The sequence below is a fragment of the Haematobacter genomosp. 1 genome (assembly GCF_002196855.1).
Taxonomy (GTDB): Bacteria; Pseudomonadota; Alphaproteobacteria; order Rhodobacterales; family Rhodobacteraceae; genus Haematobacter.
Window position 1 is genome coordinate 1 of the sequence record NZ_NIPW01000033.1, and the last position, 40,949, is coordinate 40,949.

The 40,949-nt window shown below is 65.4% G+C and carries 43 protein-coding genes; 20 read left to right on the plus strand and 23 right to left on the minus strand.

The features are described from left to right. Positions 1-388: 388 nt before the first annotated feature. Positions 389-577: a hypothetical protein gene (locus tag CDV49_RS15925; protein ID WP_088216401.1), complete on the minus strand. Its 189-nt coding sequence runs from the start codon at positions 575-577 to the stop codon at positions 389-391. Positions 578-921: 344 nt separating this feature from the next. Between CDV49_RS15925 and CDV49_RS15930 the strand changes: the two genes are divergently transcribed. The 5 genes from CDV49_RS15930 (at position 922) to CDV49_RS15950 (ending at position 9,266) form a co-directional block, all read left to right on the plus strand. Further along, positions 922-1,515 carry an ImuA family protein gene (locus CDV49_RS15930; protein WP_088216436.1) on the plus strand — a complete coding sequence of 198 codons (594 nt, stop codon included), beginning with the start codon at positions 922-924 and terminating at the stop codon, positions 1,513-1,515. Then, positions 1,457-2,938: a Y-family DNA polymerase gene (locus CDV49_RS15935; protein ID WP_088216402.1), complete on the plus strand. Its 1,482-nt coding sequence runs from the start codon at positions 1,457-1,459 to the stop codon at positions 2,936-2,938. Before CDV49_RS15930 ends, CDV49_RS15935 begins: the two co-directional genes overlap by 59 nt. A 477-nt stretch (positions 2,939-3,415) precedes the next feature. Then, positions 3,416-6,700 (plus strand): error-prone DNA polymerase, encoded by a 3,285-nt coding sequence (locus CDV49_RS15940; RefSeq protein WP_373447808.1) that lies wholly within the window; start codon positions 3,416-3,418, stop codon positions 6,698-6,700. A 335-nt stretch (positions 6,701-7,035) separates the two neighbouring features. Next, positions 7,036-7,935, plus strand: coding sequence for a serine hydrolase domain-containing protein (locus CDV49_RS15945; RefSeq protein ID WP_088216404.1), 900 nt, complete (start codon positions 7,036-7,038; stop codon positions 7,933-7,935). Between the two features lie 116 nt (positions 7,936-8,051). Further along, positions 8,052-9,266, plus strand: a complete 1,215-nt coding sequence (locus tag CDV49_RS15950; RefSeq protein WP_088216405.1) for an FAD-dependent oxidoreductase — start codon at positions 8,052-8,054, stop codon at positions 9,264-9,266. 32 nt (positions 9,267-9,298) lie between these two features. Here the strand turns inward: CDV49_RS15950 and CDV49_RS15955 are convergent, their stop codons facing one another. From CDV49_RS15955 to alr, 4 genes are all read right to left on the minus strand, one after another. Further along, positions 9,299-10,414: a sensor histidine kinase gene (locus CDV49_RS15955; protein ID WP_088216406.1), complete on the minus strand. Its 1,116-nt coding sequence runs from the start codon at positions 10,412-10,414 to the stop codon at positions 9,299-9,301. Between the two features lie 169 nt (positions 10,415-10,583). Continuing rightward, the gene (locus CDV49_RS15960) at positions 10,584-11,339 is read right to left on the minus strand and encodes an ABC transporter ATP-binding protein (protein WP_373447809.1); all 756 of its coding nucleotides are present in this window, start codon (positions 11,337-11,339) and stop codon (positions 10,584-10,586) included. Further along, complete coding sequence (locus CDV49_RS15965) at positions 11,336-12,118, minus strand: MlaE family ABC transporter permease (RefSeq protein ID WP_088216407.1); 783 nt, start codon at positions 12,116-12,118, stop codon at positions 11,336-11,338. Before CDV49_RS15965 ends, CDV49_RS15960 begins: the two co-directional genes overlap by 4 nt. Then, positions 12,118-13,164, minus strand: coding sequence for an alanine racemase (alr, locus tag CDV49_RS15970; RefSeq protein WP_088216408.1), 1,047 nt, complete (start codon positions 13,162-13,164; stop codon positions 12,118-12,120). Before alr ends, CDV49_RS15965 begins: the two co-directional genes overlap by 1 nt. Before the next feature lie 118 nt (positions 13,165-13,282). Here alr and CDV49_RS15975 point away from each other — a divergent pair, with 118 nt between their 5' ends. Next, positions 13,283-13,699 carry a GFA family protein gene (locus CDV49_RS15975; protein WP_088216409.1) on the plus strand — a complete coding sequence of 139 codons (417 nt, stop codon included), beginning with the start codon at positions 13,283-13,285 and terminating at the stop codon, positions 13,697-13,699. Between the two features lie 427 nt (positions 13,700-14,126). On the opposite strand, the gene CDV49_RS15980 is transcribed toward CDV49_RS15975, so the two are convergent. The 3 genes from CDV49_RS15980 to pyrC all read right to left on the minus strand — a co-directional run bounded on the left by CDV49_RS15980 (position 14,127) and on the right by pyrC (position 17,681). After that, positions 14,127-15,614, minus strand: a complete 1,488-nt coding sequence (locus tag CDV49_RS15980; RefSeq protein ID WP_088216410.1) for a replicative DNA helicase — start codon at positions 15,612-15,614, stop codon at positions 14,127-14,129. A gap of 287 nt (positions 15,615-15,901) precedes the next feature. Beyond that, complete coding sequence (locus CDV49_RS15985; RefSeq protein WP_088216411.1) at positions 15,902-16,576, minus strand: orotate phosphoribosyltransferase; 675 nt, start codon at positions 16,574-16,576, stop codon at positions 15,902-15,904. 70 nt (positions 16,577-16,646) lie between these two features. Continuing rightward, the gene (gene pyrC, locus CDV49_RS15990; RefSeq protein ID WP_088216438.1) at positions 16,647-17,681 is read right to left on the minus strand and encodes a dihydroorotase; all 1,035 of its coding nucleotides are present in this window, start codon (positions 17,679-17,681) and stop codon (positions 16,647-16,649) included. Between the two features lie 115 nt (positions 17,682-17,796). Between pyrC and CDV49_RS15995 the strand changes: the two genes are divergently transcribed. The 10 genes from CDV49_RS15995 (at position 17,797) to ureG (ending at position 24,070) form a co-directional block, all read left to right on the plus strand. Continuing rightward, positions 17,797-18,612, plus strand: coding sequence for an urease accessory protein UreD (locus CDV49_RS15995; RefSeq protein ID WP_088216412.1), 816 nt, complete (start codon positions 17,797-17,799; stop codon positions 18,610-18,612). Positions 18,613-18,624: 12 nt separating this feature from the next. Further along, positions 18,625-18,927 (plus strand): urease subunit gamma, encoded by a 303-nt coding sequence (locus CDV49_RS16000; RefSeq protein WP_088216413.1) that lies wholly within the window; start codon positions 18,625-18,627, stop codon positions 18,925-18,927. A 10-nt stretch (positions 18,928-18,937) separates the two neighbouring features. Continuing rightward, positions 18,938-19,243 (plus strand): urease subunit beta, encoded by a 306-nt coding sequence (locus tag CDV49_RS16005; protein WP_088216414.1) that lies wholly within the window; start codon positions 18,938-18,940, stop codon positions 19,241-19,243. A 119-nt stretch (positions 19,244-19,362) separates the two neighbouring features. Further along, positions 19,363-19,713, plus strand: coding sequence for an antifreeze protein (locus tag CDV49_RS16010; protein ID WP_088216415.1), 351 nt, complete (start codon positions 19,363-19,365; stop codon positions 19,711-19,713). Positions 19,714-19,826: 113 nt separating this feature from the next. Further along, a complete protein-coding gene (ureC, locus tag CDV49_RS16015) occupies positions 19,827-21,536 on the plus strand; it encodes an urease subunit alpha (RefSeq protein ID WP_088216416.1) in 1,710 nt (569 codons plus the stop codon). A 9-nt stretch (positions 21,537-21,545) separates the two neighbouring features. Further along, positions 21,546-21,842: a hypothetical protein gene (locus CDV49_RS16020; protein WP_088216417.1), complete on the plus strand. Its 297-nt coding sequence runs from the start codon at positions 21,546-21,548 to the stop codon at positions 21,840-21,842. Between the two features lie 103 nt (positions 21,843-21,945). Further along, positions 21,946-22,179, plus strand: a complete 234-nt coding sequence (locus CDV49_RS16025) for a hypothetical protein (RefSeq protein WP_088216418.1) — start codon at positions 21,946-21,948, stop codon at positions 22,177-22,179. A 60-nt stretch (positions 22,180-22,239) separates the two neighbouring features. Next, positions 22,240-22,803, plus strand: a complete 564-nt coding sequence (gene ureE, locus CDV49_RS16030) for an urease accessory protein UreE (protein ID WP_088216419.1) — start codon at positions 22,240-22,242, stop codon at positions 22,801-22,803. 23 nt (positions 22,804-22,826) lie between these two features. Continuing rightward, positions 22,827-23,462: an urease accessory protein UreF gene (locus tag CDV49_RS16035; protein WP_088216420.1), complete on the plus strand. Its 636-nt coding sequence runs from the start codon at positions 22,827-22,829 to the stop codon at positions 23,460-23,462. Continuing rightward, complete coding sequence (ureG, locus tag CDV49_RS16040; RefSeq protein ID WP_088216421.1) at positions 23,459-24,070, plus strand: urease accessory protein UreG; 612 nt, start codon at positions 23,459-23,461, stop codon at positions 24,068-24,070. Before CDV49_RS16035 ends, ureG begins: the two co-directional genes overlap by 4 nt. A gap of 216 nt (positions 24,071-24,286) precedes the next feature. On the opposite strand, the gene infC is transcribed toward ureG, so the two are convergent. Then, on the minus strand, positions 24,287-24,889 hold the full coding sequence (gene infC, locus CDV49_RS16045; protein WP_256947376.1) for a translation initiation factor IF-3: 603 nt from the start codon (positions 24,887-24,889) through the stop codon (positions 24,287-24,289). Between the two features lie 68 nt (positions 24,890-24,957). Between infC and CDV49_RS16050 the strand changes: the two genes are divergently transcribed. Beyond that, on the plus strand, positions 24,958-25,578 hold the full coding sequence (locus CDV49_RS16050) for a hypothetical protein (protein ID WP_088216422.1): 621 nt from the start codon (positions 24,958-24,960) through the stop codon (positions 25,576-25,578). 3 nt (positions 25,579-25,581) lie between these two features. Here CDV49_RS16050 and CDV49_RS16055 read toward each other — a convergent pair whose 3' ends face one another. From CDV49_RS16055 to cysG, 6 genes are read right to left on the minus strand one after another with little or no spacing between them, the layout of a single operon-like run. After that, complete coding sequence (locus tag CDV49_RS16055) at positions 25,582-26,397, minus strand: ferredoxin--NADP reductase (RefSeq protein WP_088216440.1); 816 nt, start codon at positions 26,395-26,397, stop codon at positions 25,582-25,584. A gap of 49 nt (positions 26,398-26,446) precedes the next feature. Next, a complete protein-coding gene (locus tag CDV49_RS16060; protein WP_088216423.1) occupies positions 26,447-26,851 on the minus strand; it encodes a DUF934 domain-containing protein in 405 nt (134 codons plus the stop codon). Then, positions 26,848-27,594 (minus strand): phosphoadenylyl-sulfate reductase, encoded by a 747-nt coding sequence (locus tag CDV49_RS16065; protein WP_088216424.1) that lies wholly within the window; start codon positions 27,592-27,594, stop codon positions 26,848-26,850. The genes CDV49_RS16060 and CDV49_RS16065 overlap by 4 nt, the downstream gene beginning before the upstream one ends. Then, positions 27,584-29,251 (minus strand): nitrite/sulfite reductase, encoded by a 1,668-nt coding sequence (locus CDV49_RS16070; RefSeq protein WP_088216425.1) that lies wholly within the window; start codon positions 29,249-29,251, stop codon positions 27,584-27,586. Before CDV49_RS16070 ends, CDV49_RS16065 begins: the two co-directional genes overlap by 11 nt. A gap of 19 nt (positions 29,252-29,270) precedes the next feature. Continuing rightward, complete coding sequence (locus CDV49_RS16075) at positions 29,271-29,588, minus strand: DUF2849 domain-containing protein (protein ID WP_088216426.1); 318 nt, start codon at positions 29,586-29,588, stop codon at positions 29,271-29,273. Next, positions 29,585-30,973, minus strand: a complete 1,389-nt coding sequence (cysG, locus tag CDV49_RS16080; RefSeq protein WP_088216441.1) for a siroheme synthase CysG — start codon at positions 30,971-30,973, stop codon at positions 29,585-29,587. The genes CDV49_RS16075 and cysG overlap by 4 nt, the downstream gene beginning before the upstream one ends. A gap of 140 nt (positions 30,974-31,113) precedes the next feature. On the opposite strand from cysG, the gene CDV49_RS16085 reads away from it, so the two are divergent. Further along, positions 31,114-31,596 (plus strand): Lrp/AsnC family transcriptional regulator, encoded by a 483-nt coding sequence (locus tag CDV49_RS16085; protein WP_088216427.1) that lies wholly within the window; start codon positions 31,114-31,116, stop codon positions 31,594-31,596. A 27-nt stretch (positions 31,597-31,623) separates the two neighbouring features. Here CDV49_RS16085 and CDV49_RS16090 read toward each other — a convergent pair whose 3' ends face one another. From CDV49_RS16090 to CDV49_RS16105, 4 genes are all read right to left on the minus strand, one after another. Then, a complete protein-coding gene (locus CDV49_RS16090) occupies positions 31,624-33,012 on the minus strand; it encodes a glutamine synthetase family protein (RefSeq protein ID WP_088216428.1) in 1,389 nt (462 codons plus the stop codon). Continuing rightward, positions 33,009-34,382 (minus strand): aspartate aminotransferase family protein, encoded by a 1,374-nt coding sequence (locus CDV49_RS16095; RefSeq protein ID WP_088216429.1) that lies wholly within the window; start codon positions 34,380-34,382, stop codon positions 33,009-33,011. Before CDV49_RS16095 ends, CDV49_RS16090 begins: the two co-directional genes overlap by 4 nt. Positions 34,383-34,446: 64 nt before the next feature. After that, on the minus strand, positions 34,447-34,911 hold the full coding sequence (locus tag CDV49_RS16100) for a hypothetical protein (protein ID WP_088216430.1): 465 nt from the start codon (positions 34,909-34,911) through the stop codon (positions 34,447-34,449). Between the two features lie 60 nt (positions 34,912-34,971). After that, a complete protein-coding gene (locus tag CDV49_RS16105) occupies positions 34,972-35,625 on the minus strand; it encodes a ribonuclease T2 family protein (protein ID WP_088216431.1) in 654 nt (217 codons plus the stop codon). A 121-nt stretch (positions 35,626-35,746) separates the two neighbouring features. Here CDV49_RS16105 and CDV49_RS16110 point away from each other — a divergent pair, with 121 nt between their 5' ends. Together CDV49_RS16110 and CDV49_RS16115 are read left to right on the plus strand one after the other, a co-directional pair. Further along, a complete protein-coding gene (locus tag CDV49_RS16110; protein ID WP_088216432.1) occupies positions 35,747-36,502 on the plus strand; it encodes a DUF1013 domain-containing protein in 756 nt (251 codons plus the stop codon). Positions 36,503-36,575: 73 nt separating this feature from the next. Next, a complete protein-coding gene (locus CDV49_RS16115; RefSeq protein ID WP_088216442.1) occupies positions 36,576-37,508 on the plus strand; it encodes a cation diffusion facilitator family transporter in 933 nt (310 codons plus the stop codon). 3 nt (positions 37,509-37,511) lie between these two features. Here the strand turns inward: CDV49_RS16115 and recR are convergent, their stop codons facing one another. The 4 genes from recR to CDV49_RS16135 form a co-directional block, all read right to left on the minus strand. Beyond that, positions 37,512-38,108: a recombination mediator RecR gene (gene recR, locus CDV49_RS16120; protein ID WP_179209240.1), complete on the minus strand. Its 597-nt coding sequence runs from the start codon at positions 38,106-38,108 to the stop codon at positions 37,512-37,514. A gap of 7 nt (positions 38,109-38,115) precedes the next feature. Beyond that, complete coding sequence (locus CDV49_RS16125; RefSeq protein WP_088216433.1) at positions 38,116-38,460, minus strand: YbaB/EbfC family nucleoid-associated protein; 345 nt, start codon at positions 38,458-38,460, stop codon at positions 38,116-38,118. 11 nt (positions 38,461-38,471) lie between these two features. Next, positions 38,472-40,247 carry a DNA polymerase III subunit gamma/tau gene (locus CDV49_RS16130; RefSeq protein ID WP_088216434.1) on the minus strand — a complete coding sequence of 592 codons (1,776 nt, stop codon included), beginning with the start codon at positions 40,245-40,247 and terminating at the stop codon, positions 38,472-38,474. Positions 40,248-40,360: 113 nt separating this feature from the next. Further along, positions 40,361-40,582 (minus strand): hypothetical protein, encoded by a 222-nt coding sequence (locus tag CDV49_RS16135; protein WP_088216435.1) that lies wholly within the window; start codon positions 40,580-40,582, stop codon positions 40,361-40,363. Positions 40,583-40,949 lie beyond the last annotated feature (367 nt).

Genomic DNA, 40,949 nt, shown 5'->3' on the forward strand with positions numbered 1-40,949 from the left:
AATCCTGTCCCCGCAACCAAATCCATAAAGTCAACAATACATGCAGCCCCGCCACCAGCGGGGCCTTCCGCATTCGCAGAAACCATAAGAAATACAAAGAGAGCGTAAGCGCTGCATAATCACGCCCCGCGTCTCGCGAGGCTCTTTGCGCTTGGCTGCCGCTCCGCCCATCTCATGCACCGGTCGCCCGCAGGCCACTGAAAGGGAATCGCGTCTGCTCTGCCCCCCGATGGTTCTTCCATCTGATGCTAGAGTCCGGGGCACCGCGTCGCGCGAGAGTTGACGGCGCTCATCGAGCGGTGGGGGCGCCCGATAAGTCCGTCCATTCCCTCCCGGAAATCGATCGGGCGCGTCCAGACGTAGATCTTCACGTTGCTGATGTTGCCGATCATCGGCAGCCCCACAGTGCCTCCTTCGCCTCGCCCATGCGCTCCGCCTCTGACAGGCCCGCGATCAGCTGGCCGATCCGGGTGCGATAGGTCTTGGCAATGCCGGGATGGATGCGGATCGGATCCGGGGCAGGGGAGGTCGATAGCTGGCGCTCCAGATCCTTCCGCCGGCCGTCCAGTTCGATCATCCGCTCCTTGACCTGCTCCGCCGGAACGCCCGCAATAATGGCGTCGACCAGCTTCTTGTGGTCGGTCGTAAGCCAAGTGCTGAATTTGTGCCCTCTCGGTCTCGGCTCTTGAAACGCCCGCAAGATTGCGTCGCGGGGTTGTCATTCATCTCGACTGTGTCTCAATCCCAACGCGCTGAAAGGTCATGGGCCTGACTGACGTGGCCACTACATTTGCCTGATCCCGCCTCCTATGGGTGAGTTATTCCGTGATCGCTACGCTGAAGCAGTGGGGGGACACGGAAGGATATGAGCCTGACATTCCGACCATGTGCCTTTCGGGCGCAGGCGTTATAGGTGGGAAGATGTCATCACCTCTTCCCATACCCCTGCGCAGTGGTCGCGTGCATGAAGCCTTCGGGCCGCTTTCGGCGGCTTTTGGCGCTGTTCTGGGCGCTCTGGGGAAGCGGCCGGTCCTTTGGGCGCGGGAGGCATGGACCCCCGCCCAGGTGACGCCTGAAGGTTTGCGGACGCTTATTGATCCGCGGCGCCTTCTGCTGGCCCGTGGTGACGATCAGGTGGAAACCCTGGCCATCGCAGAGGAGGCGTTGAAGGATGGGGTCATACCCATGGTGGTGGTTGAGATCACGCGGCCGCTCAACCTGCGTGAGGGGCGGCGGTTGCAACTCGCGGCGCAGGCGGGGGAAGCAACGGGTCTGTGTCTGATCCCGGAAGGTATGGGCAGCAATGCGGCGGAGACGCGCTGGCATTGCGGCCCGGTATTCGATCCCGCTCCTTCTGGACCAATGTTGAGGATGTCCGCCTCTGGCACTCCTGTGGACTCGACTCTCATGAGGTGGGAGCTTATTAAGAACAAAAAGGGAACAACTGGGGCGTGGCATGTTCGATGGGATGCAAAGGCGCATCGTCTCGATATGGTTTCCCCGGCTGGCGACTGACCGGGCGCTCCGCTATTGCCCGGTGGAGGGGCCGTTCGTCGTTTCCCAGCGGCTCAACAACACCGATTTCATTCAGTGCCTCAATCCCGCGGCAGAGCGCGCGGGGCTATCGCGCGGCATGACATTGGCGGATGCGAGAGCCTTTTGTCCTCCACTGGTGAGCACGCGTGCTGACCGGGCGGGTGAGCGCCGTTTGCTCCGTGCCCTTCTTCGCTGGGCGCTGCGTTATTGCCCTTGGGTTGGCTTGGAAGAACCAGACGGCCTGGTGCTCGACATCACCGGTTCCGCGCATCTTGCCGGGGGGGAGGGCCGGTTGTTGTCCGATATGCGGGAGCGGTTGTGCGGGACTGGGTTCGACCTGCGGATGGGGCTGGCAGATACGCGCGGGGCGGCCTGGGCGCTGGCGCATTATGGTGAAGGGCTTGCGGCTCCCGGCAATACCCTTGCGGCTTTGGCGGATCTGCCGGTTGCGGCGCTGCGGATCAGTGAGGAGCATTCCGTGTCGCTTCAGCGGCTGGGGCTGGGGCGGATCGGCGCACTGGCCGGGGCGCCCCGTGCGCCACTGGCCCGGCGTTTCGGTCCGGAACTCCTGGATCTGCTGGACCGCGCACTCGGGCAACAGCCGGAAGCGGTCAACCCCTTGGCCGAGCCTCCCCATTTCGGTGTGCGCCTGACCCTGCCGGAGCCGATCGGCAGGACTGAGGACGTGATGGCGGGGCTTTGCCGCCTGCTGGACCGGTTGTGCGACAAGCTGCGCGGGCAGGAAGCCGGTGCGCGGGAGCTGCGGCTGACACTCCGGCGAGTGGATGGAAACGCGGCGCATGTGGATCTCCGGCTTGCCGCTGCCATGCGGGATGCAGAGCGCATTCAGCCCCTGTTCACCCGGGGGGTGGAGGGCGTGGATGCCGGGTTCGGTATCGATCAGCTACGGCTGGAGGCGACGCTGGTCGAGCCGCTGCCCCTGCAGCAAATGGGAGAGAGAACGGCGGCGACGGACCGGCTGAACGCGCTGGTGACCCGCATCGGCGCGCGGATCGGCCTGGAGAACATCCTGTGCTTCCGTCCGGTTGACAGCCATATCCCGGAGCGGAGTTTTTCGCTCGTACCCTTTACCGAGGCGCCGCCGATGCAGGAGCCATGGCCGGAGCCGCCCCGCCCCCGTCCGCTGATCCTGTTCCCGCCGGAGCCGATCCTTGCGAGCGGCTCCACGCCACCGGAAACCTTTCGCTGGCGCGGCCTCCGCCTGACGACGGGGCGGGCCACCGGGCCGGAACGGATTGCGCCGGAATGGTGGGTGGAAGATGAGAACTGGCGCTCAGGCGTCCGGGACTACTGGCGGGTGGAAACCCGTGAGGGCCGTCGCCTGTGGTTGTTCCATACCCCACAGGCACCCGGATGGTTCGTTCAGGGGATTTTTCCATGACGCCGCGCGGGACGATCTTTCCCCACCGGATACCCGGCCTTCCGGTACATTGCGGGGGGCCATCCCCTGTCGCAGGCGGTCCCGTGGCGGATGACAGCGAAGGCAGCTATCTGGCGGTGACCTCCCCCCGGGGATGTGCTGCCAGATCCCGTGCCTGCAGGATGCCTGCGATCAGGGAGACCGGCCCTGAACGACGTCCGCAGTCCCGATATGACGGCGGGCCTGACATAACGGCGGGCCTGACATGATGGTGGGCCCGACATGAGGGGGGGTCCGACTGTCCGGCACGGGTTGAAGCGCGGGAAGCACCCCGGGCCCCGAAGGCTTCCGCAGCAGGGGGTCGAACCTTCCGGCCTGACAGACCACGCGTCTTCACCGGGCCAAGGCAACACGGCCGCACCCTTGTCCCCCGGCCCGAAGGTGGGGGAGCCGTCTCTTCGGGAGACCGGAACCCCGCGTTACGCCGAACTTTGTGCCATGACGAATTTCACCTTCCTGACCGGTGCCTCCCATCCCGAAGAGATGGTTCTACGGGCCGCGGAACTGGGACTGGAGGCTCTCGCCGTCACCGATCGCAACTCTCTGGCCGGGGTCGTGCGCGCCTGGACCGCCCTCCGCAATCTGCGGGAGGAGGCTGAGAAGGCCCTGGCCGTGCGATCGGACAGGCTGGTGGATACCTGCTCCCGGCAGGATGTCGGACATCAGCCCCCGCTCCGCCATCGGGTTCTGTCCGCTTTGCCGAAGCTGATCGTGGGCGCGCGGCTGGTGCTGACCGACTGCCCGGTGGAATGGGTAGCCCTGCCGGTGGACCGGGCGGCCTATGGGCGGCTGACCCGGCTTCTCACCCTTGGGAAGGGCCGCACGGTGAAGGGGAAATGTGATTTGCGCCTCGCCGATCTGGAGGCGGGAGCGGCGGGGATGATCCTCATTGCCCTGCCCCGGGAGGAGGAGGAAAGCCTGCCCATCCTCTCGCGTCTCCACAGGCGCTTTCCGGGGTTTGTCCATGTCGGTGCCGTGCCGCGATATGATGGGTCGGACCAGCAGTGGTTCGACAGTTGTGCCCGTCTTGCGGAGCAGTCCGGTGCGCCGATGGTGGCGGCGGGGGATGTGCTCATGCATCACGGGCGGCGGCGGCCGCTCGCAGATGTGCTGACCTGCCTGCGGGAGGGATTGACCATTGACAGGATCGGCACCCGCGCGCTCCCCAATGCGGAGCGCCGGCTGAAAGGGGCTGCCGATGTGGCGCGGCTTTACCGTCGCTATCCCGAGGCGCTCCACCGCACGCTGGAGATCGCGGCCCGCTGCCATTTCGACCTGAAGGAACTCGCGCAGGACTATCCCGATGAAAGCGACTGCGGGGAGGTTCCGCAGACCCGGCTGGAACGGCTGGCGCGGGAAGGGCTGGCCCGCCGCTGCCCGGAAGGGGTTCCAGAGGACTACCTCGCCCTGCTGGACAAGGAGCTCGCGGTGGTCGCAGAGCTCGAATATGCCGCGTATTTTCTTACAGTTCAGGACATCGTGCGTTGGGCGCGGTCGAAGGACATTCTGTGCCAGGGGCGGGGGTCGGCCGCGAATTCCATCATCTGCTGGGCGCTCGGGATCACCGATGTCAGCCCGAAGATGATCGGTATGGTCTTTGAGCGTTTCATCTCCCGTCACCGCAAGGAACCCCCGGATATCGACGTCGATTTCGAGCATGAGCGGCGGGAGGAAGTGATCCAGTGGATCTATGATAAATACTCTCGCGCCCGTGCGGCGCTCTGCGCCACGGTGATCCATTTCCGTACCCGCGCCGCGATCCGCGAAGTGGGCAAGGTGATGGGGCTGTCGCAGGACGTGACCGCCGCCCTCTCCGGCCAGATCTGGGGCACGTCCAACGAAGGCGCCGGAGCAGAGCGGATGCGTGAGGTGGGGCTGAACCCGTCCGACAGGCGGCTCATGCTCACCATCGGGCTGATCCGGGAGATCATCGGCTTCCCCCGCCATCTGTCGCAGCACGTGGGTGGTTTCGTCATCACCCGCGGGCGGCTCGATGAGCTTTGCGCCATCGAAAACGCCGCGATGCCGGATCGCACCTGCATCGAATGGGACAAGGACGATATCGACGCTCTCCGCATCCTGAAGGTCGATGTGCTGAGTCTCGGAATGCTCACCTGCATCCGCAAGGCGTTCAAGCTGCTCTCCGATCATGAGAACATTTCCCATACGCTGGGCAGCGTGCCGCAGGAGGATGGCAAGACTTACGGAATGCTCCAGCGCGCCGATGCGGTCGGCGTCTTTCAGGTGGAGAGCCGCGCGCAGATGAACTTCCTGCCCCGGATGAAACCCAGGACATTCTACGATCTGGTGATCGAAGTGGCCATTGTCCGGCCCGGTCCGATTCAGGGCGGCATGGTGAAACCCTATATCCGCCGTCGCATGGGGCTGGAAGCGGCAGAGCCCTTCGGCCCCGATCTGGCGGAAGTGACGGCGAAGACGCTGGGTGTGCCGTTGTTTCAGGAACAGGCGCTTCGGATCGCCATGGTCGGTGCGGGCTATTCGGCGGAGGAGGCTGACAAGCTCCGCCGCTCGCTCGCCTCCTTCCGTCGCATGGGCACGATCGCTGAGCACCGGGAGCGGTTCGTCACCGGGATGGAGAAGAACGGCTATGACCGGGAGGTGGCGGAACGCTGCTTCAGCCAGATCGAAGGCTTCGCGGATTACGGCTTTCCCGAAAGCCATGCCGCGGCCTTTGCCATGCTCACCTATGTGTCGGCCTGGCTGAAATGCCGTTATCCCGCCATCTTCACCTGTGCGCTGCTGAACAGCCAGCCCATGGGGTTCTATGCGCCCGCGCAACTAGTGCGCGACGCACGGGAACACGGGGTGGAGGTGCGGCCCGTCTGCGTAAACCACAGCACATGGGACAACCGGCTGCAGAAGCGGCCCGACGGAAGCTTTGCCCTGCGGCTGGGCTTCCGGCAGATCAAGGGCTTCCGCAGGGCAGATGCGGAAACCATCGCCTCCGCCCGCGGCAACGGTTATCCCGATCCGGAGAGCCTGTGGCTCCGCGCCCGGATCGCCCCTGCCGTGCTGGAGCGGCTGGCGGAGGCCGATGCCTTCACCGGCATGGGCCTGAACCGGCGGGATGCGCTCTGGGCGGTGCGGGCCATCCGCGCGCCCGAGCCGCTGCCGCTCTTTGCCGACCCGCTGGATGGCGAGGGGCACCGGGAGCCGCAGGTGATCCTGCCCGCCATGCATGAGGGGGAGGAGGTGGTCGAGGATTACGTGGCCACCCGCCTTACCCTGCGTACGCATCCCGTGGCCCTCCTTCGCCCCGCGCTTCAGGGGGTGACACCACATGGGGATTTGGTGGGAACGCCGCTCCGATGGGTGTCGGTCTGCGGTCTTGTCATCACCCGGCAGCGGCCTGCCACCGCGTCCGGCGTGATCTTCCTGACGCTGGAGGATGAAACCGGCGTTTCCAACATCGTGGTGTGGAAGCGGACTTTCGAGCGGTTCCGCCGTGTCGTGATGGGTGGCCGGCTCATCCGCGTGACGGGGCGGGTGGAGCGGGAGGGAGCGGTCGTGCACGTGATCGCGGAACAGCTGGAGGATCTCTCCCACCGGCTCACGGAACTCGGCCATCCGCTCGAAGCGGTGGTGGGCGAACCTGCCGCTCCCGCCGACAGCGCGCCCCGGCCCGTCCGTCCACCCCGCCCGACCGCCCGGCACCCGCGGGAGCAGACCAAACGCCTGTTCCCGAGCCGGGATTTCCATTGATTGCCGCCTGTCTCTCCAGGATCTGCAATCTCTGCGGTCATCCGCAATCACCGAAGTCCGCGTGGCATGGCGAATCCTCGTTTGCAGGAAACGGGTGGCCTGCAACCCCGGAGGGTCCACGGATTGCTGGCAGGCGATTGCTGACCGGCGAGAGCACCTTAGCAGGCTGCTGAAAAAGACCTTCAGGTCTGCGTTGGGCGGAAATTGCCCGCTCTCTGACGGATTTTCCCGAAAATCCACGTATTTCGGACCATTCCGGGCTGATTTTCCGATTTTCCAGAGCATGGATATGACGCTTCTGAACTTTTTCAGCAGCATGGTAGGGTGAGAGGATGATGCAGCACGGTCTCCTGTTCTCCAGCACCCTTCTGCTTCGCGGAGCCGAGTCGGCAGACACCGGCGGCTCACGTCTGTTTCCCTATTGGAGCTTCACGAAGACCGTCATCGCGATCTGCGCCCTCATACTGGCGGAAAGGGGCAGGGTCGATCTGGACAAAGCTCTCCCGGGGCAGCCTTTTACCCTGCGCCAGCTTCTGAACCATACCGCTGGCCTGCCCGACTACGGCACGCTTCCTGCCTATCATCAAGCCGTGCGGAACAATGAGGAGCCGTGGGCGCGTGACGATCTGCTCCGGGAAACGATGAGGCAGGGCATGCTGTTCCCGCCGGGCGGAGGCTGGCGCTATTCGAATGTCGGCTACATGCTTGCGCGTGAGCGTATCGAGGAAGCTGCCGGATCCGCTTTCCCCGATGTCGTGGAGAGCATGATCGCTGGGCGGCTTGGGCTCAAAACTCTTGCCCTCGCGACGACCCGGGAGCAATTTTCACATGTGCACTGGAAAGGGGCGCAGCGCTACCATCCGGGCTGGGTCTATCACGGCTGTCTCATCGGGACTGCACGGGAAGCGACACTGGTGTTGCATGCTCTCTTTACCGGGCAGCTTCTGAACGAAGCATCGTTTCGGCAGATGCTGACCCCTGTGTCGCTTGGCGGCGCGCTTGAAGGACGCCCCTGGACGGACTGCGGATATGGCCTTGGCCTCATGACCGGAAGGATGGGGTCTGTCGGCAGAGCCATCGGGCACACCGGCGGCGGACCCGTCGGTGTGAACGCCCTCTATCATTTTCCGGACCTGCCCGAGCCAGTTACGGTTGCCACCTTCGCCGATAGCCATGATGAGGGCCGCGCCGAGTTTGCGGCTGTGAGGAACAGCGGCGGGCGGCACCCCACGTGAACTCTTTCTTTTCGGCCCATCGGGATGCCGTATTCCGGGGAGAGCCCTTTCGGTCGCAGTGGAGATCGGCGATGATCCCGGAGATCCGCCAGAGATCCGACTGAAGGAGGAGCACCATGGCCCCGCAAAGCTGTGTGATCGTGGGAGCAGGTCCGGCGGGCATGATGCTGGGCTATCTGCTGGCCCGCGCCGGTCTTCCGGTGACCGTGGTGGAGAAGCATCCCGACTTTCTGCATGATTTCCGCGGCGACACGATCCATCCTTCCACGCTGGAAGCTTTCGCCGATCTGGGCCTGCTCGAAGATTTCCTGAAGATCCCGCATCAGAAGGCACCCGTGCTTCAGGCAGAGATCGGAGGCGTGCAAACGAAGATCGCCGACTTCTCCCGTATTCCCGCTCGCTGCCGGTTCATCGCCTTCATGCCGCAATGGGACTTTCTCGACTTCCTCGCCCGCCGTGCGGCGGCATTTCCCGGTTTCCGCCTGATGATGGGGGTGGAAGTCTTGGGCCTTGTTCAATCCGAGGGCCAAATCCGGGGGATCCGCATCCGGGAGGGGGGTGTGGAGCGCGAGCTGCCGGCCGATCTGGTTATCGGCGCCGATGGGCGGAATTCCGTCACGCGGCGCGACGCGGCGCTTCCCGTCACTGATTTCGGCAGTCAGGTGGATGTGCTCTGGCTGCGGCTTTCGCGGCGGGAGGGGGATCCCGTCCTGACCATGAGCCATGCCGGGCCGCAACAGGGCCTCGTCCTGATCGACCGGGGGGATTACTGGCAATGCGGATACGTGATCCGCAAGGGCAGCTACGATGACCTGAAGGCCCGCGGCCTGCCTGCGTTCCGGGAAAGCCTCGCGGCTCTCGCCCCGCTTCCCCCCGAGCGGTTCGAGGAAATCCGGGACTGGGATCAGGTGCATCTGCTGTCCGTTCGTATGGACAGGCTCGAACGCTGGTGGCGGCCGGGGTTGCTCTGCATCGGGGATGCGGCCCATGCCATGTCACCGATCGGCGGGTTCGGAGTGAACCTCGCCGTGCAGGATGCGATCGCTGCGGCGAATATCCTTGCGGCCCCGCTTGGCGACGGGCGAATGGGCCCGGATGATCTTGCACGGGTGGAGCGTCGCCGCCGTTTCCCGACACGCGCCACGCAGAAGCTGCAACTGATGATGCGCCGCAAGCGGCCCGTGGTTGCCGGGGAAAATGCCTCAGCCACCCCGGAAAAACCTTCCGGCCCCCCGAAATTCCTGCGAGTCATCGGGCGGTGGCCTGCATTGAGCCATCTTGCCGGCCGCCTGGTCGGGCTGGGCTTCCGGCCGGAGCGCGTGCGCATCTAGCGCGCCCGCCCGGATTTCCTGGGCCCCCGCTCTCAGCGGACGGGAAAGTCCAGCCGGAACATGGCGCCACCCTCCGGCGTGTTTCCGCACGTCAGATCGGCGTCAAGCTGATCGCTGTAGATCGACAGGATGCGCATACCCAGACCATGACGAGCGGCCGGGTCGAAGTCGGGCGGGAGACCGGGCCCATTGTCCGAAACGGAGAGAAGCAGCCGCCCCTCCCCCTTTGCCGCGAGGGTGACTTCGACAATCGGCAGGCATTCCCTTCCGGCATGCTTGATCGCGTTGCCCACCAGTTCCGCCATGACCTGTCCGAGCGCGGTCGCGGCATTGACGGAAAGAAGCATCTCCTTCGGCACAAGGATGTCCGCCCGCACCGTTCCGGTCAGCGCCCGGTCCAGATCGGCCAGCAGGCCGGAGGCAAAGGCCGCAAGGGGAAGATGGTCGGATTCCGGATCGCGATAGAGCTGGTCGTGAACGCGGGCGAGGGTGGCGATCCGGCTTGCGGCCTGTGCCACGGCTTCGCGCAAGGCGGGGTCGGTATGGCTCCGGGCCTGAAGGTTCAGCAATCCGATGACGGCGGCGAAGCTGTTTTTCACCCGGTGGTCGATCTCGGCCAGCAGAACCTTCTGCCGTGCGAGCGCGGTGTCCTTTTCCGCGACCTCGCGCGCCAGCGTCGCCGCCTGTTCCTCCAGCATCCGGCGCGCGTTGACGGTCTCGGTCACATCGCGGGACGAGGCGAGGATCAGATGAACTTCCCCCATCTGGTTGCGAACCGGTGTCACGGTGACGGACCACCACCGCGGTGTTCCCTTGGCGGTGGGACAAAAGGCCTCGAACTCCGTGAGCTTGCCGTCCCGGGCGGCGGTCAGTGCGGTTTCCAGCGTCTCCTTGGCTTCCAGCGGCCACAGACTGGTCCACCGCAACCCGGCCACCGTGCCGAAGTCCTCGATCTCCATGGCGCACATGCCATTCTCGCTCATGAAGGACACGCGTCCCTCAAGGTCGATGAGCTTGATGCAATCCGGCGAGGCCCCCAGAATGCCAAGCGCAAACCCCGGCAGACCGCTCCCCATCAGGTCGAGAGCGCCGCGCGCCAGCATCTCCTTGTCGGAGGCGGGGGTCGCGTTCACGGACAGGCCCCGCATGACGCTGGGCTTCCGTGGCGGCTTGTCGGTTTGGCGAACATGGGGTTGTGGCAGAAATCCGGCATGAGCCCTCCCCCCGGACAGGCGCAAGACGCGCTATCGAAGCAATGTAGGCGCTTTGGAGCGGCGGGGCAACGTGACACCCTGCGTCAAAGTCGCGAATGCGGTGTCAGCGGACGGATTCGATGGGTCCATCCGCGCGACCGTGGATGAATTGCTGCAGATAGGGGTCGTCCGCCGCGTCCATCTGCTCAACCGGTCCGGTCCAGCGGATCAGCCCGTCGTGCAACATGGCGACCCTGTCGGCGATGGCGCGGACGCTGGTCATGTCATGCGTGATTGTCATGGCGGTCGCGCCCATCTCGGTCACGATCTCGCGGATCAGATCGTTGATGACGCCGGACATGATCGGATCGAGCCCTGTGGTGGGCTCATCGAAGAAGATGATCTCCGGCTCCGCGGCGATGGCGCGGGCAAGGCCCACGCGCTTCTGCATGCCGCCAGAAAGCTCGGCCGGGAACAGGTCCGCAGTCTCCGGCTTCAGGCCGACACGGCGGAGTTTCTCGATGGCGATTTCGCGTGCTTCGGCCTTGGGGCGTTTCAGCGAGCCGCGCAGCAGGCGAAAGGCGACGTTCTGCCAGACCGTCAGGCTGTCGAACAGCGCGCCACCCTGGAACAGCATGCCGAACCGGGCGAGGAAGGCATCGCGATCCCCCTCCGTCACGTCATGGCCATCCACCTTGATATCGCCGCTATCGGGCGTGACGAGGCCAAGCACGCATTTCAGCAGTACCGACTTGCCCGTACCCGATCCGCCGATGATGACCATGCTCTTGCCCTTCGGGACAGAGAGGTTCACCCCGCGCAGAACATGCTTCGGCCCGAAGGATTTCTTCAGCTCGGTGATCTCGATCATGTCGGTCATGAGGCGAAGAAGAACTCCGTCAGAACATAGTTGGAGGCGAGGATCAGGATGGAGGCGGCGACCACGGCGGATTTGGTCGCCCCGCCCACGCCCTGTGCGCCCCGGCCGGAATTCATGCCGTAGTAGCAGCCGACCACCGCGATCAGGAAGCCGAACACCGCGCCTTTGACAAGACCGGAGCCGATGTCCCAACCCTCAAGGAAGTTCCATGTGTTGTGCAGATAGGTCGCGCCGTTGAAGCCCAGCCGGGTCACCCCGACCAGATAGCCGCCCATGATCCCGATGATGTCGCCAATTCCCACCAGCACCGGCACGGATATCGTGGCGGCGAGCACACGTGGAACGGTCAGGTATTTCATCGGATTGGTGGACAGCGTCGTCAGCGCATCGATCTGCTCCGTCACCTTCATCGTGCCGATCTCCGCCGCGATGGAGGAGGCGACCCGCGCCGCCACCATCAGCCCGCCCAGAACCGGGCCGAGTTCCCGCGTCATGCCGATGGCGACGATGGAGGGAACGACCGAGGAGGCATTGAACCGCGAGCCGCCCGCATAGATCTGCAGGGCCAGAGCGCCGCCCGTGAACAGCGCCGTCAACCCGACGACGGGCAGGCTGAGATAGCCGATGGCGAGGAGTTGCTGGGCGAATTCGCGGAAGTAGAACGGCGGGCGGAACATATGGCTCACCGTCTGGCCCGCATAGATCGCGACCTGCCCGATGGAGGTCAGCAGCGACAGCACCATCCGTCCCAGGGCGGCGAGCGGAGAGAGCAGGATCATCAGCGCGTCTCCCTGTAGGTCCGGCGATAGCGGGGGCCAAGCGAGGTCAGCACCTCATAGCCGATGGTGCCGATGACTTCTGCCAGCTGGTCGGGTGTCTGGCTTGGGCCGAGGATGTCGAGATAACCGGGCATCTCGTCCAGATGCGACACGTCGGCGGTGATGAGATCCATGGAGACACGCCCGATGAGCGGGCAGGGGACGTCGCCTGCCCAGAGCGTTCCCTGACCCGACAGCCTCCGGCTCAACCCGTCGGCGTAACCCGCGGCGACGGTGGCGATGAGAGTCGGTGCTGCCGCCTGCCACGTGGCGGAGTACCCCACGATTTCCCCCGGCTCCACCGCGCGGATCTGCACCACGGGCAGCGAGAGACGGACCGTCTGGTTGGCCTCCGTGAAGGGCAGGCCGCCATAGAGACCGATGCCGGGACGGGTGAGTTCGAAGTGGTAGTCGGGGCCGAGCAGGATGCCGCCCGTCGCGGCCAGCGACCGGGGCAGGCCGGTGCCATCCGTCATGCGGCGGAAACTGTCGAGCTGCGCGCGGTTCATCGGGTGATCCGGCTCATCCGCGCAGGAGAGGTGCGACATGACGAAATCCGGCCCCTGCGCCACGGCGAGGCTGGCGACGGCCGCCCATTCACCGGGTTCCAGACCGAGCCGGTTCATGCCGGTGTCAAGCTGGATGCCGAAGGGATGGCCGGGCAGCGCCTCGAAATGCCGGGTGAGCTGGTCGAGCGAATTCAGCATCGGTGTCAGTTCGGCTTCCGCGATAAGCCGGGTGTCGCCCTCCATATGGCCGCCGAGCACGCAGACCTGCGGACCAGGGCCGAGCGCCTGCCGCACCCGCGCGCCTTCTTCCGTCATCGCGACGAAGAACCGCCGCGCCCCGGCACGTGCGAGGGTTCGCGCGACACGGTCGGCGCCGAGCCCGTAGGCATCGGCCTTCACGACCGCGCCGGTCTGGGTTTGGGGGGAGGATGCCTGATCGAGCGCCCGCCAGTTCGCGGCGATCGCGTCGAGATCAATGGAGAGGATGCCGCTTGCCATGGCGGTTGTTTCGGCTGGCCCTCCGCGAAGGTCAAGGGGCAAGGCAGCACAGGCGGTTGACCTTGGCGCAGACGGGCGACAGCTTTGTCGCATTCTCGGGGCGGAAAAGGGGCAGGACATGGAACAGAACGACGAACGGCTGGAGGGCGCCTGCCACTGTGGCAAGGTGCGTTTCAGGGTGCGGCTCGAGGGAGGGCTGGGTGCGGCCAGACGCTGCGATTGTTCCCTTTGCGCGATGCGCGGCGCGGTAACCCTCTCGGCCCGGCTGGCGGATTTCACCCTTCTGGAAGGCGTGGAGGTGCTGCGCACTTACCGGTTCAACACCGGGGTCGCGGAGCACCATTTCTGCGGAAACTGCGGGATCTACACGCATCATAAAAGGCGTTCCAACCCGGATCAATTCGGTGTGAATGCCGCCTGTCTGGGAATCAGCCCGTTCGATTTTGCCGAAGTTCAGGTGAATGACGGAGTTCATCACCCCTCGGACGGCAATGAAAGCCGGGTGATGGGCGTGCTGCGGTTCGAGCATCTCTGAGCGGCGGAGGTCATCCGCGGGGGTTGTGCGACGGAGATGCGGTTCCGGGAGCAGGCCTTTGGGGTCGGGCGGACTGGACTTTGAAGGACATCCCGAAAATTCTGCGGTCCCTTGAGATTCGGACTGCTGCATGCCCGTGAATTTTCGTCCTGAGATGTCCTGATGCCAAGGAGGTCGCCTCGAAGCACTACAGCGCAAGGAGGACCGCCTTCATAGAGGCCGCATGCCGAAGCTCCCAAGGCACCGGGCAGGTTGACGGCATTTTCTCCAGACGAAAGCTTCGCAGGCACGCAAGGCACGCAAGGCACGCAAGGCACGCAAGGCACGCAAGGCACGCAAGGCTGGGCGCTGAAGCAAGCCTCCTGCACAGCAAACCCCGTCGATGGCGGCTGCAGCGGCGGGCGATGCGTGCCGCTGCAGCGGTAGCTCAGAACCCTGCGTCGATCCCCTGCTGCCATGGCTTCACGAGGTTGCCGAATCGGGTGAAGCGGCCCTCGAAGGACAGTTCCACCGTGCCGATTGGCCCATGGCGCTGTTTGCCGATGATGACCTCGGCCTTGCCATGCACCCGTTCCATGGCTTCCTGCCACTTGGCCATCGCTTCAAGGTTTTCGTCGCCCGGCTTCTCCCGCTCGCGATAATATTCGTCGCGATAGACGAACATCACCACGTCGGCATCCTGTTCGATGGAGCCCGATTCGCGCAGGTCGGAGAGCTGGGGCCGCTTGTCCTCGCGGCTTTCGACCTGACGTGAAAGCTGGGAAAGGGCGACAACGGGGATATCCAGTTCCTTGGCGACCGCCTTGAGGCCCTGCGTGATCTCGGACACCTCGTTCACCCGGCTGTCCTTCGCCGTGGCGGGGCGGAGAAGCTGGAGATAGTCCACCACCAGCAGATCCAGCCCGTGCGTCCGCTTGAGCCGCCGCGCCCGCGCCGCCATCTGGCTGATCGGCAGCGCCGGCGTATCGTCGATATAGAGCGGGCACGCCTCCAGCGCCTTTGCCGCCTCAACGAAGCGGCGGAATTCGGCCTCCGTCATGTCGCCCCGGCGGATCTGCTCGGAGGGCACTTCCGCCGCTTCCGACAGGATCCGGGCGGCAAGCTGCTCGGCCGACATCTCCAGGCTGAAGAACCCGACCACGCCCCCGTCCACCGCGCCTTCGGAGCCGTCCGGCATCCGGCCGCGCTTGAAGTTCTTCGCGACGTTGAAGGCGATATTGGTGGCGAGCGAGGTCTTGCCCATCGACGGCCGCCCGGCGAGGATCAGCAGGTCCGAGCGGTGCAGACCGCCGAGCTTCTTGTCCAGATCGACAAGACCGGTGGACACGCCCGCCAGCCCGCCATCCCGCTGGTAGGCGGCGTTGGCGACGTTCACCGCATCGGTCACGGCCTTCAGGAAGGACTGGAACCCGCGCTCCGCCACCCCCTGCTCGCCGAGCTTGTAGAGCCGCTGCTCCGCCTCGACGATCTGTTCCTTCGGTTCGCTCTGCACATCGACCTTGGCGGCCTTCGCGGCGATGTCGCGGCCCAGCCCGATCAGCTCCCGCCGGACGGCGAGATCGTAGATCATCTGCGCATAGTCCCGCGCCCCGAAGGAGGAGATGGCTGCGCCGGCAAGGCGCACCAGATAGGCCGGTCCGCCCAGTTCCTTGAGGCCCTGGTCATCCTCAAGGAACGCCTTCAGCGTCACCGGGGAGGCGAGCGCGTTCTTGACGATGCGGGAAGCCGCGATCTCGAAGATCCGCTGGTGGACGGGGTCGTAGAAATGCTCGGGCCGCACCAGACTGGCGATGCGGTCGTAGATGTCGTTGTTCGTGAGAATCGCGCCCAGCAACTGCTGCTCGGCCTCGATATTGTGGGGAAGAACCTCTGCCTCCGGCTCGGCGGCGGCTTGGATCGCCCTCAGTTCGGTCATCATGATCCTGCCCTTTGCGACGCCCCCGCAGGCAGGCGGGCCGTCGTCTTCTGTCAAGCGACTGTCATACTCCCTACGGTGTCCGGCCAAAAGCGCGGGAAAAACCTGTGGATAAGACTCGCTTCTGCCTGTGTATAATCCTGTATATCACAGGCTGCGCCGCGGTGCGCCCCGAATGTTGGGGTCGACCTGTGGTGCAGCACCGCATCTGCCCGATTCCGCCGCGCCGCCGAAACAGGACAATCCACAGCGGGGTTCCTGTCTCGGCGGATTTCCGCAGGCGTCCCTCAGGCGTGACGGCCCTGCCAGCCGCGGGGATCGTTCAGGAACTCCTCCACCCCGTCCAGCGTGGCGGCGTCAAAGCTGCCCGCGGCCTTGGCTTCTGCCAGCATGTCCCACCAGGTGCAGAGATGGTGAAGCTGAACGCCGTGATCGGCGAGGCGCTGCTCCGTGCCCTCGAAGATGCCGTAGAAGAAGATCACCGCGGTATGGTTGCAGCTCGCGCCGGTTTCCCGGATCGCATCGACGAAGGAGAGCTTCGATCCGCCGTCGGTGGTCAGATCCTCCACCAGCAGCACGCGCTGACCCTCGGTCATGGCGCCCTCGATCCGGGCGTTCCGGCCATAGCCCTTGGGCTTCTTGCGGACATAGCTCATCGGCAGTCCCATCCGCTCGGCCACGAGCGCCGCGAAGGGGATGCCCGCCGTCTCGCCGCCGGCAATGTTGTCGAAAGCCTCGAAGCCCGCATCGCGCAGCACGGTCATCGTCAGGAAGTCCATCAGCGTGGAGCGGATGCGCGGATAGGAGATGAGCTTGCGGCAGTCGATATAGGTCGGCCCCTTCAGGCCGGAGGCATAGGTGAAGGGGGTGGCGGCGTTGAAATCGACGGCCCCGATCTCAAGGAACATGCGGGCGGTGAGGCGGGCGATTTCCTCTCTGGAGGGGAAACTGGTGGGGATCATGGCGGGATTTCCTTGGACGAAGGGTCTTTTGAAAAGGCCGCCCGGTGAGGGGCGGCCCGAAGCGGAGGGATCAGGCGACGGCCCAGTGGACCGGGAAACCGGGGTCGAAAACGGTGACCGGCCCCGCCCCCGTCTCGATCCGTGTCGGGAAATGGGTGGGCGTCTCCCGCTTGACCAGCGTCAGGGTGGTGTCGTTCGCGGGCAGGCGGTAGAAGGCCGGGCCGTTCAGGCTGGCGAAGGCCTCCAGCCGGTCGAGGGCCTTCTCCTCCTCGAACACATGCGCGAGAAGCGGCATGGTGTTCGTCGCAGTGAAGCAGCCCGCACAGCCGCAGGCGCTTTCCTTCGCCGCGTCCGCATGCGGCGCGGAGTCGGTGCCGAGGAAGAAGCTCGCCGCGCCGGAGGTGGCCGCTTCGCGCAGCGCGATACGGTGTTCCTCGCGCTTGGCGACGGGAAGGCAGTAGTAGTGCGGCTTGATCCCGCCCACGAGGATGTGGTTGCGGTTGATGATCAGGTGGTGCGTGGTGATCGTGGCGGCGATGTCATCCCCGCCGTTCTTGACGTATTCCACGCCGTTGCGGGTGGTGATGTGTTCCATGACCACGCGAAGGCCGGGTGTCTTCTGCCGCAGCGGCGCCAGAACGCGCTCGATGAACACGGCTTCCCGGTCGAAGATGTCCACGACAGGATCCGTCACCTCGCCATGCATGCAGAGGGGCAGGCCGATCTCCGCCATCGTCTCCAGAACGCCCCGCACCTTTTCCAGGTCGCGGACACCGGAGGCGGAGTTCGTCGTGGCTCCCGCGGGATAGAGTTTGACCGCCTTCACCAGACCGGAGGCATGGGCGGCAGCGACATCCGCCGCCTCCGTCGTCTCCGTCAGGTAGAGCGTCATCAGCGGCTCGAACGCCTGTCCCTCCGGCAGCGCGGCGAGAATGCGGTCGCGGTAGTGGCGGGCGTCATCGCCCGTCACAACGGGCGGAACAAGGTTGGGCATCACGATGGCGCGGGCGAAATCGCGGCTTTCGGGCAGGATGCCTTGCAGCATCGCGCCGTCGCGCAGATGCAGGTGCCAGTCGTCTGGGCGGCGAAGGGTGATCTGGGTCATGAGCCCGGCCCCTAGCATGCCCCGGCCTGCCGCGCAATTTCTCCCGGTGATTCGCAGGCCCCTTCCCCTGGGCCCCGCTTTCCGCGCATGGTGCGCACCAAAGAGTGGAGAGACGATGCAGGACAGGCAGGCATATCGGATGGAACGGGTGCGGGGCGCGGCGGAAGTCACTCTCTCGCATCGCGCCGATGCCGTCCGTCTCGACAGGCTCGCGCAGCAGGGATCCGCCAAGGCGTTTCTGCCGCGTGTGCATGGGCCGGTGCCGGAGGTGGTTTTCCTCAATACCGCAGGCGGTCTCACGGGGGGGGACCGGCTTTCCTACCGGCTGGCCGTCGGGACAGGGGCGGCGGTGACCGGCACCACCCAGACGGCCGAGCGGATCTATTCCAGTACCGGCGATCTGGCGGAGGTGGAGGTGCGCCTTCTCGCGGAGGCGGGCGCCCGGCTCCATTGGCTGCCGCAGGAGACGATCCTGTTCGACCGCGCGCGCCTTTCCCGCCACACGCGGGCCGATCTGGCAGGCGATGCGGAGCTTCTTCTTGTGGAAACGCTGGTTCTGGGCCGCGCGGCGATGGGGGAGGAGGTGCGGAGCCTCGATCTCCTCGACCGGCGGGAGGTATGGCGCGACGGCCGCCCGGTCTTTCTGGAGCCGCTGCGCCTAGGAGATCACTCGCAGGGGCGCGCGGCGCTGATCGGCGCGCATCGGGCGATGGCGACCCTTGCGCTTCTGGCCCGTGGTGCGGAAGATGCGGTCGGACCGCTGCGTGCCGCGCTGGGCGGGGTGGATGGCGTGGAGGCCGGAGTTTCGGGCTGGGACGGTCGCTGTCTTGTCCGTCTTGCGGCGGAACGGGCGGCAGCGCTCCGGCAGGCGCTGCGCGTGGTCATGGAAGTAGTGCGGGGTGCTCCCCTTCCCCGCGTTTGGCAGTTGTGAGGACGAGAACACGTGAACCTGACGCCCAGAGAAAAGGACAAGCTGCTCATCAGCCTCGCCGCAATGGTCGCGCGGGGACGGCTTGAGCGGGGGGTGAAGCTCAACCATCCCGAGGCGATCGCCCTCATCACCGACTATGTGGTGGAAGGCGCGCGGGACGGCCGGTCGGTCGCGGAGCTGATGATGGCGGGCGCGCATGTCGTCACCCGCGATCAGTGCATGTCGGGCATCCCCGAGATGATCCATGAGGTGCAGGTCGAGGCGACCTTCCCCGATGGCACCAAGCTCGTCACCGTTCACCACCCGATCCGCTAGAGGTCCAGAGATGATTCCCGGAGAAATCCTTCCCGCCGAGGGTGAGATCACGCTGAACGACGGCGCCGAGGCGATCACCCTGACCGTCGCCAATACCGGCGACCGCCCGGTTCAGGTCGGCTCGCACTATCATTTCGCCGAAACCAATCCCCGGCTGTCCTTCGACCGGGAGGCCGCGCTGGGCTACCGGCTCGACATCCCCTCCGGCACCGCCGTCCGGTTCGAGCCGGGGCAGGAGCGGGAGGTGCGTCTGGTGCCCTTCTCGGGTGCGCGTATCGTGTATGGGTTCAACCAGAAGGTGATGGGCGGGCTTTGATTGCGCTGCGTCATTCCATTGAATGATTGACGCGCGCCGCCTCAGCGACATGTTGTCGCGCAGCGGCTCCGGGATCGTTCCTGCGAGGCGGCCGACCTTTACTGTCGTGGGAGCGTATCATGAGCAATGTGAAAGACCTTCCCGACCCCCTGGCGCTCTGGCGGACGGGTATGGAGTTCGCCCAACTGGGTATGGAGGCGAACGCGATCATCGCGATGCGGATGATGGGGTTCATGGGCTTCTGGCGCATGCGGGATACCGAAGCCCTGCGGATGATAACCGAAAAGCCGCCTGCCTTCTTCGAGGGCTGGATGCGGGGCATGTCCGCGGCGATGAACGGTGAATCGGCGGAAAAGGTGGCGGCAGAGGCGATCAAGCCGCTGCGCAGGAAGACCCGCGCCAATCATCTGCGCCTCGTAAGGTCCGGCCCCGCTCTCGGGCTCACTGCCCGACCGGGAAGCAAGCGCTGATTTTGCCTGAAAAGTGGGCATGAGCGGGGCGCGGCGCGGACGACTGCGCGGAGCCTGTTGAAACGCCCGCCGCTGCACGGCAGAACGGACCGAGAGCCATCCCGGAGAACCCGATGCCCGCCAAGATTTCCCGCGCCGCCTATGCTGACATGTATGGCCCGACGACCGGGGATCGGGTCCGGCTGGCCGATACCGACCTGATCGTGGAGGTGGAGCGCGACCTGACCACCTATGGCGAGGAGGTGAAGTTCGGCGGCGGCAAGGTCATCCGCGACGGCATGGGCCAGTCTCAGGCGACGCGGGCGGAGGGCGCGGTGGATACCGTCATCACCAATGCGCTGATCCTCGACTGGACAGGCATCTACAAGGCCGACGTCGGCCTCCGCGACGGCCGTATCCACAAGATCGGCAAGGCGGGCAACCCCGACACCCAGCCGGGCGTGGACATCATCGTCGGCCCCGGCACGGAGGCCATCGCGGGGGAAGGGCGGATCCTCACCGCCGGGGGGATGGATGCGCATATCCACTTCATCTGCCCGCAACAGATCGACGACGCGCTCTATTCCGGCATCACCACCATGCTGGGCGGCGGAACGGGTCCGGCGCATGGCACGCTTGCCACGACCTGCACGCCCGGCCCCTGGCATCTGGCGCGGATGATCCAGGCGGCGGACGCCTTTCCGATGAACCTGGCCTTTGCGGGCAAGGGCAATGCCTCGCTCCCCGCTGCGCTGGAGGAGATGGTGAAGGCGGGCGCCTCCTGCCTGAAGCTGCATGAGGACTGGGGCACGACGCCGGGCGCCATCGACTGCTGCCTGTCGGTTGCGGACGACATGGACGTGCAGGTGATGATCCACACCGACACGCTGAACGAATCGGGCTTCGTGGAGAACACGCTGGCCGCCATCAAGGGCCGGACGATCCATGCCTTTCACACCGAAGGCGCGGGCGGCGGCCATGCGCCCGACATCATCAAGGTGGTGAGCCAGCCGAACGTCATCCCGTCATCGACCAACCCGACCATGCCCTATACCGTGAACACGCTGGAGGAGCATCTCGACATGCTCATGGTGTGTCACCATCTGGACAAGTCGATCCCGGAGGACGTGGCCTTCGCCGAATCCCGTATCCGCAAGGAAACCATCGCGGCGGAAGATATCCTGCACGACATGGGCGCGTTTTCCGTCATCTCGTCGGACAGCCAGGCCATGGGGCGCGTGGGAGAGGTCATCACCCGCACCTGGCAGACCGCGCACAAGATGAAGGTGCAACGCGGGCGGCTGGCGGAGGAGACCGGCGACAACGACAACTTCCGCGCCAAGCGGTACATCGCCAAATACACGATCAACCCCGCGATCGCGCATGGGCTGTCGCGCCATATCGGCAGCATCGAGGAAGGCAAGCGTGCCGATCTCGTGCTCTGGCACCCCGCCTTCTTCGGCGCAAAGCCGGAGATGGTGATGATCGGCGGCACGATCGTGGCGGCGCAGATGGGCGATCCCAACGCCTCCATCCCCACGCCGCAACCGGTCTATACCCGGCCGATGTTCGGTGCCTACGGCAGGTCGGTGGAACGCTCGGCCGTGGTGTTCGTCTCCGCCGCGGCAGAGGCGGAGGGGCTGCGGGGCAGGCTCGGCATTGCCAAGGAAACGCTCGCTGTCCAGAACACCCGCAACATCGGCAAGACGGACATGAAGCTCAACGCCGCCACGCCGGAGATCGAGGTGAACCCGGAAACCTACGAGGTTCGGGCGAACGGTGAACTTCTGACCTGCGAGCCCGCGAAGGAACTCCCCCTCGCGCAGCGCTACTTCCTGTTCTGAGGTTTCTCCATGCGTCTGTGGCTCATCCTGCCTTTCGCCTTCGCCGCCTGCACCGATCCGGGTTTCCGCGGCGTTGCCGGTGTGCGTGAGGCGGAGGCGTCGCAGGTCGGCTCCTGCGCCTATGTGTCCAACATCACCGGCAGGCCCAGCGTCTATGGGCCGCTTCTCGGCGATCAGGGCATCAGCTATGCGCGCAATCAGGTGCTGGATACCGCGCGCAGCTCCGGGGCGAATACGGTGGTGTTCCAGAAGGTCACGCCCGGCGAGCCGGTTTACGAACTCAATGCGACAGCTTACCGCTGCTGATCCAGCCGCAACGCTGCAATGCAAAAACGTCCGTAGCACTTCGGGGGGAGGCTGCCTATTTCCCCCTTCGGGGAGGAAACACCGCAAGTTCGGACGTTTCCCAATGAACGCTTACAATCGCATCGAAACCACGCCCGCCCGCGAGAAAACCCTCCGCGAGATCGTCGATGATTTCTTTGTGGGGCTCGGCCAAGGCGTCAGCGCCTATCGTGTCCGCGAATCGCGCATGGCCGAAATCCGCAGGCTTGACGCCAAATCCGACGCAGAGCTCGACGACATGGGCCTGACGCGCGACCGGATCCCGCAATACGTCTTCCGCGACCTTTTCGCCGCCTGAGCCGCCTTGACGCCTTTCCCCGGAGGAGGCACCAACGGGGAAAGCGCGGGAGATCAGGTAATGGCAGACATTCCGAAAGCGGTGCGCATCCGCCCGGCCGGTACTTGGGCGGGCGCTGTGGATGAAGTGCTGCTCGACTACGATCAGCGGTTTCTCCGTCGCCGTCGGCTGGACTCCGCGGCGGGCGAGGCGTTCATGGTCGATCTGCCGGAGACAACCAGCCTCAACCATGGCGATGCCTTCGAACTGGAGGATGGTCGCCTGATTTCCGTCGCTGCTGCGGATGAGCCGCTGCTGGAAATCCATGCCGACGATCTGGTGCGGCTGGCCTGGCACATCGGCAACCGGCATACGCCCTGCCAGATCGAACCGGGCCGTCTGCTGATCCGCCGCGATCACGTTTTGCAGGACATGGTCGAGCGGCTGGGCGGACATGTGCATGCCATAATCGCCCCCTTCCGGCCCGAAGGCGGCGCCTATGGCCACGGCCGGACCCTTGGCCATTCGCACGGGCCGGATGACCATGCCCAGGATCGCTCTGACAGTTCCGGGGCGCAGGTGCGGTTTCACGGCAGCCACGGCCCGGAGGAGGAGGAGGATCCGCCGCCGCGGGATCCCGAATGATCGCCGCGGGTTGATCTTTTTCCATGACGGCGGCGCTTCTCACTCTTGCCCAACGCCTTTCCCCGGCATTCCCGGTCGGCTCCTTTGCCTATTCGCATGGGCTGGAGTGGGCCATTGCCGGAGGTGACGTGACGGACGCGGATACGCTTCTTCTGTGGGTGGAGGATGTTCTGGCCCATGGCAGCGGGCGGAGCGATGCGATCCTTCTGGCCCATGCCCTCGTCCCCGGGGCGGATTTGCGGCTGCTTTCTGATATGTCCCTTGCGCTCGCCGCCGGCGCGGAGCGGGTGCGGGAAACGCTCGATCAGGGCCGCGCCTATCTGGCGGCACTCCCGGAAGACAGGGGATCGTTGGCGCTCGATCTCCCCTATCCCGTGGCGCTGGGCGCGACCTGCCGTGATCTGGACCTCGCCGCCGAGACGGTCGTGGCCTTCTATCTTCAGGCTTTTGCCGGGATGCTGGTGCAGGCGGCGGTGCGGTTCGTGCCGATCGGCCAGACAGCGGGGCAGCGCGTGATTGCCGCGCTCCATCCGCTGATGATGCGGATTGCAGCGGAGGCGATCGCAACCCCGCTGGAGGGCATCGCGAGCGGCGCCTTCCGCTCCGACCTCGCCGCCATGCGGCACGAGACGATGGATGTAAGGATTTTCAGAACATGAAGAGCGGGAATGGCCCCCTCCGCGTCGGGATCGGCGGTCCGGTGGGGGCGGGCAAGACGACCCTGACGGAGCAGCTTTGCAGAGCGATGCGGGATCGCTGGTCAGTGGCCGTGATCACGAACGACATCTATACCCGCGAGGATGCGGAATACCTCATGCGCGCACAGGCCCTGCCGCTCGAGCGCATCCGGGGGGTGGAAACGGGCGGGTGTCCCCATACCGCGATACGCGAGGATGCGTCGATCAACCTTGCCGCAGTGGCGGATCTGACCGCCTCCATTCCCGATCTGGACATGATCCTGATCGAATCGGGGGGCGACAATCTGGCAGCCACGTTCTCACCCGAACTGGCGGACCTGACGCTCTATGTCATCGACACGGCGGCGGGGCAGGACATTCCACGCAAGAGGGGGCCGGGTGTCACGAAATCGGACCTGCTCATCGTGAACAAGGTCGATCTCGCGCCGCATGTGGGTGTGGATGCCGCCTTGCTGGAGAGCGACACCCGCGCGGCGCGCGGCAGACTTCCCTATGTGATGGCCTGTCTCCGGCAAGCGGTCGGCGTGGAGGAGGTCGTCCGCTTCATCGCGCGGGAAGGCGGCCTTTAGCAGGCTGCTGAAAAAGTCCTGAAATGTCATGCCTATGCGCTGGAAAATCGGAAAATCGGCCCGGAAACGCCCGGAAGTATAAAAATCTCCGGCTGGATTTCGTCAGATGGCGAACGATTTCCACTCCAATACAGGCCAAAAAGCCTTTTTCAGCAGTTAGAAATGCGAAAGGCCCCCGCAAGGGGGCCTGGGCGCGATAGAGATGATCCGGGTGGTTTACCTCGGACCGATCATCATCACCATCTGGCGACCTTCGAGCTTCGGCATGTTCTCCACCTTGCCGACCTCGGCCACATCGGCAGCGACGCGGTTCAGCAGTTCCATGCCGAGCTGCTGGTGCGCCATCTCACGGCCACGGAAGCGAAGGGTCACTTTGACCTTGTCGCCGCCTTCGAGGAACTTGAGCACGGAGCGCATCTTCACATCGTAGTCGTGAGTATCGGTCCCCGGACGGAACTTGATTTCCTTGACCTCGATGGTCTTCTGCTTCTTCCGCGCCTCGGCCTCGCGCTTCTGGTTCTCATACTTGAACTTGCCGAAGTCCATGATCTTGCAGACGGGCGGCGTGGCATTCGGCGAGATCTCGACGAGATCGAGACCGGCTTCTTGCGCCAGGGCGAGCGCCCGCGCTGGCGTCACGACCCCGACGTTCTCGCCCTCCGCCCCGATCAGCCGAATCTCCGGCGCGCGGATGCGATCATTGACACGGGGTCCGGTGTCGCGTTGGGGCGGGGCATTGTGCGGTCTGCGGGCTATGGTGGTAATCCTTACGATGTTGTGTGCCGCGGGCAAAATAGTGTTGGCGAAGGCGTGATACAACAGGGATTCGGTATTTCCGCCGCGGCTCGGCACCGCGATGGGCGGTAAAGGCCCCGAGGAGTTGGAAGATGAAGTCGTTTCTGATCGCGGCGATACTGGTAGCCTTGGGCGTTCTGACCTGGCGCCACTTCGCCACGGATGTTCGCGGCCCGGTCGGCGGGCTCGCGCGGGAAGCGCCCTCTCCGCCTCCGGTCTTCCGATTTCCCGTCGAGGAGGACGACGAGGAGAGTTTCGTCAACCGTGCCGCCCGCACCGCGCGCGAAGCCGCTACCGATGCGCAGAGCGCGGCAGAGCAGGCGGGCCGGGCGCTGCGCAGCATGACCTCCGCCAATCTGCGCGAAGCGGTGACCCTTGCTGCGGGAGAGGTGGAGCGGGCTGTCGATGCCGCGATGTCAGGGGTGCAGGATGCGCTGCGCGACCCCTCCGAGTCGACCCGGAGTGCGGCGGAGGGGGCGCTTGCAGCAGCCGATCATGCCACTGACCTCGTCACGGAGGGGACGGAGGCGCTGGGGGAAAAGGCGCAGCGTTGGTGGGCGGAGCGTGCGGGCGCATATCGCGCGAACATCTCCGCAGCCGATTTGGCGCCCGAGCTGAAGGACCGGCTGCTCCACGTCTGGGACAAGGCGAAGGACGCCCCGGAGGCGATCCAGAGCGTCCTTCAGGAACTCAGGCTTCAGCTTGCGGAGTGAGGGTCAGCCGACGAAGGCCTTTTCCACCACATATTCGGCCGGCTCGCTGTTTGCGCCTTCACGCAGACCGAATCCGTCGAGGATTTCCATGATGTCCTTGTTGAATGCGAGGCTGCCGCAGACCATGCCCCGGTCCGTCGCGGGGTTGATCGCCGGGATGCCGAGCCGCTCGAACACCTCGCCGGAGCGCAGATGGTCGGTGATCCGACCCATGACGGGCGAGGTTTCGCGCGTCGTGGTGGGGTAATAGCGCAGCTTGCCCGCGGCGAATTCGCCGACCAGCGGATCCTCGGCGACGGAGGCGACCAGCTCCTCGCCATAGGCCAGTGCCGCCACTTCCCGCGTGGTATGGGTGAGAATGACCTCATCATACCGCTCATAAGTCTCCGGGTCGCGGATCAGCGAGGCAAAGGGCGCGATCCCGGTGCCGGTAGCGAAGAGCCACAGCCGCTTGCCGGGCAGCAGCGCGTCCAGCACGAGCGTTCCCACCGCTTTCGGCTTCAGGATGATCTCGTTCCCCGGCTGGATGTGCTGCAACCGGGAGGTGAGCGGGCCGTCCTGCACCTTGATGGAGTAGAACTCCAGTTCCTCGTCCCAAGCGGGGGAGGCGATTGAATAGGCGCGCAGCAACGGGCGGCCGTTGTCGCCGGTCAGGCCGATCATCACGAATTCGCCCGACCGGAAGCGGAGCGACCGTGGACGGGTCACGCGGAAGGAAAACAGATGCTCCGACCAGTGCCGGACGGAGGTCACGGTTTCGGTGGGCAGCGTCTTGGCGGCGGGGGCGGCGGTATCGGTCACGGGAGCGAGGTCGTTCATGGCGGAGAGTCGCATCCTTTTTATCGGGAATTGGCGGTCGGCGGAAGGGTCAGCCCCGCAGCCGCCGCTGGTAATCATGGGCACGCCAGTCGGCACGGGCGAGCCACTGATCCTCGGGCTGGCGCGCGGCGAGTTCGGAGGCGATCTCCACCTCGTCGAAACCGGAGCGACGCGCCATGGCATATTGATCGGCGATCACATGGCCCTTGGCGCGGAGCCGCCCGGTGAATCCCAGCCGCCGCAACTCCCGCCCGAGGGTGAAGCCGCGACCGTCGGAAAAGGCGGGGAAGTCGATCCGCACGAAGCCGGCCGACAGAAGCGGCGCCAGATCGGCGGTCGCGGTGTTGGACGGGACATCCACGGCGGGACTCGGACCATCCATCGCATCGAGCGGCAGGAAGTCTCCGGCAAAATCCTCGGCATGGAAGCCGTCGTCGCGCACGATCACGGTCATGCCGCGTTCTCCTTGTCCTTTGGCATCCGCACGGCCTTGCCGTCGATGAAATGGATGCCGCATTCGACCTTTGCCTGTCCCCGCCAGCGGCCGGCCCGCGGATCCTCGCCCGGTTTCACCGGAGAGGTGCAGGGGGCGCAGCCGATCGACGGATAGCCTTTCGCCACGAGCGGGTGCCGGGGCAGATCATGTCGGGTCATATAGGTATCCACCTTCGCCGGCGTCCAGTCGGCGAGCGGATTGATTTTGATCCGACTGTCGCCTTCCGCCTCGAACAGGTCGAGCGTGGCGCGGGTCGCGGCCTGAAACCGCTTCCGCCCGGTGATCCAAGCGTCGAATCCCTTCAGCGCGCGTTCGAGCGGGCGGGTCTTGCGCAGGTCGCAGCAGGCGTCGGTATTGAACTGATGCAGCGTATTATCGGGATCCTCGAAGGCAAGTTCCTCTGGATCAGCGGTGATGCGCCGGATGCCGGTCAGGCCGAGGCTGCGCGCGATCTCCTGCTGATAGACAATGGTTTCCGCGAACAGCATCTCCGTATCGACGAAGAGCACAGGCAGATCGGGCGCCACCTCCGCCACCATATGGAGCAGCACGACCGATTCCGCCCCGAAGGAGGAGACGAGCGCCACCCGCCCCGCCGCCGGATCGGCGAGTGCCGCACGGATCGCATCCGCGCCGCCCTTGCCGCCATGGCGGGCGTTAAGGGCATCCACCCGATCCGCGACGGAACCGTCAGGCCGCATCGCGCTTGCCTTCCTCCGGGTAGAGCGCGGCCTTGAAGGGGGCCGGGCCAAGGCGGCGGAAGGCGTCGAGGAACGTCTCCTCCGGCCCCTGCCGTTCGGCCAGATAGGCGCGCATGAGCCGCTCGATGGCGGGCACCACCTCCTCCGCCGGAAAGCCGGGGCCGGCGCGTTCGCCGATGGCCGCGCGTTCGGTGCCATCGCCGCCCAGCGTGATCTGATAATTCTCCACCCCCGCGCGGTCGAGGCCGAGGATCCCCACATGCCCCACATGGTGATGGCCGCAGGCGTTGATGCAGCCGGAGATCTTGATCTTCATCCCGCCGATCTCCTCCTCCAGCCCGAGAGCGTGGAAATGGGTGGCGATGTCCTGTGCGATGGGAATGGAGCGGGCCGTGGCCAGCGCGCAGTAATCCATGCCGGGGCAGGCGATGATGTCGGAGATGAGCCCGATATTCGCCGTGGCCAGTTCCGCGGCCTTCAGCGCGGCGTGGACGGCGGGCAGATCGCCCTTGTGCACATGCGGCAGGATGACATTCTGCTCATGGCTGATGCGTAGCTCGTCATGTCCGTAGCGCTCCGCCAGATCGGCCAAAACGCGCATCTGGTCAGATGTCGCATCCCCCGGCGTCGCACCCTGTTTCTTCAGCGAGACGGAGACGATGGCATAGTTGTCGTTCCGGTGGCGGCTCAGGTTCTGTTCGCTCCAGCGACGGAATTCCGGGTCGCGCAGCGCGGCATCATAGGCGTCGGTGGGCGCGTTCTTCCACGCGGGCGGGGCAAAGGCCGCCTCGATGTCCGCAAGCAATGCCTGATCGGCGCCATGGAACTCCGGCCGGATTTCCGCGAACCGGGCCTCCACAAGCTCCCGGATCGTCTCAAGGCCCGTTTCATGCACGGTGATCTTGATGCGCGCCTTGTACTTGTTGTCGCGGCGGCCAAGCTCGTTGTAGACGCTGAGAACCGCTTCCACATAGGGCAGCAGGTCGGTTTTCGGCAGGAACTCCCGCACGACATGGCCAAGCATCGGCGTCCGGCCAAGGCCGCCGCCCACGATCACCTCGAACCCCGGCTCGCCCTTCGCATTGCGCACCATGCGCAGCCCGATGTCATGCGCGCGCGTCACGGCGCGGTCGTTCGGGCTGCCGGTGATGGCGATCTTGAACTTGCGCGGCAGGAACTGGAATTCCGGGTGATCGGTGGACCATTGGCGGAGAAGTTCCGCCACGGGGCGCGGATCCTCGATCTCATCCGCCGCCGCGCCGGCGAAATGGTCGGCGGTCACGTTGCGGACGCAGTTGCCCGAGGTCTGGATGGCGTGCATCTCCACCTCCGCCAGAGCCTCCAGCATGTCCGGCACGTCGCGGAGCAGCGGCCAGTTGTACTGGATGTTCTGACGGGTGGTGAAATGGCCGTACCCCTTGTCCCACCGGTCGGCGATGAGCGCGAGCTGACGCATCTTGGCGCCGTTCAGCGTGCCATAGGGGATGGCCACGCGCAGCATGTAGGCGTGCAGCTGGAGGTAGAGGCCATTCATCAGCCGGAGCGGCTTGAACTCGTCCTCCGTCAGCGATCCGTCGATCCGTCGCTCCACCTGCGCGCGGAACTGGGCCACCCGTTCGCAGACGAAGGCTGCGTCGAAATCGTCGTAGCGGTACATGCGGTCGTGCTCCTGGGATTCAGCCGACGCGATCGAGGTCGCGTTCGGCCTGTTTGCCGTGGGGATAGTTTGACGGGCCGGTCGCGCGAAACGCCTCCCGGAAGTGGACGGGTTCCGGTCCGGCGGATCCCGCCTTGGCATCGGCGAGATAGGCGCCGACGACAAGCCCGGATTGGGCTGCCGCATCCAGCAGGCGGATCGCGGCATGGGCCTCGTCCTCGATCAGCTCCGCCTCGCGCAGTTCGCGCGACCAGCGGTCATCGGGGGTGAGATAAACGACATCGCCCTCAAGGAGGGCGTTGGCGGTGACGACTTTCGGGGTAAAACGGCGGCTCATGGTCTGGCCTCCTTGTAATCTTCGAGAAGTTGGACTGCGCGTCGGGGCGACAGCCCGTAAAGAATGATCGCTGGGCCCGTCAGTTCCGTGACGGCCTTGGTAAAATCATTGAGACAACAGCCGATAATTCGTTCATCCGGGCGGGAAGCGTTCTCGATCAGCGTGACGGGCGTGGTCCCCGCCGCACCGTGCATCATGAGCCGGCCCTGAACGAATCGGGCAGACTTCCGGCCCATGTAGATCGCCGCCACCTCGCCCGGACGGGCGAGCGTGCGCCAGTCATGCTCGGCAAAGCCCTGCATGTCGTGGCCGGTGATGAATCGGACGGAGGAATTGCGCCCGCGGCGGGTCAGGCTCTGGCCGATGCTTGCCGCCGCGGCCACGGCGGAGGTGATGCCGGGGACGATGCGCCAGGAAATACCGGCCTCCTCCACCGCCTCCAGTTCCTCGTCAAGCCGTCCGAACAGGCCCGCATCGCCGGATTTGAGCCGCACCACATGCGCCCCCGACCCCGCATGGGCGAGGATCAGCGCGTTGATCCGCTGCTGGCTCATCGACGGGCCGAACCCCTCCTTGCCCGCGTCGATCAGCGTGGCCTCGCGCCGGGCGAGCTCAAGGATCTCCGGGGAGATCAGGCGGTCGTGGATGACCACATCCGCCGCATCCAGCGCGCGCCGCGCCTTCAGCGTCAGCAGTTCGGGGTCACCGGGGCCAGCGCCGACGAAATCCACATGGCCGGGCCGGGGAGCCGCGTCCAGGTGGCGGGCGAGCAGATCGTCCAGCGCCCGCTCCGCCCCGTCCTCGCCGTCCGCTTCATGTGCGCGGGGGCCGATGTCGAAGTAATACTCGCTCCAGAAATCGCGGCGGCGGCGGCCCATGGGCAGCGCCTCCGCCATGTTGCGAAAGGCTTTGCCGATCCGGGCCAGCGTGCCAAGGCGCACAGGCAGCCGCGCTTCCAGATCCGCCTTGATCGCCCGGGCAAGGACCGGGGCCGCCCCCTCCGTCCCGATGGCGACGGTGACCGGATCGCGGTCCACGATGGCGGGCGTGATGAAGGCGCTGCCATGGAGATCGTCAACGATATTGTGCAGAACACCTGCCGCGCGGGCGAGGGCTGCGGTCGCGGCGTCGCGCGCCGCATCCTCATCCGCGGCATAGACGAGCACCGCCCCCGACAGATCCTCGGACGTGAGCGCGCGATGATGGAGCGCGATGCGCCCTTCCGCCGCCCAGAGGAGGATTTCGTTCACCGGATCGTTGGAAAATACTTCGACCTGCGCCTCTGTCTTGAGCAGCAGCCGCAGCTTCGCGACGGCGGCATCGCCCCCTCCCGACAGGAGGATGCGGCGCCCCGTGGTATCGAGGAAGAGCGGAAAGTGCTTCATGACAGGAACCAAGTCTGGAATCGCAGCGCTAATGTAGGATATTTTCCGCCATGAATGCTATCCTGCCTTGCAGATAAGGATGTTTGTTCGGATAATCGGCCCCAACGGGGCATCCTTCCCGTTTTGAGGGAGATCAACGAATGGCAGTCCGGCTGGATGAGATCGATCGGAAAATCCTTGTCGAATTGCAGGAGGATGCCAGCCAGTCGTTGGATGAAATCGCCCGCAAGGTCAATTCCTCCAAGACGCCGGTCTGGAACCGGATCCGCAAGCTGCGCGAGGCCGGGGTGATCGGGCGGCAGACGGTGATTCTGGATCCGGAATCGCTGGGGCTGGAGGCCTGTTTCTTCGTGCTGATCCGCACCTCGGAGCATGAGGCCGATTGGCAGAAGAAGTTCCTCAAGGCACTCCGCGAACGCCCGGAAGTGCTGGAGGCGCATCGGCTTGCGGGCGATATCGACTATATCCTGAAGGTCCGCGTCGCCAATGCCCGCGCCTATGACAAGTTCTATCAGGCGCTGATCTCGGAAGTGCGGATCTACAATGTCACGGCGCTCCTTTCCATGGAGGAGATCAAGGCCACGACCATCCTGCCGATCCCGGAGGAGACGCCCGTCCAGTGACGCCCTCCGCAAAGGCCACGCGCGCCGTCAGACGGAGTGGAGATAAAGGTCGAAATCCACGTCCGGGATGGTCGCGGCGACACGGGCATATTCGGCCGCCTTTATGGCGGTGAAGGTGCGATGCATCTCCTCCCCCAGCGCCGCCTTAAGGAAGGCGGATTGTTCCGCCGCCTGAATTGCCTCCCGCCAGTCGCGCGGGATGGGGAGGGACGAGCTCTCCTCATAGCCGTTGCCGACGGTCTCCGGCCCGGGGTCCAACTGCTCCGCCAGCCCCTTGTGGATACCGGCCAGCACCGTCGCGCCCACCAGATAGGGGTTGGCGTCCACTCCCGCGGGGCGATGCTCGATGCGGCGGGCCGCAACCGGTCCAGCGGGGATACGCAGCGCCACGGAGCGGTTGTTCACCCCCCAGGTCGGCGACACCGGGGCATAGCTCTGGCTCGCGAAGCGGCGCCAGGAGTTGCCATGCGGGGCAAAGACCAGCATCGATTCGCCCATCGTCGTGCGAAGACCGCCGATTGCCCGGCGGATCGGGTCGTTCCAGACGCCCTCCTGCGCCTCGCTGAAGATGTTGCGCCCCCCGGCATCTGCCATCGACACATGGAAGTGCATCCCCGACCCGGCATAACGGGCAAAGGGCTTCGCCATGAAGCAGGCCGTCACGCCAAAGCGCCGCGCGGCAAGACGCACGATGCGCTTGAGCCGGATGAGGTCATCGGCCGCCCGCATGACATCGGGCCGGTAATGGAGCGTCAGCTCATACTGACCGGGCGCGTATTCGGAGATCACCGTCTCCGCCATGATCCCGGCTGCCGCAGCGCCAGCATAGATGGCGGAAAAGAGCGGCTCCATCCCGTGCAGGTGATCGACGGAATAGACCTCCGTCCTGTCCGACCGCCGCCCGTCCAGCACGGCGGCAGCGGGGCGGACGCGCCCCTCTGCGTCGCGGGCATTGTCGAGCAGGAAGAACTCCAGCTCGAACGCGCCTGCGGGAAACAGGCCCTCTGCCGCCAGCGCCGCCACCTGACGGGAAAGGGCGTGACGCGGATCGGAGGCCATCGGCGCCCCGTCGAGGGTGAACATGGAGATCAGCACTTCCGCCCGAGCGGGCGATGTGCCCGCGATGGGCACCAGGCTCCCCGGCACCGGCCAGGCGCGCAGGTCGCCATCCCCCTGATCCCAGATGAGTCCGGTTTCGTGGACATCCTCGCCGCAGATATCCAGCCCGAGAATGGAGATCGGCAGATGCCGCCCGTTGCGGTAGAGCGACAGGAGTTCATGCCGGCGGATGATCTTGCCGCGGCCCACACCGTTCGCATCCGTCAGAACGAGGTCGATCGCCTCGATCTCCGGGTGGCGGGCCAGAAAGTCCTCAGCTTCGGAAGCGTCGGAGCCGGAGGGGGAAAGCGATGTCATCGGAACAGCTCCGCGCATATCTCGTCAAACGCGTGGATCAGCCGGTCGATCTGCTTCTTCCGGGTGACGGGAGAGACGAGCATCATGTTGTGGAAGGGCGCGATCAGCAGCCCGCGGTTGACAAGGGACAGGTGAACGGCCGCCTCAACCAGCGGCTGATAGGCTTCCTCGGCCTCGGTGCCGTTGCGGAGAGGGCCGGGGGCGCAGACGAACTCCACCCGTGCGCCGCAGCGGGCGACATGCCAGGGCACATTCCGCTCCCCGATGACTGTGCGCAGCCCCTTTTCCAGCCGCTTCGCGCCGCTTTCCATCCGCCGATAGGCGTCTTTCGTCATGACTTCGGAGAGCGTGGCCCGAAGTGCTGCGAACTGGAGCGGATTGCCGGAGAGGGTGGTGCCCATGCCGGTATGGCCCGCCGCGCGCTGTGCCTCCTGCGCCGAAAGACGGGAGGCGATGTCCTCCGTCATGCCCCAGACCGCCGCCGCGACGCCGCCCGCCACCGCTTTCCCGCAGGTGAGGATGTCGGGCCGCAGCCCGTGGCGGCGCGTGTAGCCGCCGAGACCGGAGCTGATCGTATGCGTCTCGTCGAGGATAAGGAGCGTTCCCGTCGCCCGTGTGAGCCGCCGGAGCGCCTCATGAAAACCGGGGTCGGGCAGCACCATGCAGGCATTTGTCATCACCGGCTCCGCGATGACCGCCGCAATGTCCATCTCGCAAAGCGCGGCTTCGAGCGCGGCGGGATCGTTGAACTCCACCGCGACCGTCTCCGAAGCCGGGTCCCCGGCCATGCCGACAAGGCCGGAGCGGGGCACCGTGCGCCCGTTGCACAGCCGCACCATCGTCTCATCCACGGTGCCGTGATAGGCGCCGTTGAAGACGACGATCTTTCGCCGCTCCGTGACCGCCCGCGCGACCTTCAGCGCGAAGCGGTTGGCGTCCGTCGCCGTCGTCGCCATCTGCCAGTGGAACTCTCCAAAGCGGGAGGAGAGCAACTCCCCGACTGCCAGCGCGTCGATATTCGGCAGCATGTAGGTCAGGCCCTGCCGCGCCTGCCGGCGAATCGCCTGTGCCACCGGCTTGGGTGAATGGCCGAAGAGCGAGGCAGTATCTCCAAGGCAGAAGTCTTCGAAATCGTGCCCGTCGATATCGGTGAGCGTCGCGCCTTCTGCCCGTTTCACCATGATGGGGAAGGGCAGCGGCCAGTCCCGCATCCAGTGCATCGGCACGCCGTCCAGCCAGGCGGCCGCGCCATGGTCAAGCGCCATGCGGCTCCGGGGGCGCGCCTTCGTATAGGTTGCCGTTTCCCGCGCAAGCAGTTTGCGGAGGCGATTCGTCGGGACACCGCCCGAAAGGGAAGTCGGCGACGACATGGGCGCCTCGCTCTTGGGGTCCGTCGGGTTCTCACTCAAGGTGGGCGCGGGCGCAAGAGGGCCGTTACTCCACCAGCGGGACGAGCGCGAGCAGGCGCTTGCCCTCCTCCGCGCTCAGAAGGGTGCGGAACAGCCGCTCGATCCGGTCGCGATAGGTCAGCAGCGCGGCAGAGGACAGCGCTGCCGGATCGCCTCGGAGTTGTTCGGCGGAAGCCTGTTGCCACAGGATCAGCAACTCGTGCGCGGCAACGGCGCTGGTGGCATTGGCGACACGGCTTTCCTGGCGGAGAAGCTGAACCCGGAGCCGCGTCTCCACTTCGGCATAGCGGGGCCGGAGGCGTTCGACCGCGGCCGCACGCTCCGACGGCGGCAGGATGAGCAGCTCCTGATAGATGCCTATGGCCAGCGTTGCGAGGTCGGCGGCCCGGTCCACCGTGCCGGCATCGTAGAGCGCGAGTTGCGGTGCGCAGCCTGCCAGAGCCAGCGAGAGGGCGATGACCAGCGGTCGGACGAGGGGAGGGAGGCGCATCTGGAAGCCGCGTCTGGATGAGTGTCCACCTTACCGTGCCGCATTGCAGCGAAGAAGCCCCTAAGGCGCTTCGAGTATAGCGTTTTTCAAGGTGCAGTCGCGGATCGCATCCGGGCCGCAGCGGCGGGGTTCCAGGTCTTTCGTCAGGCAGACGCGCACCTCGGCGATATGGCCTGCGGAACAGGTGACGGTGAGCATGTCGCGCGTCATTCCGGGGTTCGCCTCGATGAACGCATCTTCGACCACGAAGGCGGGAAGGCGCACATCCTGTTGCAGGCGAGAGAAGATCTCCGGCAGCGCGATGCTGCGGTAGGCCCTGCGCTGGGCGGTAAGATAGTCGCGCGCGCTCAGCCCCGCGCAGCGCCCATGCTTCTTCCACTGATACCAGGCAAGTCCCTGCGAGCCCATGATATCCGTCATCGCTCCCGTCTCCACCCGCGAGGGATCGCGCGTGGAGGTGCGGCAGAATTCGGGCCAGCCTCCCTTGTCATACTGCGGCCAAAGGCCATGAAGGAGGAAGCCGTGGCGATGCCGGGGGTCGCACTGCCCGCCCGTTTCCCCCTCGCGCGAACACCAGCCGGGGGACCATGTGAGCGCCATGACATAGTAGTCGAATTCCCCTGCCGGACGTCCGCCGCGCGCCTGCGCCAACGCGCCGTCCGCCGTTGCGCAGAGGCTCAGGAAGGCGGTCAGAACCGCTGTGGTCACGCGCATTGCCTCTTTTCTCCTTCGGCCTTCCCGCCTATATATCACCGGACTTCCCGAAAACGTGGAGATCGCGGCCAAGGCCGCAGCCGTTTTCCCGGCGCGGGAGAGATATGTTAGGAGAGACCCGATGAACAAGCCCCTGATGGCCAAGGCGACCGCGGTCTGGCTCATCGAAAACACCACCCTGTCCTTCAAGCAGATCGCGGATTTCTGCGGACTTCACGAGCTTGAAGTGCAGGGCATCGCCGATGGAGACGTGGCCACCGGCGTCAAGGGTTTCGATCCGATCGCCAACAACCAGCTCGACGCCGTGGAGATCGAGAAGGGTGAGAAGAACCCGATCTACCGGCTCAAGCTGAAGTTCAACCCCGCCGCCGTGGGCGAGGAAAAACGCCGCGGGCCGCGCTACACACCCCTTTCCAAACGTCAGGATCGTCCCGCCGCGATTCTCTGGCTCGTCAAGTTCCACCCGGAACTCACGGATGGCCAGATCGCGAAGCTGGTGGGCACGACGAAGCCGACGATCCAGTCGATCCGCGACCGTTCGCACTGGAACATCTCCAACATCACGCCGGTCGATCCGGTGGCGCTGGGCCTTGCCCGCCAGTCCGAGCTGGATGCGGCCGTGCAGCAGGCCGCCCGCAAGAAGACGGCGGATGGTGTCGTGATGACCGACGACGAACGTCGCAAGCTCGTCTCCACCGAGCAGTCGCTGGGCATGTCGCCCGATGCACGGTTGCCGTCCTCCATCGCGGGTCTGGAGAACTTCTCCCTCTCCGAGGAGGAAAAGAAACCGGCCGATTTCTCCAATGCGGACAGCTTCTTCAACCTGCCCAACAATGACGACGACGATGAGGACGAGGACGACGATCACCGTCGCTGAGACCGTTGCCGTGGCTGGACTTCGCGAAAGCCACGGCTAATTCCTCCCCAACGGCGGCTGGCCGATGGGGAAAATGGACAGATTGACCGAACAGGGCGCGCTGCGCCTTTCCATTGGCGCGACCGTCGTGGTCGCGCTTTTCGGCATTCTGTTCGGGCTGCTGTCGGGCGCCTTCTCCATTGCCTTCGACGGGTTCTATTCGCTTGCCGATGCCACGATGACGGCGCTCGCGCTCATCGTGTCGGAACTGATCTTCAGGTCCGCCCGTACGAATGCGCTCTCCGGCAAGCTGCGCGACAGGTTCACGATGGGCTTCTGGCATCTGGAGCCCATCGTGCTGGGGCTGAACGGCCTTCTGCTCATGGTCGTGGCGATCTATGCGCTGATCAACGCGGTCATGACCATTCTGGACGGTGGCAACGTCCTGAAATTCGATCTGGCTATCTTTTATGCCGTGGTGACGCTGGCGGTCTGCATGGCGATGGCGTGGCTGGGGCATCGGGTGAACCTGCGGCTCAAATCCGAATTCCTGAAGCTCGATGTGCGCGCGTGGATCATGTCAGGGTGTATCACTGGCGCGTTGCTGGTCGCCTTCGTGCTGGGCTGGGCGGTGCAAGGCACACGCCTGGAATGGCTGTCGCCCTATGTCGATCCGGCGGTGCTGGCGCTGGTCTGCCTTGTCATCATTCCGCTGCCGCTCGGCACCGTGCGGCAGGCGCTTTCGGATGTGCTGCTCATCACGCCGCCCGATCTGAAGGTGCATGTGGACAGCGTGGCCGAGGAGATGGTCGCGAAATACGGCTTCAAGGGCTATCGCGCCTATGCTGCCCGCGTCGGGCGGGGCACTCAGGTGGAGCTCTACTTCATCCTGCGGACAGGCCTGCCACCCGAGCCTCTGGAGCATTGGGATCGTCTGCGGGACGAAATCGGGGATGCCATCGGGGGGGAAGGGCCGGACCGCTGGCTGACCATTGCCTTCACCACCGATCCCGGCTGGGCGGAGTGAGGGTCAGAAGGACCGCCGCGCCCGCATCGCCGCGCTGATCGTGCCATCGTCCAGATAGTCGAGTTCCCCCCCCACCGGCACGCCCTGTGCGAGAGAGGTAATGGCCGCCCCGGAGCCTTCCAGCGCCTCGGCGATGTAATGCGCGGTGGTCTGACCGTCCACCGTGGCGGGGAGCGCGAGGATCACCTCCCGCGCCTCCTTCGCCCGAGAGACCAGCGCCGGGATGCGCAGGTCCTCCGGCCCGACGGCGTCGAGCACGGACAGGGTGCCGCCCAGCACGTGATAGCGCCCGCGGAACGCTCCCGCCCGCTCCATCGCCCACAGGTCCGCCACGTCCTCCACCACGCAGATCTCGCCCGTCTCCCGGCGGGGATCGGCGCAGATCGCGCAGAGATCGCCAGTGCCGATATTGCCGCAGACCACGCAATCGCGCGCATTCACGGCAACCTGCTGGAGCGCCTCTCCCAACGGGGCCATCAGCGCAGCCCGGCGGCGGAGCAGGTGCAACACGGCCCGCCGCGCCGACCGGGGGCCAAGCCCCGGCAGACGCGACATGAGCGCGATCAGCGCCTCGATCTCCTCGCTGGCGGCGTCTTTCAAGATGACCTCAGAAGGGCAGCTTCATCCCGGCGGGAAAGCCGAAGGATTCGGTGAGGCTCGCCATTTCCGCCTGCGATTTCTCGGCGGCCTTGGTCTGCGCGTCCTTGATCGCGGCGAGGATCAGATCCTCCACCACTTCCTTTTCTTCCGGGTTGAAGATGGAGGGGTCGATGTCCAGCCCCGTCAACTCGCCCTTGGCGGTCGCGGTGGCTTTCACCAGACCGGCACCGGATTCGCCCGTCACCGTCGTGGTGCGAAGCTCCTCCTGAAGCGCCTCCATCCTCTCTTGAATGTCCTTGGCCGATTTCATGAGCTTCGCCATGTCGCCCATCTGGCCCAGTCCCTTGAACATCCGTTATCCTCTCATTCGTCCTCGAAGGGGTCCCATTCATCCGGCACTTCGGGAAGCGCCGCCTCCGCCGCTTCGGCCATCGCCGTCTCGGCTGTTCTGACTTCCGCCACGCGGGCGCCGGGGAAAGCCTCCAGCACCGCCTGCACCAGCGGATTGTTCCGTGCCTCCAGCCGCAGCACTTCCTGCTCCGCGTCGCGCTCTTCCGCAATCGTGCGGCCACCGCCGTCCGAAACGACGGAGACGCCCCAGCGCACGCCGGTCCAGCCCTGCAAGCGCCCTGAAAGCCGTGCGGCAAGATCCGGCGGTGCCTCGGGTGTCGGCTGGAACTCGATCCGGCCGGGCGCGTAATGGACAAGGCGGAGCGTCGTCTCCACCTCGATCAGCAGTTTCACATCCCGGTTCGCGCGGATGAGTTCGACGACCTGCGGAAAGCTGGCGTAGCGGGCAAGCGACGTTTCCGGTGCGGAGGACAGCGCCATCGCCACGCCCCCGCCGGAGGGCGTAGCGACCGTCCGCGGGCCGGTCTGCGCGGTCTGTGGAAGGGGACGATCGGCTCCCGCCCTGCTGCCCCGCCCGTTTCCGGGCCCGCTTCCCGGCGCGCCGGGGCCCGGGGGAGGCAGGGATTGCAGCCTGCGTACCAGATCCTCGGGGGAGGGAAGGTCGGCCACATGTGTCAAGCGGATCACCGTCATTTCGGCGGCCATCATTGCGTTCGGCGCGAGGGAGACCTCCTCCAGCGCCTTTAGCAGCATCTGCCACATCCGGGTCAACACCCGCATGGAAAGCCGCTCCGCCAGATCCAGCCCGCGCGCGCGCTCGTCCGGCGGAACGGTCGGATCCTCCGCCGCCTCCGGGGTGATGCGAACGATTGAGAGCCAGTGCGTGATCTCCGCCAGATCGCGCAGCACCGCCATCGGATCGGCGCCCGCCGCGTATTGCGCGGAAAGTTCCGCCAACGCCCCGGCCGCATCTCCCCGCATGATGAGGTCGAAGAGGTCGAGCACCCGGCCTCGATCGGCGAGGCCGAGCATCGCCCGCACCTCTTCCAGCGTGGTTTCGCCCGCGCCATGCGCAATGGCCTGATCGAGCAGAGACATCGCATCCCGCGCCGATCCTTCGGACGCCCTCGCAATCAGCGCCAGGGCATCGGCGGCGACAAGGGCGCGCTCGCGCTCCGCCACGCCGGCGAGATAGGGGATCATCACCTCAGGCTCGATCCGGCGAAGGTCGAATCGCTGGCAGCGGGACAACACGGTTACCGGAACCTTGCGGATTTCCGTGGTGGCGAAGATGAACTTCACATGCGGCGGCGGTTCCTCCAGCGTCTTGAGCAGCGCGTTGAACGCGCTGGTCGAGAGCATGTGGACCTCATCGATGATGTAGATCTTGTAGCGCGCCGACGCCGCCCGGTAATGGACGGAATCGATGATCTCCCGTATGTCGCCGACCCCCGTGCGGGAGGCAGCGTCCATCTCCATCACATCGACATGGCGCCCCTCCGTAATGGCGCGGCAGGCGTCGCAGACGCCACACGGCTCCGTCGTCGGGCCCCCAGTCCCGTCTGGGCCGGTGCAGTTCAGCCCCTTCGCAATGATCCGGGCGGTGGTCGTCTTGCCCACCCCCCGGACGCCGGTCATGATGAAGGCATGGGCGATCCTGTCCGCCGCGAAGGCATTCTTCAGCGTGCGGACCATCGCCTCCTGCCCGATCAGATCGGCGAAGGTCTGCGGTCGGTACTTGCGGGCAAGGACCTGATAGGTCGCCGGGGCGCTGTCGCTGGCAGGCATATGAAGTGTCCGTCGGAGAGTTCCGCTGAACCTATAGTCTCCCGCCGCGTGTCACAAGACCGCGGCAGGACCAACCAACTCAGCTACCGCCCAGAGCGGCGACATCCCAGCCGCTACATCTTCACGAGACGCCGGACCTGCGAGGCGATAGTGCGCAGCACTTCGGCCTCATCGGCACGCGAATCGCTGGCAAGATCCTCCAGATCGTCCACCAGGCACAGCCTGTTGTATTCACCCCTCACATTCGCGAGAAGCACGGCCACAGCGGTACGGATGGCAACTTCGCCCGTATCCTGCGGCACGGAGGAGAGGTGGGAAGCGGGAACAGCACTCATGACACTCAAACCTTAAAAAAAACATTCACTGCCGGAAAATGATCTAGCCTTGTCTGCAAAAAGAAAAGTGGAAGGTACAAAGCAATTCTTTCGCAGGGTGGCTTTTCGGTATCTAAAGCAACCCTGCGACCGGGGCATCTTCCCTGCCCGTTCATGTCAGATACCCCGAAGAAGTATCGATAGTCATTGCCAAAAACACGAAACACTCCTCTTCTGTTCCCTCATACTTTCGACAACCATAGGCTGAACCTGTTAATCGCCGGTGAAAGCAGTGTTTCGAAAAAGCCCGAGACGGTAGCCCACCTTGATCCTATCTCGGCTCGAATTATCTCGCATTCGACGGTTTGAACCTGCATTCCCCAAGTGG

What these genes read in the sequence shown, in the direction of transcription:
- CDV49_RS15925 (WP_088216401.1), bottom strand. Translation starts at nt 577, where the DNA reads ATGATCGAACTGGACGGCCGGCGGAAGGATCTGGAGCGCCAGCTATCG.
- CDV49_RS15930 (WP_088216436.1), top strand. Translation starts at nt 922, where the DNA reads ATGTCATCACCTCTTCCCATACCCCTGCGCAGTGGTCGCGTGCATGAA.
- CDV49_RS15935 (WP_088216402.1), top strand. Translation starts at nt 1,457, where the DNA reads ATGTTCGATGGGATGCAAAGGCGCATCGTCTCGATATGGTTTCCCCGG.
- CDV49_RS15940 (WP_373447808.1), top strand. Translation starts at nt 3,416, where the DNA reads ATGACGAATTTCACCTTCCTGACCGGTGCCTCCCATCCCGAAGAGATG.
- CDV49_RS15945 (WP_088216404.1), top strand. Translation starts at nt 7,036, where the DNA reads ATGCAGCACGGTCTCCTGTTCTCCAGCACCCTTCTGCTTCGCGGAGCC.
- CDV49_RS15950 (WP_088216405.1), top strand. Translation starts at nt 8,052, where the DNA reads ATGGCCCCGCAAAGCTGTGTGATCGTGGGAGCAGGTCCGGCGGGCATG.
- CDV49_RS15955 (WP_088216406.1), bottom strand. Translation starts at nt 10,414, where the DNA reads ATGCGGGGCCTGTCCGTGAACGCGACCCCCGCCTCCGACAAGGAGATG.
- CDV49_RS15960 (WP_373447809.1), bottom strand. Translation starts at nt 11,339, where the DNA reads ATGACCGACATGATCGAGATCACCGAGCTGAAGAAATCCTTCGGGCCG.
- CDV49_RS15965 (WP_088216407.1), bottom strand. Translation starts at nt 12,118, where the DNA reads ATGATCCTGCTCTCTCCGCTCGCCGCCCTGGGACGGATGGTGCTGTCG.
- alr (WP_088216408.1), bottom strand. Translation starts at nt 13,164, where the DNA reads ATGGCAAGCGGCATCCTCTCCATTGATCTCGACGCGATCGCCGCGAAC.
- CDV49_RS15975 (WP_088216409.1), top strand. Translation starts at nt 13,283, where the DNA reads ATGGAACAGAACGACGAACGGCTGGAGGGCGCCTGCCACTGTGGCAAG.
- CDV49_RS15980 (WP_088216410.1), bottom strand. Translation starts at nt 15,614, where the DNA reads ATGACCGAACTGAGGGCGATCCAAGCCGCCGCCGAGCCGGAGGCAGAG.
- CDV49_RS15985 (WP_088216411.1), bottom strand. Translation starts at nt 16,576, where the DNA reads ATGATCCCCACCAGTTTCCCCTCCAGAGAGGAAATCGCCCGCCTCACC.
- pyrC (WP_088216438.1), bottom strand. Translation starts at nt 17,681, where the DNA reads ATGACCCAGATCACCCTTCGCCGCCCAGACGACTGGCACCTGCATCTG.
- CDV49_RS15995 (WP_088216412.1), top strand. Translation starts at nt 17,797, where the DNA reads ATGCAGGACAGGCAGGCATATCGGATGGAACGGGTGCGGGGCGCGGCG.
- CDV49_RS16005 (WP_088216414.1), top strand. Translation starts at nt 18,938, where the DNA reads ATGATTCCCGGAGAAATCCTTCCCGCCGAGGGTGAGATCACGCTGAAC.
- CDV49_RS16010 (WP_088216415.1), top strand. Translation starts at nt 19,363, where the DNA reads ATGAGCAATGTGAAAGACCTTCCCGACCCCCTGGCGCTCTGGCGGACG.
- ureC (WP_088216416.1), top strand. Translation starts at nt 19,827, where the DNA reads ATGCCCGCCAAGATTTCCCGCGCCGCCTATGCTGACATGTATGGCCCG.
- CDV49_RS16020 (WP_088216417.1), top strand. Translation starts at nt 21,546, where the DNA reads ATGCGTCTGTGGCTCATCCTGCCTTTCGCCTTCGCCGCCTGCACCGAT.
- CDV49_RS16025 (WP_088216418.1), top strand. Translation starts at nt 21,946, where the DNA reads ATGAACGCTTACAATCGCATCGAAACCACGCCCGCCCGCGAGAAAACC.
- ureE (WP_088216419.1), top strand. Translation starts at nt 22,240, where the DNA reads ATGGCAGACATTCCGAAAGCGGTGCGCATCCGCCCGGCCGGTACTTGG.
- CDV49_RS16035 (WP_088216420.1), top strand. Translation starts at nt 22,827, where the DNA reads ATGACGGCGGCGCTTCTCACTCTTGCCCAACGCCTTTCCCCGGCATTC.
- ureG (WP_088216421.1), top strand. Translation starts at nt 23,459, where the DNA reads ATGAAGAGCGGGAATGGCCCCCTCCGCGTCGGGATCGGCGGTCCGGTG.
- CDV49_RS16050 (WP_088216422.1), top strand. Translation starts at nt 24,958, where the DNA reads ATGAAGTCGTTTCTGATCGCGGCGATACTGGTAGCCTTGGGCGTTCTG.
- CDV49_RS16055 (WP_088216440.1), bottom strand. Translation starts at nt 26,397, where the DNA reads ATGAACGACCTCGCTCCCGTGACCGATACCGCCGCCCCCGCCGCCAAG.
- CDV49_RS16060 (WP_088216423.1), bottom strand. Translation starts at nt 26,851, where the DNA reads ATGACCGTGATCGTGCGCGACGACGGCTTCCATGCCGAGGATTTTGCC.
- CDV49_RS16065 (WP_088216424.1), bottom strand. Translation starts at nt 27,594, where the DNA reads ATGCGGCCTGACGGTTCCGTCGCGGATCGGGTGGATGCCCTTAACGCC.
- CDV49_RS16070 (WP_088216425.1), bottom strand. Translation starts at nt 29,251, where the DNA reads ATGTACCGCTACGACGATTTCGACGCAGCCTTCGTCTGCGAACGGGTG.
- CDV49_RS16075 (WP_088216426.1), bottom strand. Translation starts at nt 29,588, where the DNA reads ATGAGCCGCCGTTTTACCCCGAAAGTCGTCACCGCCAACGCCCTCCTT.
- cysG (WP_088216441.1), bottom strand. Translation starts at nt 30,973, where the DNA reads ATGAAGCACTTTCCGCTCTTCCTCGATACCACGGGGCGCCGCATCCTC.
- CDV49_RS16085 (WP_088216427.1), top strand. Translation starts at nt 31,114, where the DNA reads ATGGCAGTCCGGCTGGATGAGATCGATCGGAAAATCCTTGTCGAATTG.
- CDV49_RS16090 (WP_088216428.1), bottom strand. Translation starts at nt 33,012, where the DNA reads ATGACATCGCTTTCCCCCTCCGGCTCCGACGCTTCCGAAGCTGAGGAC.
- CDV49_RS16095 (WP_088216429.1), bottom strand. Translation starts at nt 34,382, where the DNA reads ATGTCGTCGCCGACTTCCCTTTCGGGCGGTGTCCCGACGAATCGCCTC.
- CDV49_RS16100 (WP_088216430.1), bottom strand. Translation starts at nt 34,911, where the DNA reads ATGCGCCTCCCTCCCCTCGTCCGACCGCTGGTCATCGCCCTCTCGCTG.
- CDV49_RS16105 (WP_088216431.1), bottom strand. Translation starts at nt 35,625, where the DNA reads ATGCGCGTGACCACAGCGGTTCTGACCGCCTTCCTGAGCCTCTGCGCA.
- CDV49_RS16110 (WP_088216432.1), top strand. Translation starts at nt 35,747, where the DNA reads ATGAACAAGCCCCTGATGGCCAAGGCGACCGCGGTCTGGCTCATCGAA.
- CDV49_RS16115 (WP_088216442.1), top strand. Translation starts at nt 36,576, where the DNA reads ATGGACAGATTGACCGAACAGGGCGCGCTGCGCCTTTCCATTGGCGCG.
- CDV49_RS16125 (WP_088216433.1), bottom strand. Translation starts at nt 38,460, where the DNA reads ATGTTCAAGGGACTGGGCCAGATGGGCGACATGGCGAAGCTCATGAAA.
- CDV49_RS16130 (WP_088216434.1), bottom strand. Translation starts at nt 40,247, where the DNA reads ATGCCTGCCAGCGACAGCGCCCCGGCGACCTATCAGGTCCTTGCCCGC.
- CDV49_RS16135 (WP_088216435.1), bottom strand. Translation starts at nt 40,582, where the DNA reads ATGAGTGCTGTTCCCGCTTCCCACCTCTCCTCCGTGCCGCAGGATACG.